The following is a 56,104-nucleotide window of genomic DNA, read 5'->3' on the forward strand; positions in this document are numbered from 1 at the left end:
GCCAGACTCAACCGCGTCGTGGTCAGACCGGGGGTAACACTGCCAAACTTGGCCAAATACTACGGAAATCCCCTATGCAGCCTCTGGAAAGCAGCAAAATCGCCATCGTCGGCCTGGGTTACGTGGGCCTGCCGCTAGCTGTGGAATTCGGCAAGCGCTTCGAGACCGTCGGATTTGACATTAATGCGGCACGCGTGCGGGAGCTGCGGGCCGGGGTCGACAACACGCTGGAAACGGATGCCGAGGAGCTAGCAGCGGCCGCCCGGCTGCGTTTTACCGCCACACTGGAAGATATTCGCGGCTGCAACGTCTACATCGTCACCGTGCCGACGCCGATCGATGCAGCCAAGCGACCTGACTTGACGCCGTTGATCAAGGCCAGCGAATCGCTGGGCAAGGTCATCGCGGCTGGCGACATCGTGGTGTACGAGTCCACCGTGTATCCAGGCTGCACCGAGGAAGTCTGCATTCCGATACTCGAGCGCGTCTCGGGCCTGGTCTACAACCGCGATTTTTTTGCCGGCTACAGCCCCGAGCGGATCAATCCGGGCGACAAGCAGCACCGGGTTACCAACATTCTGAAAGTGACATCCGGTTCGACTCCGGAGGTCGCCGAGTTCGTGGACAGGCTGTACGGATCGGTCATTACCGCCGGCACACACAAGGCCAGTTCGCTGAAGGTGGCGGAGGCGGCCAAGGTGATCGAGAACACCCAGCGCGATTTGAATATCGCGCTGGTCAACGATCTGGCCAAGCTGTTCAACAAGCTCGGCATCGATACCTTGGAGGTGTTGGAGGCAGCGGGTACCAAATGGAACTTCCTGCCGTTTCGGCCCGGCCTTGTCGGCGGTCACTGCATCAGCGTCGATCCGTATTACCTGACGCACAAGGCGCAGGAGGTCGGGCATTACTCCGACGTGATTCTCGCCGGCCGTCGTACCAATGACAGCATGGGCCAGTACATTGCGGCCGAAGTGATCCGCCTGATGGTGTGCAAGGGCATCAACCCGGTGCGCGCGCGGATTCTGATGCTCGGGCTGACTTTCAAGGAAAATTGCCCGGACCTGCGCAACACGCGCGTGCTCGACATCATCGACGCGCTGGCGACCTATAACGCGAAGATCGACGTGTTCGATCCGTGGGTGGATGCTACGGCCGCCAGGCACGAATACGGTATCGATCTGATCGGCGAGCCAAGCGCGGGACAGTACGATGCGGTAATCGTGGCGGTGGGGCACCAGCAGTTTGCCGCACTCGGCGCCGAAGGCATTCGTGGGTTCGGCAAAGCGTCATCGGTGCTGTACGACGTAAAGTACGTGCTGCCGCGTGACGCAGTGGACGGGCGTCTTTGATTCGGACGTCCATCCGCTAGGCTCGATCGGATCAGAACAGGCCTGCATCAAAGAGCGCTGACGCGTCAGCGCGTCGATCAATCGAATGGGTAACAAAGGCATGAAAATTCTTGTCACGGGTACGGCCGGCTTCATCGGCTCGCATGTCGCGATGCGGCTGCTGGAGCGCGGCGATCACGTCATCGGCATCGACAACCTCAGCGATTACTACGACGTCAATCTGAAGAAGGCGCGACTCGCGCGATTCGCCGGGCACCCGAACTACACCCATATCACGGCCGATCTGGCCGACCGCGAGGCAATCGAGTCGGCGTTCGCCGCGCACAAGCCGCGGCGCGTGATCAACCTGGCCGCGCAGGCCGGCGTACGCTACGCGGCGCAAAATCCGCATATTTACGTCTCGACCAACGTCACCGGCTTTCTGCACATCATCGAGGGCTGCCGCCATCACGACGTCGAGCATCTGGTGTTTGCTTCCACCAGCTCGGTGTACGGCGCCAACACCTTGATGCCGTTCTCCGAGCATCAGTCGACCGAGCATCCGCTGACGCTGTATGCCGCATCGAAGAAAGCCAACGAGATGATGGCGCACAGCTATGCGCATCTTTACGGTATTCCGTGCAGCGGCCTGCGCTTTTTCACCGTCTACGGCCCGTGGGGGCGGCCGGATATGGCGCTGTTTCTTTTCACCCGATCCATCCTCGCCGGCGAGCCGATCAAGGTGTTCAACCACGGCCATCACAAGCGCAGCTTCACCTACGTCGACGATATCGTCGAAGGCGTGATTCGCACGCTGGATACCGTACCCACCGGCAATCCGCAGTGGGATGGCAACAGGCCCGATCCAGCGACAAGTCTGGCGCCGTATCGGCTTTTCAACATTGGCAACGAGCAGCCGGTAGAGCTGCTGCGTTATATCGAGGTGCTGGAGCAGTGCCTGGGGCGCAAGGCCGTGATGGAGCTCCTGCCGCTGCAGGCGGGCGACGTGCCGGATACCGAAGCCGATGTGTCGGCCCTCGCTGCGGCGGTGGATTACACGCCGAAGGTTTCGGTGGAAGAGGGCGTGGCCAGTTTTGTGCGCTGGTACCGGGATTACTACGCCGTCGATTGAGGCAATGGCTTTGCGGGCGGGCTGACCCTTGAACGCGCCAATCGACGCTTCGCGGGCCGATGCAGAGCCCCGTCACGGGCGCGATTTGTCGCAATGCGGGCGCGGCCGAAAGGTAGGCCGGCTACAATATAGAAATGGCGATCACTGGCCCACGTCGTGCGGATGCAACCACCCCATCCAGATACCGAAGGCGACCATCGCAATCAGCAGCAGCGACAGGCCGATGCGTCGCGTCAGCGCCCACACCGTGCGCTTGTCGTTGTCCTTGTCGGTCATCATGAAATACAGCGCCTGGCCGAGGCTGAAAATCACCACCAGCAGCACGACCACAAGCGCGGTTTTATAGATGGTTTCCAAGTGATAGACCCGATCCAAGTTGACGTTCCGAGTATAGCGGCCGCTTTCCGGTACTCCGCATGAGCGGATTTCGTCGTCCATCGTGGTGGGCATTGCTGCTGACGGTCGCTGGCGCGTTGCTGTTCATACGTCTTGGCGTGTGGCAGTTGCACCGAGCGGACTTCAAGGACGCGCTTCTGCGTCGGTATGCCGCATCGGCCACAGCGCCCCTGCAGGACTTTGCCAAGGTCGCCGACTCGCCGCCGGACGACGGCTTTCCGCGCGTGCGCGTCACCGGCCGCTACCTCACCGATCGCGTCTATCTGCTGGACAATCCGAACCACGACGAGCGCGGCGGGGTAGAGGTTTTTGTGCCGCTCTCGCTGCGTGGTGCGCAAAAGCTGCTGCTGGTGGACATGGGATTTTTACCTGGCAACGGTACCGGACAGGAGCCGCAGCTGCCGGCGCTGCCGAGCACCGACGTGAATCTGCAGGGTCTTTACGTGCCGACGCCGCCGATCGGTTTTCAGATGGGCGGCAACGCGCTGCAGCAGCAGACGCACTGGCCGAAGACAAGCATCTTTCTGGACCCCGTCGAAGTGGCGCACGATCTCGATCGCACGCTTTACCCTCGCATGCTGGCGCTCGATCCGGACCCGTCGTCGATCTTCGTGCGCGTGCACACGCTGGATTTTTCCTCGATGCCGCCGGCGCGCCATCGCGCGTATGCTTTCCAGTGGTTTACCTTCGCGCTGGCGGCGGTAGTGCTTCTGCTGGTGCTGCACCACAAACGCGGTCCGCGCCATCGCTGATGCGCGCAATGCCTGACACCACCCACTTATCTACCTGCTGCGAACTCATGCCCAATCCCGCCAACGATCCTGTCGCCGTACGAAAAAGCCGTTTCTTTCTGGTGCTGATCGCGCTGGTGTTCGCCGCGCCGATCCTGGTCGCCGGGCTATTGACGTTCACCGGCTGGCAGCCGACCGGCAAAGGCAACGGGCAGCCGATCATGCCGCAGCGCAATTTCGTCGATGAAAAGCTGCGCGTGCAGCTGGCCAACGGACAAACGTATGCATGGCGCGACAGCGAGCCGCGCATGACGCTGATTGCGCTGCCCGGCCCCGGTTGCGCCGTGCAGTGCCTGGACGATCTCACGGCGATGGCGAAGGCCCGCATCATGCTCAGCCGCAACCAGTCGCGCCTGCGCCTGCTTTATCTGGGCCAGCCGCCGGCGGGCGAGGGTCTGGTGGCCATGCGCAACTACTGGCAGCTCGGTACGGACGTCGACAACAGGCTGGCCAGCTATCGGCCCACGGTGCCGGACAGCGTCAGCGCGGTGCTGGTCGAATCGAACGGGACGGCGCTGTCGCTGTATCCTGCCGGCTCCGATCCGGCCGGCCTGGCGCGTGATCTGCAGAAGGTGATCCACTGATGTTCTCCACTGCGATGTCTCCCCGCATCGTCAAGGCGCTGCGTGTACTTACTCTGCTCGCGGCGCTGTTCGCGTTCGGGCTGGTGATGTTTGGTGCGTTTGTGCGCTTGTCCAACGCGGGGCTGTCGTGCCCCGACTGGCCGACCTGCTATGGCAAGGCCACCTGGCCCACGCACGCGCACGATATTGCCGCAGCAAACCTGGCCTATCCGGATCGCCCGGTGGAAACCGACAAGGCTTGGCGCGAGCAGGTGCATCGGGTGCTGGCCGGTTCGCTGGGCGTACTGGTGCTTCTGATCGCGCTGATCGCCAGCTGGCGCAAGCCGTCGGCGCGCTATGGCGTCATGGCGGCGGCGGTCTTCGCGGCAGCTGGGGTGGTGCTGTATCAGCGCGGCGAATTTGCGATCTCCTCCGTGCTGTCGGCGCTGGCGATCGCGCTGCCGATCATCGCGGCGATGGGATTGAAACGCAGCGGTGCGTGGAAGGTCAGTGTGCTGGTGCTGGCGATGATCATCTTTCAGGCCATGCTCGGCATGTGGACGGTGACCCTGCTGCTGAAGCCCGTGGTCGTGATGGGCCATCTGCTCGGCGGCATCACCACCTTCGCGCTGCTGGCGTATGCGGCGCTGCGCCTTGGCGGTGTCGGTGCGTCTGACCATCGTTTGGCGGATCTGCGCCGGCTGGTGGTCATCGGCATCGTGCTGCTGTTCTGCCAGATCGCGCTGGGCGGCTGGACCTCGGCCAACTACGCGGCGCTGGCCTGCGGCTATGGCGAGGGCGCGTTTCCGCAGTGCGGCGGCCAGTGGATGCCGGCGACGGATTTCCATCAGGCATTCGTGCTGTGGCGCGGAATTGGCGTCAATTACGAAGGCGGCGTGCTCGACATGGCCGCGCGCAGCGCGATCCAGATCACGCATCGCTTCGGCGCGCTGGTGGTGTTCTGCTATCTGGCGTGGCTGTCGTTCAAGGCGGCGCGCCGCGGCCTGCGCCTGTTCGCAATTGCCATCGCGCTGGCCCTGGTGTGTCAGGTGCTGCTGGGCATCAGCAATGTTGTGTACGGGCTGCCGCTGCCGGTGGCGACGGCGCACAATGGCATGGCCGCCCTGCTGCTGTTCACGCTGCTGGCGACGCTGGCGCGCACGCAGATGCGCAAAGACGTATCACCCCCGCTGCTATCGGAAAAACGCTGAGATGGAGCTCGTCCGCGAATACCTGCAGTTGACCAAGCCGCGCGTCGTCGCGCTGCTGGTGTTTTGCGCCGTGATCGGCATGTTTCTCGCGGTGCCCGGCATTCCGCCGTGGCGTGCGCTGGTGTTCGGCACCATCGGCATCTGGATGGCCTCGGGTTCGGCGGCCGCATTCAATCACCTGATCGACGAGCGTATCGACAAGCTGATGGCTCGCACCGCGCGCCGCCCGCTGGCCACCGGCAAGCTCACGCCGCATCAGGTGCTGGTGTTTGCCATTGCGCTGGGTATCGCCTCGATGCTGGTGCTGGCGCTGTTGGTCAATCCGCTCACCGCGCTGCTGACCTTTGGCGGCTTGATCGGCTATGCGCTGGTATATACGGCCTACTTGAAGCGCGCCACGCCGCAGAACATCGTGATCGGTGGCCTGGCCGGTGCGATTCCGCCGGTGCTGGGCTGGACCGCGGTCACCGACTCGCTGCATCCGTTCGCGCTGCAGCTGTGCCTGATCATTTTCGTGTGGACGCCGCCGCATTTCTGGGCGCTGGCAATCTTTCGCCGTGCCGACTACGCGCGCGCGCAGGTGCCCATGCTGCCGGTCACGCACGGCGTGGTCTATACGCGCTGGCACGTTTTCTACTACACCGTGCTGCTGGTCATCGTCACATTGCTGCCGACCATGACCGGCATGAGCGGGCTGATGTATCTGGGCGGCGCAGCTGTGCTCGGCGCGGGCTTTCTTTACTACGCCGTGCGCCTGCTGCGTCCGCCGAACGAGTTGTTCGCGATGAAGGTATTCAACTACTCCATCGTGTATCTGATGGCGCTGTTCGCCTTCCTGCTGGCCGATCACTGGCTGGCCGGAGCGGCGGTGCATCAGGGACTGGCGTTTCAGCACGCGGGCTGATGGCCTGATCCGGCCGTCTCCAGACTTCGGGCATCGCCGGCTTATGCGACCAGTTCGATACCTGCATCGATCAGCAGTTTCTGCAGATCGGCCATTTCCTTTTCGTAGTGCTTCCAGCGCTGCATCGACGTGCGGTACATCGGTGCGCGTACCTGCACGGCGCTGGCCGTGGTGGCCGGCGCTTCGTTGTCCTGGAAGTTGAGGCAGGCATCGTTCCAGCTGAGATTGCAGAACTGCAGCAGCTGCCAGGTCGATGCTTCCTGATTCTCCACCAGTGTTTCGTAGTCGACTTCCAGGATGCGTCCGGGAAACTGCGCTTTCCAGTGGTTCATCAGGCGATCGAACAGCACGTAATAGCGGCCGGTATCGAGCAGGTCGTAAGAGTAATCGTGAAACGGTGAGGTCTGCCCGAAAAGCTGGCGAAAATTGCTGAGGCAGGTATCGATGGGGTCGCGCCGCAGGCAGATGATCTTCGCCCCCGGCAACGCGTTGGCAATTGCGCCGACGTACAGGAAATTGTGCGGCAGCTTGTCGATAAAGCGCGGCTTTGTGCCGGTGTCGGGCCGGGTGCTGGAGAGATAGTCCTCGCCCAGCTTTCTCCAGTCCACCGATTGCGCGCGCGTGATGGTGTCGGCGTCGATCAGATTGGTCGTTCGACTGCCCGAAGCTCGCTTGAGTGCCAAGGCGAAATTCTGCAGTTCGCCGGCCGAATGTACGTCGGGATGGCTGGAGACGATGCGCTCGACCAGCGTGGTTCCCGAGCGCGGCATGCCGACGATGAAAATGGGCTCCTCCGTCGCAAACCCAACGGATTCCGGCTGAGGTTCCGGCGATGCGCGGGTTATCAGTCCGAACAGTGCCTCGTCCTTGGCGCTCGAATAGTTGCGTTTCGCACCGCCGGCTTTCTTGCCGGCGATCAGATGCTCGAACGATTTGGCATAGTCGCCAAGATCCTCATATTCCTTGGCCAGTGCGAGATGCAGATTCATCTGCGCGGCGTAGTTGGCCAGGGTTTTCGGAATCAGCGCATGCAGGCGAGCCAGATGATTTTTGTCGGGGCTCTGCTTGCGCAGCTGCGCCAAGGTCAGGTGCGCGCCCCAGGTTGATGGCGCCAGGTCGATGCATGCTTCGAGCTCACGCTCGGCAGCATCCATATCGCCGACAAAGACCAGCGACTTGGCAAAGTTGTAGCGGTAATTCGGATGCATGGGCGCCAGCGACACGGCGCGGTCGTAAAGTGCTGTCGCCCGCTCATGCGCGTTGGCGCGGGTGAAGATGACGCCCAGCGTATCCAGCGTCTGCGCGTCCAGTGGTGTCAGGGTCAGCGCATATTCGGCCACGATGGTCGCGTCCGCAGAAAGGTTGACCGTGGAGAGCGCCTTGGCAAACTGCGTCGCGTAATCGGCCCGCAGCGGATACAGGTCCACGGCACGCTGCAGATGGTGCAGCGCTGGCGGCATCTGCTGCAGCGCGAGCGCCGAAATGCCAGCCAGATAATGCAGCTCGGCGTGATCCGGCATCTGCGGCAGTGCGCTGGTCGCCAGACTGAGCGCTCGTTGCCAGTCCCTCTGGTTGTAGGCGGCGGTAGCTTGGGCAAACACTTTGGCGGCGTCGGTCATGAGATTCCGTGCAGTTGGCGGAGCGAACGGCTTATTCTGCACGACAGGTGACGTGTCTTGCGCAAAATCTCCCGCGATCGCGGCGAGATGGGTACGCAAGCAGCGCGGTGCGCTGATGCAATCTGGCTCGCATCAACTTTCGCCGGTAAGAGCCGATTTATGCGTTGACTCCCGCGTGCTGCAGTCGCAAAATAACGGGGCTGAGTGGCGTGTATTGCCGTCAGCTCCCAGTTCAGACAAATAAAGGCATATGGACGTTTACCCTAGTCGCAACGTCGACATCCGCGAGCATCGGGTGCCGGCAATGCATCACAAGCTGATTACCTGCGGCGACCGCCTGCGGTCGGCTGGCGTTTTCCTCGACTAGGGAAAGCCGGCCCACCTCCTTCGGCGCTGCATGCGTCGTTATGAGGAGATGGGCGATGACACTCTTTCGCACCCCCGGTTTTTTGCGCGCTCTGCGCTCCTTTGTGCTGTCCGCTCGCCGTGAGCGCCCACGCACTGCACGCATGATTACCGTGCCCGCACCGCTGAGTCGCCCGGCGTCCGAGGCCGTGATCATCGACATGCCGCGCCCGGCCGATCTGTCGGCCGCTCGCGCCGCCGCGGCCGCCCGCGTTACCGGCAGCCGTCGCCCGCTGCAAACTCACCGCAACATTGCCCTGTTATCAAGGCAGGCGTGAAGCTGCGTGTGATCGGCAAGTCGTGGCCTCCGCCAATGGTGGAGACACGCTCGATGGATCCGTCGCGACCGCTCTGACGATCGCGGCACAGCCTCGTGCCTCGCGCACGATCTGGCCACCTCCGTGCTGCATCCGGGCGTGCACCAGCCGTGGGCTCATCAATACTTTTCGGACATCGCCATGATCAAGCAAGTGATCCCTACCGCTGCGGGCAAGAGCGGCTCAGCCGCCGTGCGCGTCGTGGTGGCGCAGGAAGCCTACCGCGAGCGTGACGCGCTGCTGGCGTCGCTCGACACCAGCATGGCCGGCCTCAACGAGGAGCAGATCGCCGAGCGACTGGACCGCGACGGCGTCAACGAGGTGTCGCACGAAAAGCCGCCACACTGGACGCTGCAGCTGCTGCACGCCTTCAAGAACCCGTTCATCGTGGTGCTGCTGGTGCTGGCCTGCGTTCAGCTGGCGACCGACCATCACAACCTGACCGGCCCGACCATCATTTCGGTGATGGTGCTGATCAGCGTGCTGCTGAGTTTTACCCAGGAGTACCGCTCGGCCAAGTCCGCCGAAAAGCTCAAGGCGATGGTGCGCAATACCGCTACGGTGACGCGCCGTTCCTCCGATGGCCACAGCGAGCGCATCGAGGTGCCGGTCGGCGAACTGGTGGCCGGCGACATCGTGCATCTGGCCGCCGGCGACATGGTGCCGGCGGATATCCGCCTGCTCAGCGCCAAGGATCTCTTCATCAGCCAGGCGATCCTCACCGGCGAATCGCTGCCGGTGGAAAAACTCGCTCCGCGCGCCGGCGCGCCGACGGCGGAAGAGCTGCAGGGGGCCATCGACAGTCCGCTGGATCTGACCACCGTCTGCTTCATGGGCACCAACGCGGTGAGCGGTACGGCCACCGCGGTGATCGTGGCGACGGGTGCGCGCAGCTACCTCGGCTCGCTGGCGCACACCATGGTCGGCCAGCGCGTGCAGACCAGCTTCGATCGCGGCGTGAAAAGCGTCAGCTGGCTGCTGATCCGCTTCATGGCGGTGATGGTGCCGATCGTGTTTGCAATCAACTGGTGGGACAAGGGCAGCTTCCTCGAGGCGTTCCTTTTCGCGCTGTCGGTCGCCGTGGGCCTCACGCCGGAAATGCTGCCGCTGATCGTCACCGCCAACCTGGCCAAGGGCGCCATGGCGATGTCCAAGCGCAAGGTCGTGGTGAAGCGGCTCAACGCGATCCAGAACTTCGGCGCGATGGATGTGCTGTGCACCGACAAGACCGGCACGCTGACGCTGGACAAGATCGTGCTGGAGCGCCATCTCGACTTGCACGGTGAAGAGTCCGACGAGGCGCTGGAATACGGCTATCTCAACAGCCGCTTCCAGACCGGCCTGAAAAACCTGATGGACAAGGCGGTGCTGGAGCATCGCGATCTGGAGCCGACCGCGGAAACCTACCGCATCGTTGACGAGATCCCGTTCGACTTCCAGCGTCGGCGCATGTCGGTGGTGGTCGCCAACACCGACGAGCAGGAGCTGCTGGTTTGCAAGGGCGCGGTCGAGGAAATGCTGTCGATCTGCGCGCACCTGAAATCGGGCGACGAGATTTTGCCGATGACCGATGCGCGTCGCGCCGAGATCAAGGCGATGACGCACGAGCTCAACGAAGACGGCCTGCGCGTACTGGTGGTGGCGATCCGTCGCTTTCCGCCGACCACCAACCGCAGCTACAGCGTGGCCGATGAAACCGACATGATCGCGGTCGGCTGCCTGGCTTTCCTCGATCCGCCGAAGGACACCGCCGGCAAGGCGATCGCCGCGCTGCGCCATCACGGCGTCGAGGTGAAAGTGATCACCGGCGACAACGAGGCGGTGACGCGCAAGATCTGTCGCGAAGTCGGGCTGGACGTCGAGCACTCGGCTCAGGGCAAGCACATCGAGCCGCTGGAAGATGACGAGCTCGACGCGCTGGTCAAGCGCACCACGGTGTTCGCCAAGATGTCGCCGCTGCAGAAGGCGCGCGTGGTGAAGTCGCTGCAGCGCATGGGCCACACCGTCGGCTTTCTCGGCGACGGCATCAACGACGCGCCGGCGCTGCGCGAGGCCGACGTCGGCATCTCGGTGGATACCGCCACCGACATTGCCAAGGAGTCGGCCGACATCATCCTGCTGGAAAAGAATCTGATGGTGCTGGAGGAGGGCGTGATCGAAGGTCGCGTGACTTTCGGCAACATCATCAAGTACATCAAGATGACCGCCAGCTCCAACTTCGGCAACATGTTCAGCGTGCTGATCGCCAGCGCGTTCCTGCCGTTCCTGCCGATGCTGCCGCTGCAGCTGCTGGTGCTCGACCTGCTGTATCACACCTCGCAGCTGTCGATTCCGTTCGACCGCATGGACGAGGAATACCTGCGCAAGCCGCGCAAGTGGGACGCCAGCGACATCGGTCGTTTCATGGTGTGGATCGGTCCGGTCAGCTCGATCTTCGACATCACCACGTTCCTGCTGCTGTGGCACGTGTTCGGCGCCAACTCGCCGGCGCATCAGTCGTTCTTCCAGACCGGCTGGTTCGTCGAAAGCCTGCTCACGCAGACGATGATCGTGCACATGATCCGCACGCGAAAAATTCCGTTCCTGCAGAGTATTGCGGCGGCTCCCGTGCTGGCGCTGACCGCGGCGGCGATGCTGGTCGGTATCGCGCTGCCGTTTACCGCGCTGGGCGCGAAGTTCGACATGGTGGCCATGCCAGCGGTGTATTTCGGCTGGGTGGCGCTGACGGTATTCACGTACTGCGTGCTGACCCAGCTGGTGAAGGTGATCTATATCCGCCGCTATCGCCGCTGGTTGTAATAATTCGACGACATCATGCGAACCCGTCCTGATTTTTTCAGTGAGGTTACGTGCCATCCACGCCTGCTGGTGCTGCAAGACCAGCGCAAGGAGAGTTTCGACCTTGGATCCCGATTCTAGAAGTACGAAGACCCTGCCGTCGTTCTGACGCCGTAACGCGTACGCTCCGCCATGGAGCCATGCCCGGACGCGGCGGCCGTTGATGGCCTGACCACGGTCCGGGGACGCGCCCGGCGGCTTCACGAGCCGCCAGCTTTCCTCTGCCGTTCCCGCGTTGCTTCGACTGCCCGTCAGTCGGTGCGCGCATGAGCCTGTTGCACAAGGGGAAGCCCGTGCGCTTTCAATCCAACCAAACTCCGCTTTGCCGTTTCGCTGCCGTCACTTTGATCGCCGCGCTGGCGGCGTGTTCGAATACGCCGAGGGAAAAGCCGCCGGAGCCGGCGGTCATCGATGATCACGGCCTGCTGCGTCTACCCGAGCATTCGCCGCTGCGCTCGCGCCTGCGGGTGCAGACGGTCGAGCTGCGCGCGGTGCCGCACACGCTGACCGCGCCGGCGATGGTCGAGGCCGACCCCGCGCGCACGGCCAACATCCTGCCCCCGCTGTCGGGGAAGATCGCCGCGCTGAAAGTTGGACTGGGCGACACCGTGCACCGCGGCCAGCTGCTGGCCGTCATCGCCTCTGGCGATTTTGCGCAGGCCGTGAGCGATGCGGCCAAGGCGCGCGACGCGCTGGATCTGGCCAAGAAAAGCCTCGACCGCGCGCAGGCCGTGCAGCAGGCCGGCGGCGCGGCGGTAAAGGATCTGCAGGCCGCGCAAAGCGGCTACACCCAGGCGCTCGACGAATTCCAGCGCGCGCAGACGCGGCTCGCCGCGGTCGGCGGTGCGGATAGCAGTGGCAAGTTGGCTGATGCGCACGGCATCCGCGTGCTCGCGCCCATGGACGGCAGCATCACCGCGCTGTCGATTGCGCCGGGCACCTACGTCAACGACGTCACGACGTCGATGATGACCATCGTCAACCTCGATTCGGTCTGGGTCACGGCAGATGTAGCCGAGGACGATCTTGCCCTGGTGAAGCCGGGCGAGTCGGCCGACGTGGCGCTGTTGGCGTATCCGGGCAGCGTGCTGCGCGGCCGCGTGGCCACCGTCAGCAGCGTGCTGCAGCCGGACACGCGCCGCAGCAGTGTGCGCATCGTCATCGCCAATGCCGATGGGCGTCTGAAACCCAATATGTTCGCCACTGCCACGTTCGCCGCGGCGCAGCCGGCGCAGGTATTCGTGCCGGAGTCCGCGCTGCTGATGAACAACGACAGCACCACCGTGCTGGTCGAGGTATCGCCGTGGACGTTCCAGCGCCGCATCGTGCAGTTGGGTGACGACGAAGGCACCGGCACGCGCGTGCTGTCCGGCCTGCGCCAGGGCGATCGCGTGGTGGTGAAGGGCGGAGTGCTGCTCAATGATTAACGCCATCCTGCGCTTCTGTTTTCATCGCCGCGTGCTGTTCATGGTGGTGACGGTGCTGGTGGCGCTGTTCGGGTATTACTCGTGGACACAGCTGGCGATCGAGGCCTATCCCGAACTCAGCGACGTCACCGCGCAGGTGACCACGCAGGTGCCGGGTCTGGCGGCCGAGGAGATCGAGCAGCAGGTCACCACGCCGCTGGAGCGTGGCCTGGCCAGCACGCCCGGACTGGTCAATATCCGTTCCAGCAGCACCTTCGGCCTGTCGCTGATCACCATGACCTTCAAGGACGGCGCCGAGGATTACTGGGAGCGCCAGCGCATCACCGAGCGGCTGGCGCAGGTGACCCTGCCGCCGGGCATCACGCCCAGCCTCGATCCGGTCTCGGGCCCCGCGGGCGAGATCTACCGCTATACGCTGGAGTCGGACACGAAGAACCTAATGCAGCTCTCCGAGCTGCAGAACTGGACCATTGTGCCGGCGCTGCAGCAGGTGCCGGGTGTGGCCAATGTCGACGTGTTCGGCGGCTTCACCAAGGAGTTTCAGCTGGAGCTCGATCCGGCGCAGCTGCTGCGCTACAAGGTCAGCGTCAATCAGGTCAGCAGCGCGATTTCGGCCAATACGTCCAACGCGGGCGGCGGTCGCATCACGCGCGGTGAGCAGTCGTACATCGTGCGTGGCATCGGCATGGTGCATTCGCTGCAGGATCTGGGCGCCATCGTGGTGACGCAGACCAACGGCGTGCCGGTATTCGTGCGCGACCTGGGCAAGCTGCAGTACGGCCATCAGGTGCGCGAAGGCATCCTGGGCAAGGACAGCAACCCCGATACCATCGAGGGCATCGTCGATCTGCTGAAGTATGAAAACCCCTCGCGCGTGCTCGAAGGCATCCACGCCAAGGTCGCCGAACTCAATCAGCGGCTGGCCGCGCAGGACGTGCGCATCGTGCCGTATATCGATCGCGACGACCTGGTCAAGGCGACCAAGGAAAAAGTGCTGCACACGGTGATGGAAGGCGTTGGCCTGGTCTGCATCGTGCTGATTCTCTTTCTCGGCAACGTGCGCGCCGCGCTGGTGGCGGCGGTGGCGATTCCGATGTCGCTGGTGACCGTGTTCATCCTGATGCACTTTTTGAAGATGCCGGCGAATCTGTTTTCGCTGGGCGCGATCGATTTCGGCGTGATCGTCGATGGCACCATCGTGGTGACCGAGGCAATTCTGCGCCGACGCGAGGAGAAGCCCGACGAAGCCTTGACTGAGGACGACGTGATGACGGTGACCGCGCACGTCGGCCGTTCGATCTTCTTCGCCACGCTGATCATCATCACGGCCTATGCGCCGCTGCTGGCGTTCGAACACGCCGAGGGCAAGCTGTTCGCGCCGATGGCGTTCACCGTCGGCTTTGCGTTGCTGGCGGCTTTGCTGTGCACGATCACGCTGACGCCGGGTTTGGCGTATATCGCGCTGCGCAAGCCGCGCAAGCTGTTCCACAACAAGCCGCTGGAGCGCCTGCAGCACGGCTACAGCCGCGTGCTCGACAAGCTGCTGAATCATCTGCCGGTGGTTTACGTCATCACCGGCGTGGCGCTGCTGGCGGTTGTGCTGCTCGGCGGTTCGCTGGGCCGCGAGTTTCTGCCGGATCTGGACGAAGGTTCGCTGTGGCTGCAGGTGCAGATGCCCAGCGGCCTGTCGCTGGACAAGGCCAGCGAGATGACCGGCGACCTGCGCCGCGCAGTGCGCGAATTTCCCGAAGTGTCGTACATCGTGACGCAGCTCGGTCGCAACGATACCGGTACCGATCCGTGGACACCCTCGCACGTGGAAGCAGGTGTCGGTCTCACGCCGTACAACAGCTGGGCCAACGGCGAAACCAAGGCGCAGTTTTTGCGCAAGTTCAACGCGCGTATGCAGCAGATGCCCGGCATGAGCATCGGCATCAGCCAGCCCATTGTCGACGGCGAAAACGACATGATCGGCGGCGCACACAGCCCGCTGGTGATGCGCATCTACGGCGATGACCTCGGCGAGATGCGGCGCATCGGCAACGCGATTGTCGACGTGCTGAAAGGCGTGCGCGGCACGGCCGACGCGTCGATCTTTCAGGAGTCGCCGATTCCGCAGCTGGCGATCGAAGCCGATCGCATGGCGGCGGCGCGCTACGGCATCAACGTGGCCGACATTAGCGGACTGATTCAGACGGCCATCGGCGGCGCGCCGATTACCCAGGTCTACGTCGGCGACCGCACCTACAACGTGACCGCGCGGGTGCCGCAGGCGATTGCCAACAGCGTCGAAGCGATCGGCAACCTGCCGCTGTCGGCGGCGAACGGCGCGCAGATTCCATTGAAGGAGGTCGCGCATATCAGCTTGAAAACCGGTGAAAGCACGATCTCGCATGAGAAGAACGAGCGCGAGCTGACCATTCGCGTCGACAACCGCGATCGCGCCCTGTCGGAGTACCTGGCCGACGCGCAGAAGCAGATCGATCAGAAAGTGCATTTCGACAAGCAGACCTACCGCACCGAATGGGCCGGCACCTTCGAAAACCAGCAGCGCGCGCAGGCGCGGCTGATCGTGGTGCTGGGCTTGGTGATGGCGATCATGGCCGTGCTGCTGTATGCCGAATTCGGCAAGCTGCGGCAATCGGTTCTAGTGCTGGCGGTAGTGCCGCTGGCCACATTGGGCGGGCTGATTTCGCTGCACCTGCGCGGCGAGACGCTGAACATCGCCACCGCGGTCGGCTTCATCGCGCTGTTCGGTGTGGCGGTGCAGAACGGCATCATCATGATCTCCAATATCAACCGCGTGCGCGCCGAAGGGCTGTCGATCGAGCAGGCCGTCGTGGCCGGCGCCACCGAGCGCTTCCGTCCGGTGCTGATGACTGCGACGGTAGCCAGCGTCGGCATGCTGCCGGCGGCGATGGCGACCGGCATCGGTACCGACGTGCAGCGCGGTTTGGCCTCCGTCGTCGTCGGCGGTCTGCCGATCGCGACCCTGCTGACGCTGTTCATCCTGCCCGCGTTCTACTTTGCGATCGAGTACGCCATCGAACGCCGCGCGGCGCGCAAGTCGCGTCTGGCCGGGGAGTCATGAGCATGCGTATTTCAACGACAACGTGGCGTACGACGCCGTGCGCGCAAGGAGATCGGGCGATGACCGTTTTCAATTACCGACGGCTGCCAGGCGCCGCGGCGCGTTTCGCCGTCCTGCTGATGCCCCTGTTTGTGGCCGGCTGCATGGTGGGACCGGACTTCAAGCAGCCTCCCGCGCCGCCGGTGGATCGTTACGCCGCGTCGGCGTCCGCCACGACAGCGAACGCTGGTGGTGACGCTCAGCGTTTCGTTACCGATATGCAGCTGCCCGCGCAGTGGTGGACGCTGTTCCACTCGCCCGCGCTGAACGAGCTGATTACGCAGGCGCTGGCGTCCAATCCCGGCATGCAGAGCGCGCGCGCCGCGCTGCGCCAGGCGCAGGAGAACGTGGCGGCGCAGAAGGGTTCGTATTACCCATCGGTCGATGCCGGCATCAACACTACGCGCCAGCGCAATCCGTCCACGCTATCGAGCCCGCTCGAATCCAATGCCAACTACTACACGCTGACCACCGCTCAGGTCAGCGTGTCGTACATGCCGGATATCTTCGGCGGCAACCGGCGTGCGGTGGAGTCCCTGCAGGCGCAGGCCGACGTACAGCGCTTTCAGCTGGAAGCGACGTATCTCACGCTGACCTCAAACGTGGCGCTGGCCGCTATCCAGGAAGCCGGACTGCGCGCGCAGATCGCGGCGACGCACGACATCATCGACAGCCAGACGAAGATTCTGGCGACGGTGCAGCGCGAGTTCGCGCTGGGTCAGCTAGCCGAGTCCGACGTGGCCGCGCAAGTAGCGCTGCTGGCGCAGGCCCAGGCGACCCTGCCGCCGCTGGAAAAACAGCTGGCGCAGCAGCGCGATGCGTTGGCCGCGTTGCTGGGTACGGATTCGAGCGACGATATAGCCGTCCATTTCAATCTGGCCGATCTCAAGCTGCCGCACGATCTGCCGCTGTCGATTCCCTCGCAGCTGGTGCGGCAGCGCCCCGACGTGCGCGCGGCGGAGGCGCAGTGGCATGCGGCCAATGCGCAGGTCGGCGTGGCCATCGCCAATCGCTTTCCGAAGCTGACGCTCAGTGCGGGCGCTGGCAGTTCGCCCACGCGTTTCAACGACCTGTTCAACGACGCGACGAACTTCTGGAGTCTGGGCGCCGGTGTGACCCAGCCGATCTTCGAAGGCGGCAGCCTGCTGCATCAGGAGCGCGCGGCGAAGGCGGCGAACGAGCAGGCCGAAGCGCAGTACCGCAGCACGGTGGTGGCGGCCTTTCAGAATGTGGCCGATACGCTGTTCGCCATCCGCTCTGACGCCGATGCGCTGGCCGCCGCGCAAACCTCGGCCAGCGCGGCGGCGAAAAGCCTGGCGATCGCGCAGCGGCAGCTGGCGCTGGGCGACATCCCCGAAGTGGCCCTGCTCAACGCCCAGCAAACCGCCCAGCAGGCGCAGATCGCCGTGGCCGGCGCGCAGGCCGGCCGCTATGCCGATACGGTGGCGCTGTTTCAGGCGCTGGGCGGCGGCTGGTGGAATCAAAAACAAAGAATTGGTGCTTACGATCCCGGCACGCCATAGGTTCGCGGTTGGTTCCGGGGGATAAACGAAGCCAGGCGCGCGCCGACATTCTCATCAGATCGTTCTCGACTCGGCAAAGGCTGTGGGGCAGTGATGCGCAATTTCTTCTGGAAGTCCAAACGACGTCTTATCTGGCCGCTTTTTCTGGCCGGCCTGTTGGTCGCCAACGCAGCGCAGGCGGAATTACCGGACGAGTTTCAGGTTTACGACGACAGCATCAATGCCGCGGGTCAGTTCGGCCTGGAGCTACACCTCAACACCACGCCGGACGGTCGCCGTGTTCCTGCCTACCCGGGTGAGATTCCGCCCGATCACGGTATCCGCAATACCTTCGAGCTGTCCTATGGCCTGACCGACACGCTGGAGGCCGGACTTTACCTGCCGTTTGTGCGCGATGCGGCAGGCACCACCTATTTCGCGCGTCCGCGGGTGCGCCTGAAGTGGATACCGCTGAAACCGGCGGCGGGGGAGGCCGGTATGTTCGCCGGTCTCAACGTCGAGGTGTCGGCCGTCAATACGCGTTTTGAAGAAGGCCGCCCGGCGATCGAGCTGCGTCCCATCGTCGGCTATCGCGACAGCCTGTGGTTGTTCGTCGTCAATCCCGTGATCGATCTGACCGTTCGTCCCCGCTACGGTTCGAGCGAGCCGGATTTCAATCCCGGCTCGAAGATCGCCCGCACCGTGGCGCCCGACTGGGCGGTAGGCCTCGAGTATTACGATGATTTTGGTCCGGTCAATCATTTCGACAGCGCCAGCCGCCAGTCCGAGCTGCTGTTCGCGGCCGTGGATTACACGGGAAAGGGGCTGCCTTTCAATTTCGGCATTGGGCGCGGGCTGAACGCGGCGTCCGACAAGTGGACCATCAAGGCAATCTTTGAAATTCCGATCTGATGCCATCGGATGAGAAGCCTGCGTCGGGCTACCGGCTTCAGGTCATCCGCACCTTTGCTTTTTTGCCATGCGCGTGCGGTGGCGCCACCACAGCGCCAGCAGCAGGATCGCGATGATGCCGACCAGCGCCCACAGGCTGCTCTGTCCGCGGCTCATCCATTTCATCAGCCACTCGTGGTTGTCGGCACCGAAATAGCCCAGATAGACCCAGAACGGCACGCTGATCAGCGCGGCCAGTCCATCGATCAGCAGAAAGCGCAAAAACGACACCCGGTGGCTGATGCCGGCGGTGATGTACATGGTGGTGCGCATGCCCGGCAGGAAACGGGCGACGAACAGCATGCGGTTGCCGTAGCGGACAAATTTTTCCTGCACCATCTGGTAGCGCTTCGGGGTCAGGATGCGCGCCACGAAGCGCCACTTCAGAATGCTGGACCCGTAGCGGTAGCCGAGCAGGAAGATCGCCGAATCGCCCAGCAGCACGCCGAACATCGCCAGCGCAAACATGCCGTGCACGTTGACGTAGCCCAGGCCGGCGATCACGCCGCCGGCGACCAGGGTGACATCTTCCGGCAGGGGCAGGCCCGCGCCGCAGATCATCAGCGCGATAAAGACCGCAACGTAGCCGTTCTCGGCAAAAATCGTGACCAGTCGTTCGAGCAAATCCATGCGTGCCGGCGCAGTGCCGGTAGTTGATGGCAAAGTGTCATCATCCCACACGTTGCATGACCATTGCCCGCAGGGGTGACAGGATGTCCCAGCGCGCGTCGACAACGGCTGGGACGCACCGTGCAGGCTTGATGTCTCAGTCCGCAGCCTCCAGACATGGCTCTCCACAACCCCACAGGAGCATCTCATGGCAAAAATCGCCATCGTTTATTTCAGCGGCTACGGCCACACCGCGAAGCAGGCCGAAGCGGTGCAGAAAGGCGCGGCGGCCGTCGCCGGCGCCGAGGTGACCGTGTTTCGCATCGACGAACAGGGCAATCTGCCGGAGGGTACGCTGGAAAAGCTGGGCACGCAGGACGCGATCATCTACGGCAGCCCCACCTACATGGGCGGCCCGGCGTGGCAGTTCAAGAAGTTTGCCGACGCCAGCTCCAAGCCGTGGTTCAGCAGCGCGTGGAAGGACAAGATCGCCGCAGGCTTCACCAACTCCGCCTCGGTCAACGGCGACAAGTTTTCCACCATCACGTACTTTTTCACGCTGTCGCAGCAGCACGGCCAGATCTGGATCGGCACCGGTTTGCTGCCCTCCAATAAGAAGGAAAATGGCCCCAATGACGTGAACTGGACGGCCGGCTCGGCGGGCGCGCTGGCGATTTCGCCATCGGACGCGTCGCCGGACGAGGCGCCGCGCGCAGGTGATCTGGAAACGGCGCGACTGCTCGGCGAACGCGTGGCGCAGTTTGCGGTGAAGCTGAAAGGCTGAGCGTATTAGCGCGCGAGCTGCCGGCTACCGGCGGCTCGCGTGGTGTTCGCCAACGGTTAACTCAGGTCCGAGGTGAACGTCTCGCGGATCGGCAGCAGCGCGCGCAACTCGTCCTTTTCGGCGTCGCTCAGCGCGCTGCGGCGGCTTTCCAGCTCGCGCTTGCGGGTCAGGCTGGCCTGGTGTTCCAGGCGAGCAATCGCATCGAGAAATTCGCGCGCCTGCCGGTCTGGCTCGCCCACCGAAACGGCGGCCATCAGCTTCTGCAGCGCGGGATATTCCTCACGCTCGGCGAAGTGCTCCACCAGCATCGCGGAGTTGATCCCCGGCCGCGAGCGGGCAATATCGAGCAGCTCGGCCAGCAGGCCGATGCCGGGCTTGTCCTGCGGCAGGAAGCGGTAAGGTTTTTCTACTCGATCGGCGACGCCCGGTTGCGCCAGCAGCAGGGCAATCGCGCTACGCACCAGCGAGCGCTGCACCGCGACCGGCCGCTGCACCGCGCGATGGGTCGACGCTTCCGGTTGCAGCAGCGCGCGCGCGCCGCTGCGCCGCTCCAGCTCCTGCGCCATCAGATCGCGAAACGCGCCATCGGGCAATTTGCCGATCAGCGGGCGGGCGCGCTCGGCCAGCCGCGCGCGCCCGTCGAGGCTGCCCATGTCGACGTCGTGCGACAGCTCGTTGAAAAAATAATCTGACAGCGGCATCGCTTCCTTGATGCGCTTTTCGAAGCCTTCCTTGCCCTCTTTGCGCACCAGCGAATCGGGATCTTCGCCATCGGGCAAAAACAGAAAGTACGCCTGGCGACCGTCGCGCAGACGCGGCAGCGCCGCCTCTAGCGCCTTCCACGCGGCGGCGCGTCCGGCGCGGTCGCCGTCGAAGCAGAACACCACATCGGGCGCGGCGCGAAACAGCACTTCGGTGTGCTCGGGCGTGGTCGCGGTGCCCAGCGTGGCCACCGCAATCGGCAGCCCGGCCTGATGCAGTGCGATCACGTCCATATAGCCCTCGACCACCACGATGCGCTGCAGGTTGGCGTTGGCCTGCTTCACCTGCCACATCGCGAAAAGCTCGCGGCCCTTGTGGAATAGCGGCGTTTCCGGCGAGTTGAGGTATTTCGGTGAGGTGCTCTGTTGAGGAGTGCGGGCAGGGATGCCCGCTTCTTGATCTTCGCGCGCAGGAGGCGCGCTGAAAATAATCCTTCCGCCGAAGGCGATCACGCGGCCGCGCCGGTCCAGAATCGGAAACATCAGCCGTTCGCGGAAGCGATCGTATTTCCGCCCCTGCTCGCTGCTGGCCACCATGCCGGCCTCGTTGAGCAGCTGCATGCGCCGTTCGCTGTTGCCCAGCGACTTGATCACGCCGTCGTAGCCGGCCGGCGCCCAGCCGAGGCGAAAGCGCGCAATGGTTTCGGCGTCCAATCCGCGTTTCTTGCAATACGCCTGCGCCTCCTTGCTCTTCGGTAGCTCGCTTTGATACCAGCTGGCGGAAGCATCGAGCAGGGCGTACAGATCGGTCTTGTCCTCGCGCGGTGCGGCGTCGCGGCCGCCTTCGCGCGGCACCGTCATGCCCAGCGTCTGCGCCAGCTCCTCGACCGCGTCGGGAAAGTCCAGCCGCTCGTAGTCCATCAGAAACTTCAGCGCGCTGCCGTGCGCGCCGCAGCCGAAGCAGTGGAAAAACTGCTTGGCCGGGCTCACGTAAAACGACGGCGAGCGCTCGTTGTGAAACGGGCAGCACGCGGTCCATTCGCGCCCGGCCTTTTTCAGCGGCACGCGCCGCTCGATCACGTCGACAATGTCGACGCGGGCAAGCAGTTCATCGATAAAGCTGTCGGGAATCAGGCCGCGCATCAGATCGCTAGTCTAGCGGTTGTCAGTATCGAATCCGGCCGGGTGACGCTGTGCCCTGGCCAAAACAAACGGCGCCCGAAGGCGCCGTTCGAGGTATCGCTGATCGAGCCGGTCAGAACAGGTGGACGATGCCCACCAGGCCCAGCACGATGATCAGGAAAATGATGATGAAGATGGCGAACAGCACTTTGGCGATGGTTGCCGCTGCGCCAGAGACGCCGCCGAAACCGAGCCAGCCGGCGACGAGCGAGATGATGGCGAAAATAATGGCCCACTTCAGCATGGTGTACTCCCTAGGATGATGATGGCCGGAGTGGCCGGACGCGTTGCAGCCGGCATTCTTGGGGCATGGCCGTGAAGGGAATGCATGAATTGGCGGGCTGGCCATGAAAATGTCACGTTCGCAGATTATTGCGCCGCGTTTGCGCCCGAATCGGCGGCCGGGAGGGCACCACCAGACTCAGGCCAGCCGCGCCTTGATCTTGCCCGACACCACGGCCATGTCGGCGCGGCCGGCGGCCTTTTCCTTCACCGCAGCCACCACCTTGCCCATGTCGCGGGCCGAGCTGGCGCCGGTGTCGGCAATCGCGGCCTCGACCAGCGCGTCGATCTCGGCATCGTTCAACTTGGTCGGCAGGTAGGTTTCGATCACCGCCATCTCGTCGCGCTCGATGATCGCCAGATCCTCGCGCTTGGCCGCCTCGAACTGGCTGACCGAGTCGCGCCGCTGCTTGAGCATCTTTTCCAGCGCGGCCAGCACCTGGGTGTCGTCCAGTTCGATCCGCTCATCGACCTCGCGCTGCTTGATCGCGGCCAGCATCAGGCGAATCACGCCCAGACGGTGTTTCTCGCCGGCGCGCATGGCGTTTTTCATGTCTTCGGTGAGCTGCTGTTTGAGCGTCATGACGGATATCTCCAGGCGGTAGAGGCGTGGTGGTGGCAAATTTCAATTTACGGAAACGACAAAGCCGGCGTTGCCCCTGGGGACAACACCGGCCGGATCGATCCGATGTGCTTGCGGCGGCTGCGAGAACCCGCGCCAGCCGCGTTTCCTGTGTGCCTGGCGCGAGGCGCCGGCGAACCTGCCGCTACCGGCAGATCGGGAAACTCAGTACAGGCGGGTCTTGCGCGACACATCGCGCGACAGGCGGCGCAGGTGGCGCTTGACGGCGGCAGCGCGCTTGCGCTTGCGCTCCTGGGTCGGCTTTTCGTAGAACTCGCGCTTGCGCGTCTCCGCGAGCACGCCGGCCTTTTCGCAGGTACGCTTGAAACGACGCAGTGCGATCTCGAACGGCTCGTTCTCGCGAACTTTTACGTTGGGCATGGAAACTCCGAGTGGTAATCTGCCCGCGGATACGGGCCTGTTGAATGGGGTGAGCCGCGAAGTATACCGTGCATACCACTCAATTTTCAAAGCCCCGATAAAGCCTGATGTAAGCCAGCCCGATTTGACGGGCGCCATCCGATGAAACCCGACGTGAACACGCCTGCGCCCATGGATCCGAATCTGATGAAACCCGTGCTTGGCATCGAGACCTCGTGCGACGAGACCGGCGTGGCCCTGCTGCGCTGGGAGCCGGATGCGCCGGGCCGCGGCCTGCTGGCGCACACGCTGTACAGCCAGATCAAGCTGCATGCCGACTATGGCGGCGTGGTACCCGAGCTGGCCAGCCGCGACCACGTGCGCAAGCTGGTTCCCTTGATTCGCGAAGCCCTGTCGCAGGCCGGGTTGACCGTGCAGGACCTGGGCGGTGTGGCCTATACCGCCGGCCCCGGTCTGGTCGGTGCCCTGCTGGTCGGCGCATCGGCCGGACGCGCGCTGGCCTGGGCGCTGGGCGTGCCGGCCATCGGCGTACATCATATGGAAGGCCACCTGCTGGCGCCGCTGCTGGAGGATGACCCGCCTGAGCCGCCGTTCGTGGCCCTGCTGGTATCCGGCGGTCACTCCATGCTGGTCGAGGTCAAGGCCATCGGCCAATACACGATTCTAGGCGACACGCTGGACGATGCCGCAGGCGAAGCGTTCGACAAGACCGCCAAGATGATGGGTCTGCCGTATCCCGGTGGTCCCATGCTGGCAAAGCTGGCCGAGAGCGGACGCGCGGGCGCGTTTCGTTTTTCCCGCCCGATGACAGATCGCCCTGGCCTGGACTTTAGCTTCTCCGGCCTGAAAACCCAGGTGCTGCTGGCCTGGCAGCAGTCCGACAAGAGCGATCAGACGCGCGCCGATATTGCCCGGGCGTTCGAGGAAGCCATCGTCGACACGCTCATCATCAAATGCCGCCGCGCGCTTGAGGCCAGCGGCGCGAAGCGGCTGGTGATTGCCGGCGGCGTCGGCGCCAATCGGCGCCTGCGCAGCGAACTCGCCGCGGCCGGCGCCAAAGACGGCTTCAAGGTCTATTTTCCGCGCCTGGTTTTTTGCACTGACAACGGCGCGATGATCGCCCTGGCCGGTGCGATTCGGCTGGCCAGCGGGCAGCATCAGGATGCCTCGGTGCAGGTGTATCCGCGCTGGGATTTGCAGACGTTGCCGGCGGCTTGATTAAGCCTGTTAATTTTGGTGTGGTTTCAGCCGTGAAGCTCTTGGTTTTTTGATGTATTGAAGTGCAGAGCTTTCACCCTCCTACGGAGGGCGAGATACTTCTCTTTTGCTTGTCCAAAAGAGAAGTATCCAAGAGAAAACGACACCCCACTTGGCGCTTGCCGGGCCAAGCCCGGCAAGTCCGTGAGCCGAGGCCGGGCTTTTCGACAGGACTCCTGTCCTGACGAAAAGGAATCGACGTCCTGTCGATTCCCCTGACGGGCCTTTCGACCTCACCTCACCGCCGCACAGGGGAGTGGAAAAGAAGAGCAGTTTTCCCGCTCAACTAATCCAAGCCTCTCAATCAGAAATGCAACACCTGCCCCTTCCTAAACGACATTCGCTGCAATTAGGTCGGCTACTTCCCTGAGACCTAGCAAAATTCTTTCCTTGTTACCCGGTGCATTATTTACGAACAACGGGCTTGGGTGAGGGCATGTGAGCAAACGTAACTCAGGCCGTAGCTTTTCAACTTGAGCTCGAGCTCGCTCTGCTTTTTTGCCGACGAACACGACTGCTTGCAATTTAGGCAATAGCTCCAGCAAGCGGGGGAGCGGCCGAAGGCCAGCCTCTAAATCAGAAGGAGTTGCAGCGCGAATTTTTGTGCCTGTTCCGATATACCAAGGAACGGAATTCCAAATGACGGTTTCTTTGCGAGGAATTTGCGCTTCGGTACTTAATTCAAAGAAATTCTTCGCTGTTTCCTCTGGATTATTTCGGGAAATGAAGCCTGATCCCACGGCCTTCGGTCCTGGGGCTTCAAGAAGGAAAAGAATCTTAGCTTCTACTCCTCCGTCCCAAGGATCAAAGTAAGGAATGGATGCATCTGGCCCGGCCTCCATTCGAAGTGTCTCAACGAATGCCGTAAGCGGGGCGATATGCGATTCATTGATTTGTTGCAATCGCGTCGCGCGTTGCCCACTTTCGCCAAGGAGTTTTGCGCGATCAGTATTCATTTGCGTCCGTTCTTAGTATTTCCTAGATTTGACGGCTAGCGCGAAACTCTTCCGTAAACCTCAATACTCGTCAAGCACGCAGGGAACGTGCTGCTTTTAAGGGTCCTTATGCGGCGGACGAAAGCTCGTGGCAGGCGAACCAGATCGCAGAGCTACAGCAGCTAAAACCAATTCACCACTGCGTGCGCTCCGGCAACAGGCCTTTCAGCTCGGCCTCGGTGAGGTTGCGCCATTGCCCGATTTTCAAATGCGCCAGCTTGACGTTGTCGATGCGGACGCGCCGCAGCTGGGTGACGCGGTAATCGAACGCCGCGGCCATGAGGCGGATCTGGCGGTTGAGGCCCTGGGTCAGCACGATGGAGAAACCGTACTTGGCGATGCGGCGGGTGCGGCACGGCTTGGTCATCTGGCCGTGGATGCGCACGCCCCTGGCCATGCCGCGGAGGAATTCGTCGGTGACGGCCTTGTCCACTGCGACGAGGTATTCCTTTTCGTGGTGATTTTCGGCCCGCAGAATTTCGTTGACGATATCGCCGTTGCTGGTGAGCAGGATCAGCCCTTCGGAGTCCTTGTCCAGCCGACCGACCGGAAATATCCGCTGCGGATGATCGACGAAGTCGACGATGTTGCCGTCGATGCTCTGGTCGGTGGTGCAGGTGATGCCGACCGGTTTGTTCAGCGCGATATAGACGGCTTTCTTGGCGCCCGGCGTGGCCGCGAGAATGCGCGCCTTGACGATCTCGCCGTCCACGCGCACCTCGTCACCTTCCAGCGCCTTGGCGCCGGTGGTGACGACTTCACCGTTGATGGTGACGCGGCCGGCAACCAATAAATCATCCGCCTCACGGCGCGAGCACAGGCCGGCTTCGCTGATGTATTTGTTGACGCGCATGGGTTGGGCCGGAAACAGAGAGCTGGGAACGGGGAATGTAGAGACTGAGGAGCGATGCGTCGAAGCGTGCCAGTGGAATTTTCCCGGCAAGATTTTAGGGCGGATTGAAACGAAGACTGAAACGCGGCGAAGCTGCATCCGTTCCCCGTTCCCCGTTCCCCGTTCCCCGCTCTAGGACCGCAACCCGATGCCGCGCTGGAGCAACTGCAGCGCCACGATGGACAAGGCCACGACAAACCCCAGCATCACGACAAACGCGATCCAGATGTTGACGTCGGTAATGCCCAGCACGCCGAAGCGGAACGCATTAACCATGTAGAGAATCGGGTTGATCCGCGAGATGGTCTGCCACGGTTCGCCGAGCATGTTGATCGAATAAAACACGCCGCCCAGATAGGTCAGCGGCGTAATCACGAAGGTCGGCACCAGGGCGATGTCGTCGAACTTCTTGGCGAACACCGCGTTGACGAAGCCGGCCAGCGAAAAAATCGTGGCGCCGAGCAGCACCGAAAGAAAGGTGATGATCGGATGCACGACATGCAGGGACGTGAAAAACAGCGCGATCAGCAGCACCAGCACGCCCACCACCAGTCCGCGCGTGACCGCGCCGGTGACGTAGCCCAGCAGGATCACCCAGTTTGGCATCGGCGACACCAGCATCTCCTCCACCGATCGGCTGAACTTGGCGCCGAAGAACGAGCTGGAGATGTTGCCGTAGCTGTTGGTGATGATGCTCATCATGACCAGGCCGGGCACGATGTACTGGATATAGCTGAAGCCGCCTTCGATGGTGCCGATGCGGCCGCCGATGAGTTTGCCGAACACCACGAAATACAGCGTCATGGTGATCGCCGGCGGAATCAGCGTCTGCGTCCAGATGCGCATGATGCGCACGATTTCGCGGCGGACCAGGGTCTGCAGCGCAACGAGATTGGTTGAGGTGCTCATGCCGCTTTCTCCGCGCTGTCACTGTCATGGCGTCCGTTTTCGACCAGCCGCACAAACAGCTCCTCCAGTCGGTTGGTTTTGTTGCGCATTGACACGACCGTGATGCGGTTTTCTGACAGTGCGGCGAACAGCGAATTGAGATCCTGCGCTCGCGGCATGTCGGCTTCCAGCGTGTGGTCGTCGATGCGGCGCAAGGTGATGCCGGGCAGGGTCGGCAGGTCTCCAAGCGTGCCGCTGATATCGAACACGAAGGTCTCGACATCCAGCGTGGCCAGCAGGTTGCGCATGCTGGTGTTCTCGACGATGCGGCCGCCGTCGATGATCGCGATGTTGCGGCACAGCTGTTCGGCCTCCTCCAGGTAATGCGTGGTGAGGATCACCGTGGTGCCGGCCGCGTTGATGCCGCTGACAAACTGCCACATCGAGCGGCGGATTTCGATGTCGACGCCCGCGGTCGGCTCGTCGAGGATCAGCAGCTTCGGCTCGTTCATCATGGCGCGGGCGATCATCAGGCGGCGCTTCATGCCGCCGGACAGCATGCGCGCCTGGTGCTGCGCCTTGTCCCACAGGCGCAGCTCCTTCAGATATTTTTCGGCGCGCTGCGCGGCGATCTTGCGCGGCACGCCGTAGAAGCCGGCCTCGTTGACGCAGATGTCGTACAGCTTTTCGAACTGGTTGAAGTTGATTTCCTGCGGTACCAGGCCGATGAGCCTCATTGCCTCGCTGCGCTGCTTGTTGACCGAGATGCCGAACACCTTGGCATCGCCGTCGGTCGAGCTGACCAGCGAAGAGAGAATGCCGATAAGCGTCGATTTGCCGGCGCCGTTGGGGCCGAGCAGGGCGAAAAAGTCGCCCGGTTGCACGGTGAGGCTCACGCCCTTGAGGGCTTCGACGCCGTTGCCGTAGGTTTTGCGCAGGTGCTCGACGACGAGTGCGGGTGTGGAGGTCATTGGGGGATGCCAGGTGATGGAAAGCCTGGAAAACCGTGCGTTGGGCGCGCCCCGAACCGGCAGGTTCGAATAGCGGCGGCGCCAGCGTTTGGTCAGCGGCTCTTAGCCAACTATTATAGCCGGCTTGGTGCAGCCACCTGATCCTTCGGGTGCACGCACCGTTTCCTCAAGACCGTCAGGACTCCCCATGGCCGATCATTTCCAGCTCCGTCTCGTCGATAGCCGCATGTTGGCGTCGTCGGTTCGCCACCTCGTTTTCGAGCGCGTGGACGGCCAGCCGCTGGCGTTCCAGCCGGGGCAGTTCCTGCAGATTCACTTTCAGTACGACGACGGCACCGCGACCAAGCGCAGCTATTCGGTGGCCACCGTCGGCGACGGCAGCTCGCCGGTGCAGCGCATCGAGATTGCGGTGAGCTATGTCGAAGGTGGCGCGGCCACCAAGCTGCTGCGCGAGCTGGCGCACGATGGCGTCATCGATGCCAGCGGACCCTACGGACGCTTCTGCCTTCATGAGGCCGATGTTCACCCGCGCTATCTGCTGCTGGCCACCGGTACGGGCGTCACTCCTTACCGCGCGATGCTGCCGCAAATTGCCGCACTGCTGGAAAAAGGCGATCGTGAAGTGGTGCTGCTGTACGGCGCGCGTACCGAAGAAGAGCTGCTATACGGCGACGAGTTCGAAGCCTTTGCGCAGCAGCACACGGGCTTCGTGTTTCATGGCTGCCTGAGCCGCCAGCCCCGCGCCAATCCACTGGCCACCGATCGCAGTGGCCACGTGCAGCACGTGCTGGCCGAACTGGCGCCGAGCGCCGATCGCGACATCGCCTACCTGTGCGGCAACCCTAACATGGTCGACGCGGCGTTTACCGCATTGAAAGACTTCGGTCTGCCCGTCCCGCAGATCCGCCGCGAAAAATATATTTCCTCGCGCTGATCAGTAAGTCACGTTGACGGTGATCGTGTCGCTGTAGGTCCCCGGCGTCGGTGTGGTCTGTGGCGCCACGCGGCCGTATACGGTGTTTGTCTGCACGGCGCCGTTGCCTGTGCCGGTAACGGTATCGGTATTGACGGTATTGCCCCAGCGTATGCTGCGGGCGCTGTCCTGATACAGCTCATAGGTTACAAGGTCGCCGCTGCTTCCGGCCATGCGCCGCGCAGTGCCGCTGGCGTGCTGGCCGTTGTCCAGCCCGATCTGAAACGCGGTGTTGCTGGTGCACTGGGTTTGCAAGGTGGTCGTTGCGTCTACGTTGCCGGTCAGCAGGCCGACTGTCGATCCGAAATTGAGGTTGTTGGCCGCCGTGATGGTGCAGGTCTTGGCGACCACGGCATTGGCCGTGAAGCTGAAGGCGCTGGCGTTGCCGGTGCCGCAGGTGGCCGGAGTGGTCGTGTAATTGGAGGCGACGGTGATTTCGGCATCGGTGCCGGCAAACGTGCTGATGTAGGTTCCTGCAGTGAGACCTATCTGCGCGTTGGGCACGCTGGCATATAGCGGCGCCGTGCCGCTGATCGTTCCCGGTAACAGTCCGGTCAGGCCGAGAGGTACCACGACCGACGTCTGATACGGCTGGCTGTTGACGGACGAAAAAGGCGAGCCCCAGATCTGCGTGCGCGCGCTGTCCTGGTATATCTGGAACTGAAGATTTTGCCCGGTGCCGGCCGACATCAGCCGATTGGTTCCCGTAACGCCAGCGGTGCCATTACCGATGTTGATGCAGAACGTCGCATTGGCTGCCAGCAGCAATGAGGGGTTTTTGCAGGTCCAGCCGATCGATGCCGAGGTGGTGGCGCCAGTCACCAGTCCGTCGACAGTGCCGAAGTTGATCGTCGGCGCGCTGGTCACGCTGCAGGTGACCGAGGCAGCCTGCGCATGCACGGTGCGCGGTGCCGTCAGCGCGCCGCCGATCAGCATGATCAGCAACACCATCGTTGTAATCAGTCGCGGCTTCATCATCGAGAGGTCTCCGCCACGCAGCGCAGCGGGCCGATATGCGGAATCGTCGTGCCCACCTTGCGATAGTCGAAGGCCGCATGGCATGCGCCTTCGGGCGTGAGCACGTCCAGCACCGTGTGCTTTTGCAGGGTTTCCAGATAGGCCTGGCCGTCGAAGCCGACCAGCGCGGGATCGCCGCTGAGCTGACCGTGCACCCGCACCTGACTGCCCAGCGCCAGCGGCTTGCCGCTCGTGTCGATCAGGGTGAGCACGCCGGCCTGCACCGGCGTGATGCCGAACTTGACCAGCGTGCCGGCGCGATCGGTCGGCGTGGCGATCGTGCTGACCCGATCGATCCGCACGTCTTGCGGCAGCTGCATCGGGTCGATCGACACCTCGTTGTTCTGATACGAATTCAGCGGCTCGACCAGCAGCATGCCGTGGCTGTCGGTAGTGCCGATCGGGTTGTTCTGGAGTTTCACCGGCACGCCGGCCATGCCGTCGGTGGAAACCACGGCGAAGGCGTCGTCGATGCGTCGTGAAGCGAACACATCGCCGCCCATGAGCACGAGTGATCCGGTAGCGCCGGCGTAGCCGTAGTCTTGGCCCGCGATCGAACTGACGCCGGCGTCGACCAGACCGTAGCGTCCCAGATAATCCACTTCGCCCTCACCACCGTCCTGGCTACCGCCTTGACGCAGGTCGGCGCGCCAGCCCCAGCCGCCGGCGCTCGGCGCCGATCTGCTGGCGTCCATGCTCAGACCGGTACCGGTGCCATCGCGCTGCACGCCGGTGCTGATCGTGGTGGTGTCGTCCAGCACGACGTTGAAGCCGGCGAAGAGGCTGCGATCGTTGGCATTGTCGAGGTTCTGATTGGCGCTGAGGCTCAGCGACATGGCGTGCCCGATCGACTTGAACCAGTACACCGTGGCGTAGCGCGAGGGGTCCTGTTTGGGGTAGCGCAAGTCCAGATAGCTCACGCCAAACTCGCCAAGATGCACGGTGCTGTAGCCGACCACCGCCTGCGTGCTGACGCTCGGCGGCGGGGCGCCGTACAGCGAGGCAACGTCGAGGTAGTCACCGCGCGTACGTGTTTCGTCCACGCTGAAATTGAAGCGATTGTCGCGCCAGCTGTAGCCGGCGCTGAATTGCGAGCCGCTCTGCCCCTGATACACGCTATGCGCCAGCGAACCGGAGAGAACGCCGCCGCTGTCGCCCAGCAGCCAGACCCCGCCAGCGCCGGCTTCGGTCAGGCCGGCGGTGGCCTCGCCGTGCAATTCGGCGGTGAAATGATTGCTGACGCCATAGCGCCAGTTGCCGCTGGCGGCCGGATCGCGGCCGTAGTCGAACGAAGCCAGTCCGTAGTTCTCGCGCACGTAGCCGATGTCAGCCGACCACTGCGACAGCCCTTGTTGCAGCAGCTGGTGCGTGTCGTACAGCGAAAAGTTGAGCGTGGTCGCTCGCCCCAGCGCATCGGTCAGCACGACCTGCGCATTGCCCGCGCCGCTGATGTTGGGCATGGTGTTGAGCTGGAACGGTCCGCTCGGCACTTTGCCGCTGTACTGGCGCAGTCCGTTGACGTAGAGATCGACCTGCGACGGCAGTGTGGCCGAGCCGATAAACGCCGGCAGCGGCGCGGTGATCAGATACGGCTGCAGCGCAAAGTCCGTGCCCAGCTGGATGCCGCCGATGCGGGTCGAGCGCGTCCAGGATTGCGCGCCGGTCAGCGTGTCACCAAAGCGCAGCGTCAGCAGGCTGTCGGGAAAGGAAGTGCTGAACGAGGTATCCAGTCGCACGGTCTTGTCGGTGGAACCGCTGCCGTCGCCACGGGTGGCCTGCGACAGGCTGGTGCTGCTGAAAACCCCGGCCGGTCCAAAAATGCGCAGCTCGGTAAAAGCGCTCAGGCTGCCGGTGCCGTGCTCGCCCTGGGTGCCGTAGACCTCGTAGTTGAGCAGCGTGCCGGGCGATGCGCTGGGCTTTTTTGCCGAGGCGGTCGGCGTATTCAGTACCGTCGTCGACAGCCGCAGCAGGCGCAGCGGCACGTTGATCTTCACCGTCTGCTGGCCGGCATCGTAGGCGACCATGCTGCCGGGCAGGCTGCCCAGCCGCAGCGGGTCGGACATGCCCGGCGGCAGCGCAAACCCTAGCTGACGCAGGGTGGCCTGGCTAACCCACAGCTGTCCGTCGCGAAGGCTGAAGTGGGCCAAGCCGCTGGATGCGCCGTTGAGCATCACGTCCAGATACAGATCGTTTCCCGTCTGGCCCGTTGGGTTGCCGCCATCGGCAATCAGGGCGGGGTTGGCGGCCGTTGTCGCGGCGTCTGGCGTGTTCGACGCGTGCGCGGCCGCTGCCAGCCATCCCTGCATCAAAACCAGCTCAGCGAGGACGATCGGCCAGCGACAGCTTTTGCGTAGCCTTTTCGCCATTGATCGATGCCTCCAGCGTGCCACCGGACGCGAACACGGCCACGGGCGGTTTCAAGACCCAGCGCATGGTGGCGCCGGGAAGCACGTAACCGAGCAGGCCGGGCACGATTTCGCTGCGCTGACCGGCGCTGTTGATGAAGCTCAGGCTGGCCAGCTGCGCATGGCTGCCGCCGGTATTGCGAACCTCCAGCACCGCATGGTCGCCGTCGTGCTGCAGGGCCCAGTGCAGCGCGGGCGGCGCAGCGACCGCGCCGGCCGGTTCCACAAACACCGGCACGCTGTAATGCAGGACGAACTGCAGACCTTTTTTGCCGTGCATGTCGACCGGCAGTTCGTCGATGGCGACGCGAAAAGCGTCCTCGACGGCGCCTGGGCCGTTGGGCGGTGCCCCCAGTCGTATCACGCGTACCAGCTGTGGCTCGCCGACCGCCAGCTGCAGCATCGGTGGACTGATCACCAGCCCCTGCGACGGCGTCAGCCGATCGCCGCTGGTGTCCTGCGACCAGTGATAAACCCGCACCTGGGCGTGGATCACGCTGTCGCCCGTATTGCTCAGCCACAGTCCGTCGGCGTTTTGCGCGGCCTGCAGGCTCAACGTGACGGGCGCCACCTGCAGACCGCTGGCCGTGGCACCGCCGCTGGCCGCGGCCAGTACGAGCAGCGCACAACGCCAATGCAAAGCACGTGGCATGGTCAATCAGTAATTGACGTTGACGGTGACGGTATCGGCGTAGCTGTCCGGAGTGAAGTTGGCGCTGGCGGCGGTGGCGTAAACCGTCAGCGATTGTGCCGCGCCCGTGCCGGTCCCCGCCACGCCGTTGCCTACCGCGGTTGATGTGGCCGTATTGCCCCAGATCGTGCCGCTGGCGCCGGCAGTCGACGTCAGTTGGTAGGGCACCTTGTCGGTATTGGTGGCAGGTGCGGTAGTGGACACCATCGTGCCGGCGCCGGCGGTGTTGGCGTTCGACGGCGCCAGGCCCACGTAATACGGCGTGCTCTTGGAGCAGTTGACGCTGATGGTGTTGCTCCCGGTGGTGTTCACCGCGGTGGCCGCGACCGAACCCAGGTTGATATTGGATGCCGAGCCTGCGGTGACGGTGCAGGCCTTGGTGATGGTGATCAGCACCTGAAAGGTGGCCGTAGCCGGATTGGCCGCTTGCGCAGCAGCCGTGCCGGTGATCAGTGCGGCGATCGTGGCAGCACGCAGAACGTTATGGATGAACATGGTTTTCCCCCGTTAGCTGGACAGTGCGGTAAAACGCTTCGAGCGTGTTACCTGACGCAATCCCTGTGCCAGCTAGTCTCGGGTAACCTGCGTTACACCTATGCACAAAAAATGACATCCGTAGGCGTGGCGCGGGTTTTTCGACCTTTCTTTGAAACTGATCCCATGCGCGAGCGCTAAAGCTGCAAAGAGCATCACACTTTGTGTTTAGGAGTCAGCGGGCGATCCAGATGCGGCCGCCCATGCGAAGCGTTCTTCACGCCACGATGATGACGCGCAAAGGCAGTGTCTGCCCGCTGCTGCAGTCAATCAGAAACATCAGAAACTCAGCGTCGCGGTAATGGTGTCGGTGTAAGTGCCGACGGCGGCGTCCTGGTTGCTTGGAATCTTTCCGTAGATCGGAACGGACTGCGACTGTGCCGTTCCGTTGCGGCCACCGCCGCCGCTCGCCGGCGATCCGGTATAGGTGGCGCCGGAGCAGCTGCCGATATTTGCGCCGGTGAAGCAATAGGTGACATAGCCGGTGGAGGCCGTGCCATCACCGAAAATCGTGGTGGTGTAATCGGGCGTCACGTAGAGGTTGTAGGCCAGAGCGTTGGTGCCCGATTTCAGGCTGCGGGAAACGTAGGAGCCGCTCATCCCCGGCGACAGGGTCAGGCTGGCATTGACGCCGTTGTAGCCTCCAAGGCAGAAAAAGAAGAAGAAAATAGAGCAGTCCGGCGTACAGGTGACGCTGATCGTGCCGTTCGATGTCGCCGGCACGCTGCTGACCGGATCGTAGTTGCCGAATGCCACGCCGGCGCTGGCCGTATCGATGGCGCAACTCGTGGCCCACAGCGGCGCGCTGAATGTGGCTGCGGCCATCAAGAGAAGACCGGGCAGGATGCGGTGGAAGAAACGGGATGTCATGGCGTGGCTCCGTCGGCGCTGGTGCAGCTTAACTTGCCCAGGTTGGTCATCGGTTTTTTCGAGGCCGGCATGTGCAGCATGCAGCGCATGTCGCCGCTGCCGGTGTTTGCCCGCAGCTGGTAATTGCCTGCCGGAAGATCTGGAAAATAAAAGCTGCCGTCCAGGCCGATCAGCGTTTTCAGCGATTTATTTCCCGCTTGCAGCGTGGCGTTGCCGTATTGCACCGGCTTGCCGTCGAGGGTGAGCGTTCCGCGCGCCGCGTGCAGTGTGTGCACGCCAAAGCGCACGATCGTGCCACCCAGTCGCGGCACGCTCATCATCTGCTGCGTGCTGTCGATCTGATACTGCAGGGGCACGCTGTTCTGGTCGATGCCGACCTTGTTGGCCTGATACGGCAGCAGGTTGGTCACCAGCAGTGTGCCGTTGGCGTCGGTTTTTCCGACCGGCTGGTTTTCGCGGGTGATCCCCACATCCGCCACGCCCGGAGTTTCCACCAGGGCGTAGCCGTTCTGCAGCACGCGGCCGGCATACACGTGGTCGTCCATCGCAATGACGCTGCCCGACACCAGGATGTTTCCGGAAGTCTGGCCGCCGAACCGTTGGCCGGTGAACTGGACCAGCCCGTCGCGCCCCTGGTAGTCGAGCTGGGCCAGGTCGGATGCGCCGGAACTGCCCTGCTGGGCATTCACCGAATAGCCCCAGCCGGTGTCGGTCGGTACCGAACGCTGCGCCGAGAAGCCGTAGCTGCTGCCGCTGTTGGCGTCGTGCGTGCCGTTGAAGCCGATGCTGCCATTGCCCAGTGGGATGACCAGATTGGCGGTCAGCTGCTTGTCGTTGTCGCCCGGACGATTCAGCTGCCTGTTCACGCCCAGCAGCAGGGACACGTCACCGGGCAGATTGAATGTGCCGTTGATCCCAACATTGCGCTGCCGCGCACCGCTGGCGTAGACGATATCGCCCGCGCTCGCCTGCAGGCTGAAACGGCCAAAAGGCGACCAGCTGGCATTGGCGTAGCTCACTCGTCGGGGGCGTACCGATGCGGGCAGCAGATCATCGCCGATCCGGCTGTAGTCGCTGGAATAGGTCTGCACGCCGACGCCTAAGCTGACGCGCTGATTGCTGTACTGGTAACCCAGCGAACTGCCCTGGCCCTGTTCTCCGTGATTGCGGCTGGCAGCGATGCCGCCGCTCAGGTAGCCGATCGGCAGGCGCACGCTGGCCGACGTTCCGGCGTTGACCAGGCCGTTTTCCGCTTCCATCCGATAGCCGGCGGTCAGCGCGTTGGTGAACCCGTAATTCTGCCGAAGCAGCAGCACGCCGCGGCCGGCCTCATAGCCGTTGGCCAGCGTGGACGTGCGTTCGATACCGGCCTGGAACGCATAGTCGCTCAGCCCCTGCGACAGCAGCTGGGTGGCGCCATAAAAGCTTTGTTGCAGCGTGCGCGTGCCGCCGAACGGATCGTGGATCACCACGCTAACGTTGTTGGCGCCCGGACCCAGCCCCAGTCCGGAGAGATTGAACGGCCCGGCCGCGATCTGGCGCTGTCCGACCAGTACGCCGTTCTTGTAGATGTCCACCGTGCCCGGCGCCTGCAGCAGTCCGCTGATAGTTGGCTGCGGAAAGGTGATCAGGTACGGATCCAGATCGAATGCCCTGACCAGTCCGATACCGCCGAGCAGCGCCGTGCCACCGAGGCCGTCGCTGGAAAAAACGTACTGGTCGCCGATGGTCAGTCGGCGCAGATGGCTGCTGTCGTCGTATTCGAGACGGGTCAGACCGCGCGAAAACCCCTGCGACTGGCTCCATGACGGGGTGTCCCTGAGCAGCCACTGGCCATAGGCCACGCCGCCGTCCAGATAGGCCGAGGCGCTGCCGTCCTGCGAGCCGGCGTTGAGCGCGTAGTTGACGAACAGGCTGGGCACCGCCGTTGGCTTCAAGACCGCGGCGCGCGGATTCAGATTCAGGCTGTTTGCCGCAAACGCATTTGCCGGCAGGTTGACCGACAGTCGGCCGGCCTTGTCGTCCAGTTCCACGCTACCTTTTGCGGCATACGCGGTGATGTCGACAAACTGCTTGGCGCCAATGCGCTCCTCGGCAACACCTTCAAGCGGTATCGATGCGCGTTTCAGCGCATCGTCTTCCACCAGAATGTGCGAATGACGGACCAGCACGAACGCCGTGCCGTAGCAACTGCCGTTGACACAGAAATCCAGCAGCATTTTGCTGGACTGGGCCATCACACCGGGGGAACAGAGCAGCGAGAGCGCTATCAGTTTGAGCTTGTGCTCTCGCATGCCTCGGTGCCGTTCGCGGTGATGGAGTGCCTGAGCGTCTGTGCCAGCGTTCCGGACCATGTCAGCGACACCGATGCGGCCTTGCTGCACACGTCCCGTGCCAGTTTCAGTTCGAGCGTCCCGGTACTTCCCGCCAGCACGTAATTGGCGACCAGGTCCTTTTGAAGCACGGTATTGCCGGCGCGATCCAGCACGGACACCAAGACGCTCTGCGGGTCAAGCCGCTGGTTGCCGTCGTTGCCGATGCCGATCGTGAGAAGGCCGTGATCCACGCTGCCGGTGCGAATCACCGGCTTGCGTTCGGCATGCTCGGGTTCGATGAAGACGGGCAGGTTGATCTCGGTCAGCACGCGGATCTGTCCGGTCTTGGCCGAGGGGTCGTTGGCCAATCCCGGCAGTTCGTTGAGCAACAGCCGGTAACTGGCCTCCGTGGCGTCGACGACCTGCAAACTGCCGACGCGCAGTTCGACGCTCTTGCCGGGAGCCACTTCGACCAGCTCCGGCGTGACGATGAGATCGTCGCTGGGATCAAGCTTCCACTTTCCATCGGCCTGCATCTGCCAGCGCATGCTTCGCACCTGCAGCCGCAGTGCCGCATCGCTGCTGTTGTAGACGGTGATGATGTCCGCCCGATGTTTTGCATCGAGCTCGACCCGCGTCGGGTTGATGGAGAAGGTGGCTGCGTTCACCGCCTGCGTCGCCAGTGCCGACCAGGCGGCAAAAACGACGCAGGCGATGCTGCTGGCGGGATGACGTTTCATGCGAACTCCCCTGTATGACCGAAGCTGAAATCTTGCAGGGGCCGATCCTACTCCGCTTGCCAAAAACCAGAACCCGATCAGAAGACCAGCGAAGCAGTCACGGTATCGGTGTAGTTGCCTGCTGGCACGTCCGTACCAGCCGGCAGCGAGCCATAGGTCGTGAACACCAGCGCGGTATTGACGCTGATGGACGTCTGCGCGGACGGTTCAGTCGCGGTGGTGTTGCCCCACTCGGTGGTGCCGCCGCTGGTGGTGTAGATGTGGTACGGCAGCTGGTTGCTGTTACCGTCGGTCATCTGGCGCGCGGGCGTTGCCGCGGTCGAGCCGCCGCCTTTGTTAGAACCCTGATCGAGCGCAACGGTCACCGGCGTGCCCTTGGTGCACTTCGCACTGACGCTGCCTTGAGCGGTCACGGCCGATGCGCTGGTCGGATCGTAGTTGCCGAAGCTGATCGGCGCGGTGCTGATCGTGCAGGACTTGATCACGGTGGCGGTGACTTGAAAGCTGGAACTGGTGGTGGCGGCATACACATTGGCAACAGCGCCGGTCAGGCCGAGCAGGGCAACCGCGAACAGGGTTTTCTGGAACTTCATGACGCTTAACTCCGATGAGGTTTGAAGGCTTGCGGAGCGGTTAAGGCAATCGACGTGCCAATCGGCGGATCTGGTCGAAAATCCATCCAAATGGGGCTGTATGGCGGTCATCGCGCGGGCTTCGGGAGGTTTTCAGCCACACTGGATCGCCGCTCGCCGAGCCGGGATCATGTGACGAGAAAGTGCGGCGTGCGTCACATTTGGTGACAATTCATCACACGGTTTACACAAATTAACGTGATATGAGTCACAAAACTACGCGCTTTTGTCAAGCTTGCTTGACATGAGCCTGGCCAGCCTCTACGTTGCCCATGTCAAGCTGACTTGACACTACATCAGGGGGTTGGCGTCATGCGCATTCAATCATTCGTCCGCGACGCCGCGACATCTCGGCCGCGTCTGGTTCCACCGCTGAGCGCTGCCTCGGCGACGGCGCAGCGGCGGGAGCGCACTTTTGCCCATGTTGCTCAGGGGACATGCCCATGCCTCGCCTGAAAGAAAAACGCTACCAGCAGCGCGTCATGCTCGCCATGGCGGTCTATATCTTCTTGATGGTTCTGGTCTGGCCGCTGGTGCGCACGACGAGCAGCGTGCCGCTTCGCTGGGTGCTGGCGCTCGCGCCGCTGCCGCCGATGCTTTACGTGATCGCCCTGATGGCGCGGCGCATTCGCGACAGCGACGAGCTGGAGCAGCGCACGCATCTGATCGGTCTGGGCGTGGCCACCGGCGTGGTCGCCACGTTGAGCCTGGCGGGCGGGTTTCTGGCGTCGGCCCAGGTGCTGGCCCTGGATGGCAGCATCCTGATCTGGGTTTTTCCGGCCATGATGGCGTGCTACGGCATCACCCGCTGGTGGGTGGCGCAGCAGTACGGAGGTGATCTGGGCTGTGATCCCGGCGAGTCCCTGGCGCTGCACTGGCGCCTGACCATAGGCGCGGCGATGTTTGGTTTCGTGGCGCTGTTCGCCTATCTGAAGCAGGATGCTTTCCATGCCGGCCTGCTGGCGGGAACGGCTGGGGGCATCGCCGTGATTGCTTTGGCGAAAGCCATCCTGCTTTGGCGCAAGCGCCGAGCCGGGCGCGCCGATGGCCACGCGTGACGCATGAATAATTCGGTACGTGAACTGCGCGGCGAGCAGGGCTGGTCGCAGGCGGATCTGGCCGAGCGGCTGGACGTGTCGCGGCAGACCATCAATGCCATCGAAACCGGCAAATACGATCCCAGCCTGCCGCTGGCATTCAAGATCGCCCAACTGTTCGACCGTTCGATTGAATCCATTTTTGTTCCAGGTGAGGGGTAGGCGGCATGGCACTGAAAGGACGGTCGCTTTTTCGCATCGGTGTCGTTGTCGTGATTGCCGGGGTGCTCGCCTGGAATCACTTCCATGCGGAGAGCGGTTCGCCCGTCACCGAGCCGGTGCCAGCCGCATCGACAAGGAACGACGCGGCGCCGGCGAAACCGCGCACCTGGCGGCTCGGTTCGGTCACGCTCACCGCGTGCGAGCTCGGGCAGCCCAATAGCGGGCTCAGCACGGCGGCGTGGTGCGCCGACTTTCCCGTGCCGGAAAATCGCGACGACCCGCACGGCCGGATCATCAAGCTGAAACTCGCGGTGCTGCGCACCAGCGCGCAGGTGCCCAGTGCGGACATGCTGGTGTTTCTCGCCGGCGGTCCGGGACAGGCGGCGACCGCCGCGGCCAGCACCGTGGCCTCGGTGCTGCAGCCGCTGCGCGCGCATCGTAATGTGCTGCTGCTCGACCAGCGCGGTACCGGCGGCTCCAACGCGCTCACCTGCAGGGACTCCGACGAGATCACCGCCAAGGACGACGAGGACAGCGACGACCTCGGCAAGATCCGCAGCGCCGCCGCGGCCTGCCTCAAGCAGATCAGCCCGCGCGCCGACCCGCGCTACTACACCACCACGGTGGCCGCGCAGGATCTGGAGGATGTGCGCAAGGCGCTGGGCGCGCCGGCGTTCGACCTGATTGGCGTGTCCTACGGCACGCGGATGGCGCAGCAGTACCTGATGCATTACCCGGACGCGGTGCGCAGCGTAGTCCTGGACAGCAGCGTGCCCAATACGCTGGCCCTCGGCGAAAGCTTTGCGCAAACGCTGGACGAGGCGCTGAAGCTGCAGTTTGCGCGCTGCACCGCCGAGCTGGCGTGCAAGCAGCGCTTCGGTGATCCGGATCAGACGCTGTATCAGCTGCGCGATGCGCTGCGCGCCAACCCGCATCCGGTGAGCTTTCGCGATCCGGAAACCTACCGGTCGGTCAAGCGCGTGTTGAACGAAAGCTCGCTGGCCAGCGTCGTGCGCATGTTTGCCTACACGCCGCCGACCGCCGCGCTGCTGCCGATGTCGATCGACGCGGCCGCGCACGGCGACGTCGGCCCGCTGCTGGGTCAGGCCAAGATTCTCTCCGGCGATCTGTCCGAGCTGATGGGCAGCGGCATGCAGTACTCGGTGATCTGCAGCGAGGACGCCGACCTGCTGACGCCACGCCCGCAGGACGAGCAAACCATCCTCGGCACCAAGATGATCGATTCGCTGAAGGCGGTCTGTTCGGTCTGGCCCAGGGGCACGCGCCCGGCCAATTTCCACGAGCCGCTGAATACCGACAAACCCGTGCTGCTGCTGGCCGGCCAGTACGACCCGGTCACGCCGCCGCGCTATGCCGATGAGATTGCCAAGGGCCTGCCTAACGCACGCGTGCTGGTGCTGAAGGGCCAGGCGCACAGCGTCATGGCGGCCGGCTGCGCGCCCAAGCTGATCAAGCAGTTCGTCGAGAAGCTCGACCCCAAGGCGCTCGATGCGAGCTGTCTGGACCTGCTGCAGCCCACCCCGATTTTCATCGACTTCAACGGCTCGACGCCATGAGGAGCAGCGCCATGAAAAAAACCTATGTGATGGTGAATGCCATGCTGTGGGCCGCGGCGATACTCGCGGCCGCCGTGCTCAACGCGCCGCACTTCCTTTCCCTGATCCTGCTGCCGATGCTGGCAACGCTGTCGCAGCTTGCGATCGGCCCGCGCGCATGCCGCATCCGGAGCCACATCTCGTGATCGAAGTCAGGGATCTGCATAAAGCCTTTGGCGCGGTGAAAGCCGTGGATGGCGTCAGCTTCATGGCGCGCGATGGCGAAATCACCGGCCTGCTCGGCCCCAACGGCGCCGGCAAGACCACCACGCTGCGCATGCTGTACACGCTGATGACGCCGGACAGCGGCCAGGTGCTGGTCGATGGCATCGATGCCAGCGTCGATGCGCTGGCCGTGCGCCGGCAGCTCGGTGTGCTGCCCGACGCGCGCGGCCTTTACAAGCGGCTGACCGCGCGCGAGAACATCGATTATTTCGGACGGCTGCACGGCCTGCCGGAGGATCTTCTGAAAGCGCGACGCGAAGCGTTGATCCAGTCACTCGAGATGGGCGACATCGGCGATCGCCGCACCGAAGGTTTCTCGCAGGGTCAGCGGGTAAAAACGGCCATCGCCCGTGCGCTGGTACACGATCCGCGCAACGTGATACTCGACGAGCCGACCAACGGGCTGGACGTGATGGCCACGCGCGCGCTGCGCCAGTTCATGCAGCGGCTGAAAGAGGAGGGGCGCTGCGTGCTGTTCTCCAGCCACATCATGCAGGAGGTCGCCGCGCTGTGCGATCGCATCGTGGTGATCGCGCACGGCCATGTAGTGGCCGACGAGTCGCCCGATGCGCTGCGCGAACAAACCGGTGAAGCAAATCTGGAAGACGCCTTCGTCAAGATCATCGGCAGCGAAGAAGGGCTGGTCGCATGAATTCGCCACCGAAAATCGTCGTTCGGCGCAGCCGCGCGTTTCTCACCGTCTTCCTCAAAGAGGTGCGAGAAAATCTGCGCGATCGGCGCACCATGATCAGCGCGTTTCTCACCGGTCCCCTGCTGGGTCCGATCCTGTTCGTGATGCTGCTGAACGTCTCGCTCGGCCGCGAGCTGGACAAGGCCGACAAGCCGCTGCAGGTGCCGGTGATCGGTGCGCAGTACGCGCCCAATCTCATGGCTGCGCTGAAGGCCGGCGGCGTGGTCGCCGGCGCACCCCTGGCCGATCCTGAAACCGCCGTGCGCAAGCAGGATGCCGACGTGGTGCTGCGCCTGTCGCCCGATTACGGCAAGGCCTGGCGTGAGGGTCAGCCGGTGCAGATCGAGATGATCTACGACTCGTCACAACGCGATGCGAACAGTTCGGTCGAGCGCGTCAGTCAGCTGGTCGAAAGCTATGCGCGCCAGCAGGGTGCGATGCGGCTGGTCGCGCGCGGGCTCTCACCCAGCACGGCGTGGCCGCTGGTGGTGGCCAAGCGCGATCAGGCCACGCCGCAGTCGCGCGCGGTGCTGATGTTCGCGATGCTGCCGTACTTTTTCATCATCACCATTTTCATGGGCGGCATGTATCTGGCGATCGACCTCACCGCGGGCGAGCGCGAGCGGCAGTCGCTGGAGCCGCTGTTCGCCAACCCGGTGGCGCGCTGGAAAATCTTCCTGGGCAAGCTGGCGGCGATCTGCGTGTTCTCGACCGCCAGCCTGCTGATCACGCTGGTGGCGTTTGCCGTGGTGGGGCAATTCATTCCGGCGGAGAAGATCGGCATGGAGCTGGATCTGGGCGTGCATTTCGCCAGCCACGTGCTGCTGCTGATGCTGCCGATCCTGCTGCTGCTGGCCGCGCTGCAGTCGCTGGTGGCGGCGTTCGCCAAGAGCTATCGCGAGGCGCAGACGTATCTGTCGTTGCTGATGCTGGTGCCGGCGATTCCCAGCCTGGTGCTGGCCATTCTGCCGATCAAGGCCGAGCCGTGGATGTACGCCGTGCCTCTGCTGGGCCAGAACCTGGGCATCATGCAGCTGCTGCGGGGCGACGGCATGGAGCCGATGCAGGTCGTGTCATGCCTCGCCGGGAGCCTGCTGGCGGCGCTGCTCGCCGTGCTGGTGACCATGCAGCTGTATCGATCGGAAAGGCTGGCGATCTCGACGTGAGGCACATGGAACGATAGCTCAACCCGGCGGCTGCGCCAGCTCTTTCGCGCTGAGATAGCCGTCGTGGTTGCGGTCGAGCCGGTGAAACTGCCGGCGCAGATTGTCCTGAAACTCGCGCAGCGAAACAGGCCTGCCGCGCCCGCCCGGCAGCTCGCTGGACTCCAGGATGCCGTCGCCGTTCGTATCCATGCGCAGAAAGCTGCGGCTCATGTATTGGACGTATTCGGCTTCGCTGATTCTGCCGTCGCCGTTGGCGTCCATCAGCCGCAGATACTCGCGCGGCGTTTGTGGATAGTCTTGCGCGACGGCCATCGCGCCGGCTAGGAGCAGGGCTGCTGCTAAAACGCGCGCTGGCCGCGATAAGGATGGACGTCCAAACATCGCGGCAAAAAACATTCAGCGCACGCCGCGGTCGATGCCGATGAACTGCAGGAATTCCATGCGCGTGCGCGCGTCCTCGCGGAACGAGCCCAGCATCTGGCTGGTAATCATCGAGACGCCGCGCTTGTGCACGCCGCGCGTACTCATGCACTCGTGGCTGGCGTCGATCACCACGGCCACGCCGGCCGGATGCAGGTTTTCCTGGATGCAGTTGGCGATTTCCGCGGTGAGCTTTTCCTGCACCTGGAAGCGCCTGGCAAACCCATCGACCACGCGCGCCAGCTTGCTGATGCCGACCACGCGATTGGTCGGCAGATAGCCTACGTGCGCGCGGCCGATGATCGGCGCCATGTGGTGCTCGCAGTGGCTTTCGAATTCGATGTCGCGCAGCACCACCATCTCGTCGTAACCGGCCACCTCCTTGAAGGTGCGGCTGAGGTATTCGCCGGGGTCGGACGCATAACCGGCAAACCAGTCGCCATAGGCCTTGACCACGCGCTTGGGCGTGTCGAGCAGGCCCTCGCGCGTCGGGTCTTCACCGGCCCAGCGCAGCAGGGTGCGCACGGCTTCTTCGGCCTGCTCTCGGGTCACTTCGTTGGATGGCTGCGTGCTCATGGGAATCCTTGGTACTCAGGCAAGCCGGCGAGTTTAACGGTCCGGCGGCTTTGGCGATGGATTTGGATGCGGGCATAAAGCCGCAGTGCGAGCCTGCATGGTGCGCGTTTAACTTGAAGAAGTATCGGGCAGCAGCCGTCGTATCGCGGCGTCGTACGCGAACGTGACCAGCAGCGCGGCCAACGCACCCAGGGTTACTTCGCCCAGTCGCATCAGCGCGAACTGCAGAAACGATTCCTGATGCGGCACCAGCATGATGATGGTGGTGGTGATGCCGCTGATGCGCCCGGCCGCGCCGAGATTGGCGATCCAGCACAGCATGGTGCCCAGCATCACGGCCAGCACATAGGCCCCGTAGTGATCGTGCCCGAGCAGCGCGGCGCCCAGTCCGATCAGGCCGCCGAACATCGCGCCGATGAACTGGTCGCGCGACGAGTTGCGTACTTCGGCAAAGCTGCTCTGGGTCACCGAGATGGCGGTGATCGCGGCCCAGAAACCCGGCTGCAGGCCGAGCAACTGCGCGCTGAAATATCCCAGGCTTGCCGCTGCGGCCACGCGCACCGCCTGGGCCAGGCCGACCAGCAGCCGTTCGCGCTGCGGCAGCGTCCTGCGCAATCGCTCCAGCTCGGCGGCGAGCCGCCCGAGCCGCCGATGGTGTTTGATCAGCGGACCGTGCGGATGCCTCATGCGCCGGTGTCGTCGTCCGTGTCGGACGCGCGATCATCGGCGTCTTCGATGAGCGTGTCGCCGAGCAGGCCTGCCGTATCGGTGACTGACAGCGTTTCGACCTCGCGCAGCTTGCGTTCGATCACGCGCGTGCGCTGGCCGGCGCTGTCGATGCTGTTGCGCACGGTGTCCAGCTGCTTGCGGGTTTTTTCCAGCACCACGCCGAATTTGCCGAACTCGGTTTTCACGGCGCCGAGGATCTTCCACACCTCGCTGCTGCGCTTGGCGATCGCCAGCGTGCGGAAACCCATCTGCAGGCTGTTGAGCAGGGCGCTCAGCGTGGTCGGCCCGGCTACGGTAACGCGATGATCGCGCTGCAGGCTTTCGAACAGGCCGGGGCGACGGATCACTTCGGCGTAGAGGCCTTCGGTGGGCAGATACAGCACGGCGAAATCGGTGGTATGCGGCGGCGACACGTATTTGGCCTGGATGCGCTTGGCCTCGTCGCGTACGCGATTTTCCAGCGCGCGGCCGGCGGCGTTGGCCGCGTCGATGTCCGCCGCCTCCTGCGCGTCGAGCAGGCGCTGGTAATCCTCGACCGGAAACTTCGCGTCGATCGGCAGGTAGACGTGTTCGCCTTCTTCCTGACCCGGCATGCGGATGGCGAATTCGACGCGGTCGTTGGTGCCGGGCACGGTGATGACGTTGGAGGCGTACTGCTCGGCCGTGAGCATGTCTTCGAGCAGCGCACCGAGCTGCACTTCGCCAAAGGTGCCGCGTTTCTTGACGTTGGTCAGCACGCGCTTCAGATCGCCCACGCCGATGGCCAGGTTCTGCATTTCGCCCAGCCCGCGCTGTACGGCTTCGAGACGATCGGAGACCAGCTTGAACGACTGGCCCAGCCGCGTTTCCAGCGTGGACTGCAGCTTTTCGTCCACGGTGGCGCGCATCTGTTCGAGCTTGGCCGCGTTGTCCTGCTGGATCGCACTGAGCTTAGCTTCCAGCGTGGCGCGCACTTCGCCCATGCGCTTTTCGTTGTCGGCGGTGAGCGCGGCCAGGCGCAGCTGCTGCTGTTCGCCGAAGTGGTTCAGCGCCAGGGTGAGCTCTTCGCGGCTCTTGCGCGCGTCTTCGGCCAGCCGCAGCGCCAGCGACTGCAGGCCGGCATCCGTGCGCTCGGTCAGCAGGTTGAGGCGCTGGCCGAAATCGTCGATGCGTGCGAGCTGCTGCTGGCTCATGCCGCCAAGCTGTTCGCCGACGTGGCCGCGAAAGCGGTCGAAGCCCTGCTGCAACTCGTCGCGCCCGGCGCGCTGCTCTTCGCGCAGCGTGCGCTGCAGGCGTTCGCCGTCGTCCTTGAGCGCATCCAGGCGTATGTGCAGGCCGGCGTCCTCACGGCCGCGGCGCAGCGCGAGAACCTGCAGCACGAGCACGATCAGCACGGCGACGAGGAGAACGATCAGCAGTATTTCAACAGCAGGCATGGGGCATTCCGCGCAAGACCAGCCCTCAGTTTACGCGCTGGCGACTCATCCGCTGCGACGGCCGCCGGCTCTCAGTCGACGACGCAGATAGCGCAGGGTCAGCGTTTCGAGCTGACGCGCGTGCTGGCCGGCTGTGGGCGGGATGACGCGCTGCAGGCTGCCGTCCTGCCAGCCCTCGATGATCAGCGGATGGATGTAGGACGCGCGACACACTGCCGGCGTGTTGCCCAGCGTGGTGGCAACCTCCTTGATCGCTGCGGCCAGCGCCGAGCGCATCGCGCGATCGCCGCCTTTTTCCGGCAGCGGCGTGCGCGCCAGCACGCCGGCCGCCTGCACCGTGCCGCCCCAGGTGCGGAAATCCTTGGCGGTGAATTCGCCGCCGGTCGTGTGACGCAGATAGTCGTTGACCATCCCCGAATCCACCGGCTGGCGTTTGCCCTGTTCGTCCAGATACTGGAACAGGCGCTGCCCCGGCAGCTGTTGCAAGGTATGGATGATTTTCGCCAGCCGCCTGTCGTCCAGTTCGAGTTCGCGCTGCTGGCCGCTCTTGCCGCGAAAATCGAAGCGCAGCCGGCCGCGCTGCAGCTGCACATGGCGCGAACGCAGCGTGGTCAGGCCGAAACTCTTGTTGTCACGCGCATAGCGATCGTTGCCGATGCGGATCAGCGTTTCGTCGAGCAGCCGCACGATCAGCGCCAGCACTTTTTCCTCGGGCAGACCGTGTTGGGCGAGGTCGCTGCGCACGCGTCGGCGCAGCTTCGGCAGCACGTCGCCGAAGGCGAGCACGCGGTCGAACTTGCCGTGGTCGCGCATTTCGCGCCAGCGCTCGTGATAGCGGTACTGCTTGCGCGCGCGCGCATCGCGGCCGGTGGCCTGCAGGTGGCCGTTGGGGTTGGTGCATATCCACACATCGACGTAGGCCGGCGGGATCGCCAGTGCGCGGATGCGCGTCAGCACCTCTTCGTCGGTGATGCGCAAACCTTTCGCATCGAGATAACCAAAGCCCTTGCCGCGACGCTTGCGCACGATGCCGGGCTGATCGTCGCTGACGTAGCGCAGGCCGGCGGCGCGCACGGCGTTGCGCAGGATCGGGTCGACTTCAAGGGGGACTTTGGGGATGGATGAAGGCTGGCTCATGCCGGCAGTGTCGACATGCGCGGTCAAGCTGGCGTGCACGGGCTATCGACAGCGCACGCCCCGGCGGATTATCGTCGAGCCAGGAGCGGCGCCGACATCAGCGGTCGGCAACGCTCCGACGTCGCTCGGACGGTTCCGGGCGCTTACGTACAACGAGGCTGTCATGACCGAGCAGGTTGATCCATCCGTTTCTGCGTCAACTATTTCTGCGTCGACTGCATCTACGCCGCGGCCTGAATCGAGGCGATTCGAGCGCATCGAACGTCTTCCCCCATACGTCTTCAACATCACCGCCGAGCTGAAGATGGCGGCGCGTCGCCGCGGCGAGGACATTGTCGACCTCAGCATGGGCAACCCCGATGGCGCCACGCCGCCGCATATCGTGGAGAAGCTGTGCACGGTGGCGCAGCGGCCGGATACGCACGGCTACTCGACCTCCAAGGGCATACCGCGCCTGCGTCGCGCGATTGCGCGCTGGTATGGCGAGCGCTACGACGTGGACATCGATCCGGACAGCGAGGCCATCGTCACCATCGGCTCGAAGGAAGGCCTGGCGCACCTGATGCTGGCCACGCTGGACCGCGGCGACACCGTGCTGGTGCCCAATCCCAGCTACCCGATCCACATCTATGGCGCGGTGATTGCCGGCGCGCAGATCCGTTCGATTCCGATGGCGCCGGGCATCGATTTTTTCGCCGAGCTCGAGCGCGGCATTCGCGAGAGCATTCCCAAGCCGAAGATGATGATTCTCGGCTTTCCGTCGAATCCCACCGCGCAGTGCGTGGAGCTGGATTTCTTCGAGCGCGTGGTCGCGCTGGCCAAGCAGTACGACGTGCTGGTGGTGCACGACCTGGCCTATGCCGACATCGTCTACGACGGCTGGAAGGCCCCGTCGATCATGCAGGTGCCGGGCGCCAAGGACATCGCGGTGGAGTTTTTCACGTTGTCCAAGAGCTACAACATGGCCGGCTGGCGGATCGGTTTCATGGTCGGCAACGCCGAGTTGGTCAACGCGCTGGCGCGGATCAAGAGCTATCACGACTACGGCACGTTTACGCCGCTGCAGGTCGCCGCCATCGCCGCGCTGGAGGGAGACCAGCAGTGCGTGCGCGATATCGCCGCCAACTATCAGCAGCGTCGCGACGTGCTGGTCAAGGGCCTGCATGAAATCGGCTGGATGGTCGAGGTGCCGAAGGCCTCGATGTACGTCTGGGCAAAAATACCCGCGTCGTACGGCGGCATGGATTCGCTGTCGTTCGCCAAGAAGCTGCTGGCCGAGGCCAAGGTATCGGTGTCGCCGGGCATCGGTTTTGGCGAATACGGCGACGACTACGTCCGCTTCGCCCTGATCGAAAACCAGGATCGCATCCGCCAGGCGCTGCGCGGCATCAAGGCGATGTTTCGGGCCGACGGTTTGTTGCCCGCGTCCGTGCCGAAAGCGAAGGTTTCACCGCCGCTCTGAAGGAAGCCGCCAGCGAGGCGCGTCTTCTCAAATATGCGTCTCGCTGCTGACCGAATCGTTCGGCCGCGCCGCCTGGCGTCGAATGCCGAACCACACGACCACGGCTGCCGTGGCGAGCAGCGCGCTCGAAAGCCAGGCGGCCCGATGCATGCCGGGCACGATGCGGCCATCGCCGCCGGTGACCAGCGCGCCGAACGCCGCCACGCCGATGGCGCCGCCGGCCTGCCGAGCGGCGTTGAGCACGGCCGAGGCGGTGCCGGAAAACGTTTTTTCGACGCTGGCCAGGATCGCCGTGGTCATCGCCGGCACGCCCAGGCCCATGCCGCTGGGAATCAATAAGAAAGGGGCCAGCATCGCCAGGTAGCTGCTGTGCGCATCGAGCCGCGTCAGCAGCGCAAAGCCGGACGCACCGATCGTCGCGCCCAGCAGCATCGGCAGACGGCTGCCGTAGTGGCCGGCCATCCAGCCGCTGATCAGGTTGGCGACGGCGAACGTGGCGGTCAGCGGCAGAAAGGCCAGCCCCGCCTGCGTGGCGGTGTAGCGGCACACGTGCTGCAGATACAGGCTGATGATGAAGATCAGCCCGTAGTAGGTCAGGTTTACCGAGATGCCGAACATCACCGCCGGGCTGAAATTCGGCAGGCGAAAAAAGCGCAGCGGCAGCATCGGCTGGGACACGCGCGACTCCACCCGCACGAACAGCAGCGCGCACGCCACGGCCAGCGCCAGGCCGGTGAGCACCAGCGGATGCGTGACGCCGAGCGGTCCGATTTCGATCACCGCCGCGGTAAGGCAGGTGAGCGCGGCGATCGCCAGCAGCTGGCCGCGCAGGTCCAGATGCTGCTGCGGCTTGCGCGGCGTTTCCGCAACGCGCAGGGTGATCGCCATGCCGAGCGCGCACAGCGGCAGGTTGACGAAAAAGATGCTGCGCCAGCCCAGCCACCCCAGCAGCACGCCGCCGACGATCGGACCGGCGGCGATCGATATGCCGGCCGCGGCCGTCCAGAAGCCGATCGCCTTGGCGCGCAGTTTGGTGTCGTGCGCGCAGGCATGATTGATCAGCGCCAGCGACGGCGGTACCAGCAGCGCAGCGCCAATGCCCTGCACCGCGCGCGCGGCGATCAGCTCGGCAGCGGTTTGTGCCGCGCCACACGCGGCCGAGGCCAGCGCGAAGCCGGCCAGGCCGATCAGATAGGCGCGTTTGGCGCCCAGCCGGTCGCCCATCACGCCGGCCGACAGCAGCAGCACGGCAAAGACCAGGCTGTACGCGTCCACCACCCACTGCAGGCCGGGCACGCTGGCGGCCAGATCAACACTCAGCCGCGGCAGCGCCACGTTGACGATGGTGACGTCCAGCTGCACCACGGCAAAGCCGAAGCTGGCCGCGACGATGGTCCAGGCGATCGATGTCGGCCTGGCGGTGGCGAGGGTGTTCACAGTGCCGTTTCCAGAAAAGTTCATGTCGCTGCGCCGTGTTCCATCAATCCGTTTTGCGCGTGCTCAAAGGACCTTGCAGAACACCGCCTTGAGGTAACGCCCTTCCGGTACGTCGGTGCGGAATGGATGATCGGCACCGGCCCCGCGCACGTCCAGAATCTGGATTTCGCGCCCCGCGTTCAGCGCCACGCGGCGCAGCATCTCCAGAAAATCCGCTTCGCTGACCAGGCCCGTGCACGAGCACGTGAGCAGGATGCCGCCGGGCGCGATCGCGTCGAGCGCCATGCGGTTCATCGCGAAATATTTTTTCAGCGCCTCGAACACCTTGCTGCGGTCGCGCGTAAGTTTGGCCGGATCGAGAATCACTGCGTCGAATTGCTCGCCGCGCGCCACGGCCGCGCGCACCCAGTCGAAGATATCGGCCTGCTCGAAATTCACCGTCACGTTGTTGGCCGCGGCGTTGGCGCGGGCGATCTCCAGAATGCCGGCATCCAGATCGACGCCGGTGGCCGTCAGCGCCCCGGCCGCCATCGCGTGCACGGCGAAGCCGCCGGCGTTGCAGCACAGATCGAGCACACGCTTGCCGCGCGCCAGCTCGGCAAAGCGGCGGCGGTTGTCGCGCTGATCGGCGAAGAAGCCTGTCTTGTGGCCGGAGCCCGGCGCCGCGTGAAAGCGCAGCTCGTGCTCGTGCACCTGCACGGCCTCGGGCACGTCGCCGCTGCGGCAGTCGAACGACTCCTGCTTCTGCACGTGCGATTCGGCAAACCAGTACAGCCGCGCGCCGGGGAAATGGGTGAGCAGCGCGGCGTGGATCGCCTCGCGGAAGCGCCACATGCCGGCGGCGAAATATTCGATCACCAGAATATCGGCATAGCGATCGACGATCAGCCCGGAAAGGCCGTCGCCCTCGCTGTGCACCACGCGCCAGGCGTCGCTGACGTGATCGATCTGCAGCAGCTCGCGCCGCAGCTGGACCGCGCTGTCGATGCGTTTGGCGATCCACTGGGCATCGATCGCCTCGGCTTCGTTGTTGCTCAGCAGGCGCAGCGCGATGCGCGCATGGCCGTTCCAGAAACCGCGGCCGACGAAGCGGCCCTTGGCGTCGTGCACCTCGACCACGGTACCCGGCGGCAGCCGTGCCTCGGGCTTGTACAGCTGGGCCGACCACACCCACGGATGACCGGGATTGCGGTCGGACTTCAGGCGGATGACGGGAAGTGCGTTGGCCGCCGAAGCGGTGGGGGAGGGCGTGGATTCGGCAGGCGAGGGCGTATTCATGCACGCATGATAGCGTGCGGCGTCCCGATCACCGGTTTGGGCAGCGTTCTACGCCGCCTAGGAGCCTGTCGGGCTTTGGCGGTCGAGGCGAAAATCTGGCTATGCGAGGACAGATTTTTGGCGATTCGCCGGCCCATAGTAGTGCTATGGGCCAAGAGTCGACGGAAATAGGGACCGCATGGCCGGATTTGCAGCCCGGCCAGCTAAAGTCCGACAGGCTCCTAGGGATCGCTGTTGTCGAGCGTCGGCTTGGTGCGGCCATGCGGCAGCGGCTGATCGTCCGGGCTCATGTTGACGAACACGATCTCGTCGATGGTGAGGATGCTTTTATGCGTCACCATGTTGCGCACTTCGCAGCGCAGCGTGATCGAGGTGCGGCCGAAGCGGGTGGCGTTGATGCCCAGCTCGATCACGTCGCCCTGGCGCGCCGAGCTGACGAAATTGATTTCCGACATGTACTTGGTCACCACGCGACTGTTGCCGAGCTGGCCGATCACGTATACCGCCGCTTCTTCGTCGATCCAGCGCAGCAGGCTGCCGCCGAACAAGGTGCCGTTGGGATTGAGGTCTTCGGGCTTCACCCATTTGCGGGTGCGGAAATTCATCGGCAACAGGTCCATCGCGTATCCAGCAGCGGCGTCGGTTGACCTCAGCTTAGCGATTTGCCACGCACGGCGTCGCCGCGCTCTGCTTGCTGCATTCAATCGGCCTGTAGCACGGCCAGCTCGTTGCCGTTAGGGTCTGCAAAATGAAAGCGCCGCCCGCCGGGAAAGCCGAAGCTGGGTTTGACAATGGTGCCGCCAGCGGCCGTCACTGCCACCAGCGCGGCTTCCAGATCGTCCACCGCGATCACCGGCAGCGGCGCGCGCGGCGCCTCGGTCATATCACCCTGCAAGCCCACGTCTACATCGCCGGTCATGGTGCAGGCGTAGCTCGGTCCGAAGTCGGTCAGCGCCCACCCAAAGGCGTTCGCGTAGAACTGTTTGGAGGCGCCGATGTCGGCGGCGGGAAGCTCGATAAAGCAGGGTCGGGCCATCGGCATATCTCGGTGGGTTGGGAAACATCAGCGTGGCTGATTTGTAGTGTGCAGTCCGAGGGCTTTAAGTGCTTTGTCGCGTGACCAGCTCGAAAGACACATCGACGCGCCGCCGCCGCGGGGAGCGGCCTGCGAGTCTGTCGAACAGCTGCTGCGCGGCGATCCGTCCGATTTCCACACGGGGTGAGACGATCGTCGTCAGCGCGGGCCTGACCAGTTCGGCCAGCCCGAGGCCGTTGAAGCCGGCTATCGCGACACGGCCCGGTATCGCAATGCCGTCGCGCTGCGCGCGCAGGATCGCGCCCACGGCCAAATCGTCGTTGGCGAAAAAGATCGCGTCGACGTCGGGCTGCGTGGCCAACACATCGATCAGGGCGGGTCCGCCGACCTGCACGTGCGACGTCTGCTCCACCACAACGGGGGGGCGGCGCGCCAACCCGGCCTTGGCAAGCACGCGGTCCATGCCTTTATAGCGCTGCCACGCGCGGTAATCGGCGGCGAGCTGGCAGCCGACAAAAACGATCTGCTTATAGCCTCGCTCGATCAGATGCTTCGCCATGGCTTCGCCCGCCTGGTAGTGCGACAGGCCGACGTTCATGTCGATCGGGTGCGCGCCGTACTCCATGACTTCGACTACCGGTTTGCCATAGCGCTTGAGCAGCGTGTGGGTACGCTCAAGATGCTTCATGCCGGCGATGATGAGGCCGGGCGGTGACCAGCCGAGGAACGTGGATACCAGCGCGCACTCCTGCTCGAGGTCGTAGTCGGTGTTGCCCAGCATCAGCTGGTAGCCGGTCTTCTGCGCAACCTCCTGGATGCCGGCCACCACCTCGACGAAAACCGTATTGGACAGCGAGGGCACGATCACCGGGATCACGTTGGACCCGGCGGATGCCAGGGCGCCGGCGACGTGATTCTGCACATAGCCAAGCTGCTCCACGGCGCGGTCGATTTTTTCGCGCAGCTTGTCGGACACCGAATCCGGCTTGTTCAGCGCGCGCGATACGGTGATCGGTGAGACGCCGGCCAGCGCCGCCACGTGTTTCAGCGTGATCGTGCCATCCGTGGTCAACTTCGCAGTGCGCATGAATTCTCCGGAAAGTGCCCGGCAGCATCCGCGGCAGGGCAGCCAGCGCTAGCGCGCCTGTTGACCACGCTATCCAAAGCGCGTCCGCGCAGATGATTGCGCAACGGCGCCAGGGATTCCAGTTCGCTGCGGCTGATCACGTTGCGACCGGCTTCGGCCCCGGCCTGCGCGAAATCCGCGACAAGGCTCGCCACGGGCGTCCGCTCGGTGCGCCCAAGGTGGAAAAATCTCCCGATGACCGTGATGCGGTGCAATAGCAAGGTCGGTAGGCTGATGCGGTGAGGCGTGCGGCGCGTCCGCGGCTTGTCCTTGACCGCGCCAGGCGTCGCAGATCAGCGGTTTTTGACGCGCTGCATGATCGAAAGTTTGTCGCACTCGAGGCAAAATGATTGCGCTACCATTTTTGCTCGCCTATAGTCCGGCTCGCCCTGACAAGCCCTGCAACGCGCAGGCTGACCGAGGAGGCGCCGACGCCATGTCTGCTGTATTGCAAGCCATCGACAGTCCATCCATCGCTCGGCTGCAGCCGCACGATGACGCCATCGTGCTCGGCGCACATGGCATCACCAAACGCTTCGGGCCGGTCGAGGTACTGCGCGGCATCGATCTGACGCTCAAGCCCGGCCGCGTGCTCACCCTGATGGGCGAGAACGGCGCCGGCAAATCAACCATGTTCAAGGTGCTAGCCGGTCAGCTTCAGCCGAGCGAGGGCGAGCTGAAGTTGAACGGCGAGCCGCTGCGTCTGGCGTCACCGCACGCCGCGCATGCGCACCGTATTCATCTGGTGCCGCAGGAGCCGCTGCTGATGGCGGAGCTGAGCGTTGCCGAGACGATGTTTGTCGGGCGCCTGCCGATGACCGGTCGACTGCTGCGACGGGTCGACTGGGTCGACGTGCGCCGGCGTGCTCGCGCCGTGCTGGATCTGCTGGAGCTGGACATCGACATCGACTGCTGCGCGCGCACGCTCAGCATCGCGCAGCTGCAGCTGGTGGAGTGCGCCAAGGCCTTGCTGCACGACTGCCGCGTGATCCTGTTCGACGAGCCGACCTCGCCGCTGACCTCGCACGAGGTGGACAAGCTTTTTGCGATCATGCGCCGGCTGGCTGCGCAGAACTGCACGCTGAGTTTCATCAGCCATCGCACCGAAGAAGTGATGGAGATCAGCGACGACATCGCCGTGCTGCGCGACGGCCGCCTGGTAGATCAGGCCGAGCGCGGCGCGTTCGATCGCGCGCGCCTGCTGTCGCAGATGGTCGGCCGCGAGATGCGCGACGTGCCGCGCCGCGCGTGCTGCTCGAAGGCCGCGGAGACCCTGCTGCAGGTCGACAAGCTGAGCGTGCGCGGTCTGTTCAAGGACATCGATTTCACCCTGCATCGTGGGGAAATCCTCGGTCTGGCCGGGCTCGTGGGTGCCGGGCGTACCGAAATCGCGGAAACGATTTTCGGCATCCGCCGTCCGGACAGCGGCGAGGTCAGTCTCGCTGACGAGCGGATCACCGGTGTGAGCTGCCATCAGCTCATCCGCAAGGGTCTGGTGTACGTGCCTGAAGATCGCGGCCGGCACGGCGCGGTGCTGTCGATGACGATCACGCAGAACATCACCTCCGGCCTGCTCGACCGCGTGCGCCAGCCTGCCGGTCTGCTCAGCGCCGCCGATGAAAACGAGATCGGGGCGAAGGCCGTGCGCGACCTGCGCATTCGCTGCGCCGGGCTCGACCAGCCGCTGCGCGAACTGTCCGGCGGCAACCAGCAGAAAGTGGTGTTCGGCAAATGGATGGCGACCGGTCCGCGCGTTGCGATTCTGGATGAGCCGACCCGCGGCGTCGATGTGGGCGCCAAGGAAGAAATTTACGAGCTGATCGATCAGATGGCCAAGGCCGGCATGGCCGTGCTGGTGATTTCGTCGGAGACCGAAGAGTTGGTGCGACTGTGCGATCGCGTGCTGTCGATCTACGAGGGGCAGATCGTAGGCGAGTTGTGTGGCGATGCCATCACGCCATCCGCCGTCAGTGCGTCGTATCTAGGTACGGCGGAAGTTTCCGCCTCCGTGAAAGAGGCCTCACTCGCATGAGTGCCGTCGTCGCATCGTCGATCAAGCACAGCGGCCCGGTGCGGCTGCCGAAGATCGCCATGGGCCGCGAGTTGATTCTCACCGTGGCCACACTACTGGTGGTCGGCGTGGTGGGCGCGCTCAATCACGATTTCATCGGTGCGCAGAACCTGCGTTTCATCCTGCTCAATTCCGTGGTGCTGTCGCTGGTGGCGCTGGGGCAGACGCTGGTGATCGCGATGCGCGGTATCGATCTGTCCGT

The 56,104-nt window shown here is 63.9% G+C and carries 53 protein-coding genes (1 of these 53 only partly in view); 24 read left to right on the forward strand and 29 right to left on the reverse strand.

Annotation, left to right across the window (positions count from 1 at the left end):
* Positions 1-74 precede the first annotated feature (74 nt).
* Both tviB and ACDK93_RS02935 read left to right on the forward strand, forming a co-directional pair.
* Positions 75-1,352 carry a Vi polysaccharide biosynthesis UDP-N-acetylglucosamine C-6 dehydrogenase TviB gene (gene tviB / locus ACDK93_RS02930; RefSeq protein ID WP_458071095.1) on the forward strand — a complete coding sequence of 426 codons (1,278 nt, stop codon included), beginning with the start codon at positions 75-77 and terminating at the stop codon, positions 1,350-1,352.
* Positions 1,353-1,452: 100 nt separating this feature from the next.
* A complete protein-coding gene (locus tag ACDK93_RS02935; RefSeq protein WP_458071096.1) occupies positions 1,453-2,463 on the forward strand; it encodes an NAD-dependent epimerase in 1,011 nt (336 codons plus the stop codon).
* A 141-nt stretch (positions 2,464-2,604) separates the two neighbouring features.
* Here ACDK93_RS02935 and ACDK93_RS02940 read toward each other — a convergent pair whose 3' ends face one another.
* Positions 2,605-2,820 carry a twin transmembrane helix small protein gene (locus tag ACDK93_RS02940; RefSeq protein WP_458072328.1) on the reverse strand — a complete coding sequence of 72 codons (216 nt, stop codon included), beginning with the start codon at positions 2,818-2,820 and terminating at the stop codon, positions 2,605-2,607.
* A 59-nt stretch (positions 2,821-2,879) separates the two neighbouring features.
* On the opposite strand from ACDK93_RS02940, the gene ACDK93_RS02945 reads away from it, so the two are divergent.
* Genes ACDK93_RS02945 through cyoE form a run of 4 tightly spaced genes read left to right on the forward strand, consistent with a single transcriptional unit; the run spans position 2,880 to position 6,328 of the window.
* Positions 2,880-3,611: an SURF1 family protein gene (locus ACDK93_RS02945; protein WP_458071097.1), complete on the forward strand. Its 732-nt coding sequence runs from the start codon at positions 2,880-2,882 to the stop codon at positions 3,609-3,611.
* An 8-nt stretch (positions 3,612-3,619) separates the two neighbouring features.
* Positions 3,620-4,234, forward strand: a complete 615-nt coding sequence (locus ACDK93_RS02950; RefSeq protein WP_458071098.1) for a hypothetical protein — start codon at positions 3,620-3,622, stop codon at positions 4,232-4,234.
* Positions 4,234-5,424, forward strand: a complete 1,191-nt coding sequence (locus tag ACDK93_RS02955; RefSeq protein ID WP_458071099.1) for a COX15/CtaA family protein — start codon at positions 4,234-4,236, stop codon at positions 5,422-5,424. The genes ACDK93_RS02950 and ACDK93_RS02955 overlap by 1 nt, the downstream gene beginning before the upstream one ends.
* A gap of 1 nt (position 5,425) precedes the next feature.
* Entirely contained in the window at positions 5,426-6,328 is a 903-nt protein-coding gene (cyoE, locus tag ACDK93_RS02960) for a heme o synthase (protein ID WP_458071100.1), read from the forward strand.
* A 41-nt stretch (positions 6,329-6,369) separates the two neighbouring features.
* Here cyoE and ACDK93_RS02965 read toward each other — a convergent pair whose 3' ends face one another.
* Positions 6,370-7,947, reverse strand: a complete 1,578-nt coding sequence (locus ACDK93_RS02965) for a sulfotransferase (protein ID WP_458071101.1) — start codon at positions 7,945-7,947, stop codon at positions 6,370-6,372.
* A 422-nt stretch (positions 7,948-8,369) separates the two neighbouring features.
* Here ACDK93_RS02965 and ACDK93_RS02970 point away from each other — a divergent pair, with 422 nt between their 5' ends.
* From ACDK93_RS02970 to ACDK93_RS02995, 6 genes are all read left to right on the forward strand, one after another.
* Positions 8,370-8,630: a hypothetical protein gene (locus ACDK93_RS02970; protein ID WP_458071102.1), complete on the forward strand. Its 261-nt coding sequence runs from the start codon at positions 8,370-8,372 to the stop codon at positions 8,628-8,630.
* A 180-nt stretch (positions 8,631-8,810) separates the two neighbouring features.
* On the forward strand, positions 8,811-11,468 hold the full coding sequence (mgtA, locus tag ACDK93_RS02975) for a magnesium-translocating P-type ATPase (RefSeq protein WP_458071103.1): 2,658 nt from the start codon (positions 8,811-8,813) through the stop codon (positions 11,466-11,468).
* A 305-nt stretch (positions 11,469-11,773) separates the two neighbouring features.
* Positions 11,774-12,934, forward strand: a complete 1,161-nt coding sequence (locus tag ACDK93_RS02980; RefSeq protein WP_458071104.1) for an efflux RND transporter periplasmic adaptor subunit — start codon at positions 11,774-11,776, stop codon at positions 12,932-12,934.
* Positions 12,927-16,025 (forward strand): efflux RND transporter permease subunit, encoded by a 3,099-nt coding sequence (locus tag ACDK93_RS02985; RefSeq protein WP_458071105.1) that lies wholly within the window; start codon positions 12,927-12,929, stop codon positions 16,023-16,025. Before ACDK93_RS02980 ends, ACDK93_RS02985 begins: the two co-directional genes overlap by 8 nt.
* Before the next feature lie 59 nt (positions 16,026-16,084).
* A complete protein-coding gene (locus ACDK93_RS02990) occupies positions 16,085-17,587 on the forward strand; it encodes an efflux transporter outer membrane subunit (RefSeq protein WP_458071106.1) in 1,503 nt (500 codons plus the stop codon).
* Positions 17,588-17,680: 93 nt separating this feature from the next.
* Positions 17,681-18,478: a hypothetical protein gene (locus ACDK93_RS02995; RefSeq protein WP_458071107.1), complete on the forward strand. Its 798-nt coding sequence runs from the start codon at positions 17,681-17,683 to the stop codon at positions 18,476-18,478.
* A gap of 42 nt (positions 18,479-18,520) precedes the next feature.
* Here the strand turns inward: ACDK93_RS02995 and ACDK93_RS03000 are convergent, their stop codons facing one another.
* Positions 18,521-19,147: a DedA family protein gene (locus ACDK93_RS03000; RefSeq protein ID WP_458072329.1), complete on the reverse strand. Its 627-nt coding sequence runs from the start codon at positions 19,145-19,147 to the stop codon at positions 18,521-18,523.
* 187 nt (positions 19,148-19,334) lie between these two features.
* Between ACDK93_RS03000 and ACDK93_RS03005 the strand changes: the two genes are divergently transcribed.
* Entirely contained in the window at positions 19,335-19,910 is a 576-nt protein-coding gene (locus ACDK93_RS03005) for a flavodoxin family protein (protein ID WP_458071108.1), read from the forward strand.
* 56 nt (positions 19,911-19,966) lie between these two features.
* Here ACDK93_RS03005 and dnaG read toward each other — a convergent pair whose 3' ends face one another.
* The 4 genes from dnaG to rpsU all read right to left on the reverse strand — a co-directional run bounded on the left by dnaG (position 19,967) and on the right by rpsU (position 23,078).
* Complete coding sequence (gene dnaG, locus ACDK93_RS03010; protein WP_458071109.1) at positions 19,967-21,754, reverse strand: DNA primase; 1,788 nt, start codon at positions 21,752-21,754, stop codon at positions 19,967-19,969.
* Between the two features lie 112 nt (positions 21,755-21,866).
* Complete coding sequence (locus ACDK93_RS03015) at positions 21,867-22,037, reverse strand: DUF1328 domain-containing protein (protein ID WP_458071110.1); 171 nt, start codon at positions 22,035-22,037, stop codon at positions 21,867-21,869.
* A gap of 177 nt (positions 22,038-22,214) precedes the next feature.
* On the reverse strand, positions 22,215-22,658 hold the full coding sequence (locus ACDK93_RS03020) for a GatB/YqeY domain-containing protein (RefSeq protein ID WP_458071111.1): 444 nt from the start codon (positions 22,656-22,658) through the stop codon (positions 22,215-22,217).
* 204 nt (positions 22,659-22,862) lie between these two features.
* Positions 22,863-23,078 carry a 30S ribosomal protein S21 gene (gene rpsU / locus ACDK93_RS03025; protein WP_077483322.1) on the reverse strand — a complete coding sequence of 72 codons (216 nt, stop codon included), beginning with the start codon at positions 23,076-23,078 and terminating at the stop codon, positions 22,863-22,865.
* A 186-nt stretch (positions 23,079-23,264) separates the two neighbouring features.
* Here rpsU and tsaD point away from each other — a divergent pair, with 186 nt between their 5' ends.
* Positions 23,265-24,296, forward strand: a complete 1,032-nt coding sequence (gene tsaD / locus ACDK93_RS03030) for a tRNA (adenosine(37)-N6)-threonylcarbamoyltransferase complex transferase subunit TsaD (RefSeq protein ID WP_458071112.1) — start codon at positions 23,265-23,267, stop codon at positions 24,294-24,296.
* A 368-nt stretch (positions 24,297-24,664) separates the two neighbouring features.
* On the opposite strand, the gene ACDK93_RS03035 is transcribed toward tsaD, so the two are convergent.
* The 4 genes from ACDK93_RS03035 to ACDK93_RS03050 all read right to left on the reverse strand — a co-directional run bounded on the left by ACDK93_RS03035 (position 24,665) and on the right by ACDK93_RS03050 (position 28,081).
* Positions 24,665-25,291, reverse strand: a complete 627-nt coding sequence (locus tag ACDK93_RS03035; RefSeq protein WP_458071113.1) for a uracil-DNA glycosylase — start codon at positions 25,289-25,291, stop codon at positions 24,665-24,667.
* A 172-nt stretch (positions 25,292-25,463) separates the two neighbouring features.
* Entirely contained in the window at positions 25,464-26,183 is a 720-nt protein-coding gene (locus ACDK93_RS03040) for a pseudouridine synthase (RefSeq protein ID WP_458071114.1), read from the reverse strand.
* A 171-nt stretch (positions 26,184-26,354) separates the two neighbouring features.
* Entirely contained in the window at positions 26,355-27,131 is a 777-nt protein-coding gene (locus ACDK93_RS03045; RefSeq protein ID WP_458071115.1) for an ABC transporter permease, read from the reverse strand.
* Complete coding sequence (locus tag ACDK93_RS03050) at positions 27,128-28,081, reverse strand: ABC transporter ATP-binding protein (RefSeq protein WP_458071116.1); 954 nt, start codon at positions 28,079-28,081, stop codon at positions 27,128-27,130. The genes ACDK93_RS03045 and ACDK93_RS03050 overlap by 4 nt, the downstream gene beginning before the upstream one ends.
* Positions 28,082-28,268: 187 nt before the next feature.
* Between ACDK93_RS03050 and ACDK93_RS03055 the strand changes: the two genes are divergently transcribed.
* Positions 28,269-29,015: an FAD-binding oxidoreductase gene (locus ACDK93_RS03055; RefSeq protein ID WP_458071117.1), complete on the forward strand. Its 747-nt coding sequence runs from the start codon at positions 28,269-28,271 to the stop codon at positions 29,013-29,015.
* On the opposite strand, the gene ACDK93_RS03060 is transcribed toward ACDK93_RS03055, so the two are convergent.
* From ACDK93_RS03060 to ACDK93_RS03095, 8 genes are all read right to left on the reverse strand, one after another.
* A complete protein-coding gene (locus ACDK93_RS03060) occupies positions 29,016-30,032 on the reverse strand; it encodes a Csu type fimbrial protein (protein WP_458071118.1) in 1,017 nt (338 codons plus the stop codon).
* Positions 30,029-32,377, reverse strand: coding sequence for a fimbria/pilus outer membrane usher protein (locus tag ACDK93_RS03065; protein ID WP_458071119.1), 2,349 nt, complete (start codon positions 32,375-32,377; stop codon positions 30,029-30,031). The genes ACDK93_RS03060 and ACDK93_RS03065 overlap by 4 nt, the downstream gene beginning before the upstream one ends.
* Positions 32,378-32,387: 10 nt before the next feature.
* Positions 32,388-33,128 carry a fimbrial biogenesis chaperone gene (locus ACDK93_RS03070; RefSeq protein ID WP_458071120.1) on the reverse strand — a complete coding sequence of 247 codons (741 nt, stop codon included), beginning with the start codon at positions 33,126-33,128 and terminating at the stop codon, positions 32,388-32,390.
* Between the two features lie 6 nt (positions 33,129-33,134).
* Positions 33,135-33,662: a spore coat protein U domain-containing protein gene (locus tag ACDK93_RS03075; protein WP_458071121.1), complete on the reverse strand. Its 528-nt coding sequence runs from the start codon at positions 33,660-33,662 to the stop codon at positions 33,135-33,137.
* A 318-nt stretch (positions 33,663-33,980) separates the two neighbouring features.
* Positions 33,981-34,571 carry a Csu type fimbrial protein gene (locus ACDK93_RS03080; protein ID WP_458071122.1) on the reverse strand — a complete coding sequence of 197 codons (591 nt, stop codon included), beginning with the start codon at positions 34,569-34,571 and terminating at the stop codon, positions 33,981-33,983.
* On the reverse strand, positions 34,568-36,865 hold the full coding sequence (locus ACDK93_RS03085; protein ID WP_458071123.1) for a fimbria/pilus outer membrane usher protein: 2,298 nt from the start codon (positions 36,863-36,865) through the stop codon (positions 34,568-34,570). Before ACDK93_RS03085 ends, ACDK93_RS03080 begins: the two co-directional genes overlap by 4 nt.
* Entirely contained in the window at positions 36,841-37,626 is a 786-nt protein-coding gene (locus ACDK93_RS03090; RefSeq protein ID WP_458071124.1) for a fimbrial biogenesis chaperone, read from the reverse strand. Before ACDK93_RS03090 ends, ACDK93_RS03085 begins: the two co-directional genes overlap by 25 nt.
* Positions 37,627-37,703: 77 nt before the next feature.
* The gene (locus tag ACDK93_RS03095; protein ID WP_458071125.1) at positions 37,704-38,219 is read right to left on the reverse strand and encodes a Csu type fimbrial protein; all 516 of its coding nucleotides are present in this window, start codon (positions 38,217-38,219) and stop codon (positions 37,704-37,706) included.
* 482 nt (positions 38,220-38,701) lie between these two features.
* Between ACDK93_RS03095 and ACDK93_RS03100 the strand changes: the two genes are divergently transcribed.
* From ACDK93_RS03100 to ACDK93_RS03125, 6 genes are read left to right on the forward strand one after another with little or no spacing between them, the layout of a single operon-like run.
* On the forward strand, positions 38,702-39,316 hold the full coding sequence (locus tag ACDK93_RS03100; RefSeq protein WP_458071126.1) for a hypothetical protein: 615 nt from the start codon (positions 38,702-38,704) through the stop codon (positions 39,314-39,316).
* A 3-nt stretch (positions 39,317-39,319) separates the two neighbouring features.
* Complete coding sequence (locus tag ACDK93_RS03105) at positions 39,320-39,517, forward strand: helix-turn-helix transcriptional regulator (protein WP_458071127.1); 198 nt, start codon at positions 39,320-39,322, stop codon at positions 39,515-39,517.
* Between the two features lie 5 nt (positions 39,518-39,522).
* A complete protein-coding gene (locus ACDK93_RS03110) occupies positions 39,523-41,094 on the forward strand; it encodes an alpha/beta hydrolase (protein ID WP_458071128.1) in 1,572 nt (523 codons plus the stop codon).
* Positions 41,095-41,105: 11 nt separating this feature from the next.
* Positions 41,106-41,279 carry a hypothetical protein gene (locus ACDK93_RS03115; RefSeq protein ID WP_458071129.1) on the forward strand — a complete coding sequence of 58 codons (174 nt, stop codon included), beginning with the start codon at positions 41,106-41,108 and terminating at the stop codon, positions 41,277-41,279.
* Positions 41,276-42,010, forward strand: coding sequence for an ABC transporter ATP-binding protein (locus ACDK93_RS03120; protein ID WP_458071130.1), 735 nt, complete (start codon positions 41,276-41,278; stop codon positions 42,008-42,010). The genes ACDK93_RS03115 and ACDK93_RS03120 overlap by 4 nt, the downstream gene beginning before the upstream one ends.
* Positions 42,007-43,215 carry an ABC transporter permease gene (locus tag ACDK93_RS03125; RefSeq protein WP_458071131.1) on the forward strand — a complete coding sequence of 403 codons (1,209 nt, stop codon included), beginning with the start codon at positions 42,007-42,009 and terminating at the stop codon, positions 43,213-43,215. The genes ACDK93_RS03120 and ACDK93_RS03125 overlap by 4 nt, the downstream gene beginning before the upstream one ends.
* 18 nt (positions 43,216-43,233) lie before the next feature.
* Here ACDK93_RS03125 and ACDK93_RS03130 read toward each other — a convergent pair whose 3' ends face one another.
* From ACDK93_RS03130 to ACDK93_RS03150, 5 genes are all read right to left on the reverse strand, one after another.
* On the reverse strand, positions 43,234-43,527 hold the full coding sequence (locus ACDK93_RS03130) for an EF-hand domain-containing protein (RefSeq protein WP_458071132.1): 294 nt from the start codon (positions 43,525-43,527) through the stop codon (positions 43,234-43,236).
* An 84-nt stretch (positions 43,528-43,611) separates the two neighbouring features.
* Positions 43,612-44,211, reverse strand: coding sequence for a GTP cyclohydrolase I FolE (gene folE / locus ACDK93_RS03135; RefSeq protein WP_458071133.1), 600 nt, complete (start codon positions 44,209-44,211; stop codon positions 43,612-43,614).
* Positions 44,212-44,319: 108 nt separating this feature from the next.
* A complete protein-coding gene (locus ACDK93_RS03140; protein WP_458071134.1) occupies positions 44,320-44,898 on the reverse strand; it encodes an FUSC family protein in 579 nt (192 codons plus the stop codon).
* Complete coding sequence (locus ACDK93_RS03145; protein WP_458071135.1) at positions 44,895-46,355, reverse strand: DNA recombination protein RmuC; 1,461 nt, start codon at positions 46,353-46,355, stop codon at positions 44,895-44,897. Before ACDK93_RS03145 ends, ACDK93_RS03140 begins: the two co-directional genes overlap by 4 nt.
* A gap of 45 nt (positions 46,356-46,400) precedes the next feature.
* A complete protein-coding gene (locus ACDK93_RS03150; RefSeq protein ID WP_458071136.1) occupies positions 46,401-47,531 on the reverse strand; it encodes a DNA topoisomerase IB in 1,131 nt (376 codons plus the stop codon).
* A 124-nt stretch (positions 47,532-47,655) separates the two neighbouring features.
* On the opposite strand from ACDK93_RS03150, the gene alaC reads away from it, so the two are divergent.
* A complete protein-coding gene (alaC, locus tag ACDK93_RS03155; RefSeq protein WP_458071137.1) occupies positions 47,656-48,954 on the forward strand; it encodes an alanine transaminase in 1,299 nt (432 codons plus the stop codon).
* Positions 48,955-48,981: 27 nt separating this feature from the next.
* On the opposite strand, the gene ACDK93_RS03160 is transcribed toward alaC, so the two are convergent.
* The 5 genes from ACDK93_RS03160 to ACDK93_RS03180 form a co-directional block, all read right to left on the reverse strand.
* Positions 48,982-50,391, reverse strand: a complete 1,410-nt coding sequence (locus ACDK93_RS03160; RefSeq protein WP_458071138.1) for an MFS transporter — start codon at positions 50,389-50,391, stop codon at positions 48,982-48,984.
* 63 nt (positions 50,392-50,454) lie between these two features.
* Positions 50,455-51,669, reverse strand: coding sequence for a class I SAM-dependent rRNA methyltransferase (locus ACDK93_RS03165; RefSeq protein WP_458071139.1), 1,215 nt, complete (start codon positions 51,667-51,669; stop codon positions 50,455-50,457).
* 221 nt (positions 51,670-51,890) lie between these two features.
* Positions 51,891-52,289, reverse strand: coding sequence for an acyl-CoA thioesterase (locus ACDK93_RS03170; RefSeq protein WP_218862379.1), 399 nt, complete (start codon positions 52,287-52,289; stop codon positions 51,891-51,893).
* 80 nt (positions 52,290-52,369) lie between these two features.
* The gene (locus ACDK93_RS03175) at positions 52,370-52,705 is read right to left on the reverse strand and encodes a VOC family protein (protein WP_458071140.1); all 336 of its coding nucleotides are present in this window, start codon (positions 52,703-52,705) and stop codon (positions 52,370-52,372) included.
* 64 nt (positions 52,706-52,769) lie between these two features.
* Positions 52,770-53,792, reverse strand: coding sequence for a LacI family DNA-binding transcriptional regulator (locus tag ACDK93_RS03180; RefSeq protein WP_458071141.1), 1,023 nt, complete (start codon positions 53,790-53,792; stop codon positions 52,770-52,772).
* 475 nt (positions 53,793-54,267) lie between these two features.
* Here ACDK93_RS03180 and ACDK93_RS03185 point away from each other — a divergent pair, with 475 nt between their 5' ends.
* Entirely contained in the window at positions 54,268-55,863 is a 1,596-nt protein-coding gene (locus ACDK93_RS03185; RefSeq protein WP_458071142.1) for a sugar ABC transporter ATP-binding protein, read from the forward strand.
* Positions 55,860-56,104 carry the 5' portion of an ABC transporter permease gene (locus ACDK93_RS03190; RefSeq protein ID WP_458071143.1) on the forward strand. The gene runs 757 nt beyond the window's last position, so only the first 245 of its 1,002 coding nucleotides appear in the window; the start codon lies at positions 55,860-55,862; the stop codon falls past the right edge of the window. Before ACDK93_RS03185 ends, ACDK93_RS03190 begins: the two co-directional genes overlap by 4 nt.

Source organism: Rhodanobacter sp. BL-MT-08, from assembly GCF_054161255.1.

Bases quoted from the DNA above. Each gene is read 5' to 3' on its own strand.
- ACDK93_RS03095 (WP_458071125.1), bottom strand. From the start codon at position 38,219: ATGAAGTTCCAGAAAACCCTGTTCGCGGTTGCCCTGCTCGGCCTGACC.
- ACDK93_RS03075 (WP_458071121.1), bottom strand. From the start codon at position 33,662: ATGTTCATCCATAACGTTCTGCGTGCTGCCACGATCGCCGCACTGATC.
- ACDK93_RS03180 (WP_458071141.1), bottom strand. From the start codon at position 53,792: ATGCGCACTGCGAAGTTGACCACGGATGGCACGATCACGCTGAAACAC.
- ACDK93_RS03100 (WP_458071126.1), top strand. From the start codon at position 38,702: ATGCCTCGCCTGAAAGAAAAACGCTACCAGCAGCGCGTCATGCTCGCC.
- ACDK93_RS02995 (WP_458071107.1), top strand. From the start codon at position 17,681: ATGCGCAATTTCTTCTGGAAGTCCAAACGACGTCTTATCTGGCCGCTT.
- ACDK93_RS03050 (WP_458071116.1), bottom strand. From the start codon at position 28,081: ATGACCTCCACACCCGCACTCGTCGTCGAGCACCTGCGCAAAACCTAC.
- alaC (WP_458071137.1), top strand. From the start codon at position 47,656: ATGACCGAGCAGGTTGATCCATCCGTTTCTGCGTCAACTATTTCTGCG.
- ACDK93_RS03125 (WP_458071131.1), top strand. From the start codon at position 42,007: ATGAATTCGCCACCGAAAATCGTCGTTCGGCGCAGCCGCGCGTTTCTC.
- ACDK93_RS02970 (WP_458071102.1), top strand. From the start codon at position 8,370: ATGACACTCTTTCGCACCCCCGGTTTTTTGCGCGCTCTGCGCTCCTTT.
- ACDK93_RS03005 (WP_458071108.1), top strand. From the start codon at position 19,335: ATGGCAAAAATCGCCATCGTTTATTTCAGCGGCTACGGCCACACCGCG.
- ACDK93_RS03080 (WP_458071122.1), bottom strand. From the start codon at position 34,571: ATGACATCCCGTTTCTTCCACCGCATCCTGCCCGGTCTTCTCTTGATG.
- tviB (WP_458071095.1), top strand. From the start codon at position 75: ATGCAGCCTCTGGAAAGCAGCAAAATCGCCATCGTCGGCCTGGGTTAC.
- ACDK93_RS03035 (WP_458071113.1), bottom strand. From the start codon at position 25,291: ATGAATACTGATCGCGCAAAACTCCTTGGCGAAAGTGGGCAACGCGCG.
- ACDK93_RS02935 (WP_458071096.1), top strand. From the start codon at position 1,453: ATGAAAATTCTTGTCACGGGTACGGCCGGCTTCATCGGCTCGCATGTC.
- ACDK93_RS02980 (WP_458071104.1), top strand. From the start codon at position 11,774: ATGAGCCTGTTGCACAAGGGGAAGCCCGTGCGCTTTCAATCCAACCAA.
- dnaG (WP_458071109.1), bottom strand. From the start codon at position 21,754: ATGCGCGGCCTGATTCCCGACAGCTTTATCGATGAACTGCTTGCCCGC.
- ACDK93_RS03040 (WP_458071114.1), bottom strand. From the start codon at position 26,183: ATGCGCGTCAACAAATACATCAGCGAAGCCGGCCTGTGCTCGCGCCGT.
- ACDK93_RS03115 (WP_458071129.1), top strand. From the start codon at position 41,106: ATGAAAAAAACCTATGTGATGGTGAATGCCATGCTGTGGGCCGCGGCG.
- ACDK93_RS03140 (WP_458071134.1), bottom strand. From the start codon at position 44,898: ATGAGGCATCCGCACGGTCCGCTGATCAAACACCATCGGCGGCTCGGG.
- ACDK93_RS03105 (WP_458071127.1), top strand. From the start codon at position 39,320: ATGAATAATTCGGTACGTGAACTGCGCGGCGAGCAGGGCTGGTCGCAG.
- ACDK93_RS03110 (WP_458071128.1), top strand. From the start codon at position 39,523: ATGGCACTGAAAGGACGGTCGCTTTTTCGCATCGGTGTCGTTGTCGTG.
- ACDK93_RS03185 (WP_458071142.1), top strand. From the start codon at position 54,268: ATGTCTGCTGTATTGCAAGCCATCGACAGTCCATCCATCGCTCGGCTG.
- ACDK93_RS03175 (WP_458071140.1), bottom strand. From the start codon at position 52,705: ATGGCCCGACCCTGCTTTATCGAGCTTCCCGCCGCCGACATCGGCGCC.
- cyoE (WP_458071100.1), top strand. From the start codon at position 5,426: ATGGAGCTCGTCCGCGAATACCTGCAGTTGACCAAGCCGCGCGTCGTC.
- tsaD (WP_458071112.1), top strand. From the start codon at position 23,265: ATGAAACCCGTGCTTGGCATCGAGACCTCGTGCGACGAGACCGGCGTG.
- ACDK93_RS02990 (WP_458071106.1), top strand. From the start codon at position 16,085: ATGACCGTTTTCAATTACCGACGGCTGCCAGGCGCCGCGGCGCGTTTC.
- mgtA (WP_458071103.1), top strand. From the start codon at position 8,811: ATGATCAAGCAAGTGATCCCTACCGCTGCGGGCAAGAGCGGCTCAGCC.
- ACDK93_RS03065 (WP_458071119.1), bottom strand. From the start codon at position 32,377: ATGCAGGGATGGCTGGCAGCGGCCGCGCACGCGTCGAACACGCCAGAC.
- ACDK93_RS03070 (WP_458071120.1), bottom strand. From the start codon at position 33,128: ATGCCACGTGCTTTGCATTGGCGTTGTGCGCTGCTCGTACTGGCCGCG.
- ACDK93_RS03165 (WP_458071139.1), bottom strand. From the start codon at position 51,669: ATGAATACGCCCTCGCCTGCCGAATCCACGCCCTCCCCCACCGCTTCG.
- rpsU (WP_077483322.1), bottom strand. From the start codon at position 23,078: ATGCCCAACGTAAAAGTTCGCGAGAACGAGCCGTTCGAGATCGCACTG.
- ACDK93_RS02985 (WP_458071105.1), top strand. From the start codon at position 12,927: ATGATTAACGCCATCCTGCGCTTCTGTTTTCATCGCCGCGTGCTGTTC.
- ACDK93_RS03060 (WP_458071118.1), bottom strand. From the start codon at position 30,032: ATGATGAAGCCGCGACTGATTACAACGATGGTGTTGCTGATCATGCTG.
- ACDK93_RS02955 (WP_458071099.1), top strand. From the start codon at position 4,234: ATGTTCTCCACTGCGATGTCTCCCCGCATCGTCAAGGCGCTGCGTGTA.
- ACDK93_RS03170 (WP_218862379.1), bottom strand. From the start codon at position 52,289: ATGGACCTGTTGCCGATGAATTTCCGCACCCGCAAATGGGTGAAGCCC.
- ACDK93_RS02945 (WP_458071097.1), top strand. From the start codon at position 2,880: ATGAGCGGATTTCGTCGTCCATCGTGGTGGGCATTGCTGCTGACGGTC.
- ACDK93_RS03090 (WP_458071124.1), bottom strand. From the start codon at position 37,626: ATGAAACGTCATCCCGCCAGCAGCATCGCCTGCGTCGTTTTTGCCGCC.
- ACDK93_RS03130 (WP_458071132.1), bottom strand. From the start codon at position 43,527: ATGGCCGTCGCGCAAGACTATCCACAAACGCCGCGCGAGTATCTGCGG.
- ACDK93_RS03020 (WP_458071111.1), bottom strand. From the start codon at position 22,658: ATGACGCTCAAACAGCAGCTCACCGAAGACATGAAAAACGCCATGCGC.
- ACDK93_RS03145 (WP_458071135.1), bottom strand. From the start codon at position 46,355: ATGCCTGCTGTTGAAATACTGCTGATCGTTCTCCTCGTCGCCGTGCTG.
- folE (WP_458071133.1), bottom strand. From the start codon at position 44,211: ATGAGCACGCAGCCATCCAACGAAGTGACCCGAGAGCAGGCCGAAGAA.
- ACDK93_RS03015 (WP_458071110.1), bottom strand. From the start codon at position 22,037: ATGCTGAAGTGGGCCATTATTTTCGCCATCATCTCGCTCGTCGCCGGC.
- ACDK93_RS02965 (WP_458071101.1), bottom strand. From the start codon at position 7,947: ATGACCGACGCCGCCAAAGTGTTTGCCCAAGCTACCGCCGCCTACAAC.
- ACDK93_RS03085 (WP_458071123.1), bottom strand. From the start codon at position 36,865: ATGCGAGAGCACAAGCTCAAACTGATAGCGCTCTCGCTGCTCTGTTCC.
- ACDK93_RS03000 (WP_458072329.1), bottom strand. From the start codon at position 19,147: ATGGATTTGCTCGAACGACTGGTCACGATTTTTGCCGAGAACGGCTAC.
- ACDK93_RS02950 (WP_458071098.1), top strand. From the start codon at position 3,620: ATGCCTGACACCACCCACTTATCTACCTGCTGCGAACTCATGCCCAAT.
- ACDK93_RS03045 (WP_458071115.1), bottom strand. From the start codon at position 27,131: ATGAGCACCTCAACCAATCTCGTTGCGCTGCAGACCCTGGTCCGCCGC.
- ACDK93_RS03055 (WP_458071117.1), top strand. From the start codon at position 28,269: ATGGCCGATCATTTCCAGCTCCGTCTCGTCGATAGCCGCATGTTGGCG.